51 protein-coding genes and 1 pseudogene (2 of these 52 running past the window's edge) are annotated in these 57671 nt (G+C 45.2%); 43 read left to right on the forward strand and 9 right to left on the reverse strand.

Going from position 1 to position 57671, the window contains the following annotated elements; translation table 11 throughout:
* From ACXX53_RS06365 to ACXX53_RS06415, 11 genes are all read left to right on the forward strand, one after another.
* A protein-coding gene (locus ACXX53_RS06365) for an ATPase, T2SS/T4P/T4SS family (protein ID WP_458567792.1) crosses the window boundary here: on the forward strand, positions 1-52 show its 3' portion. Its footprint begins 1412 nt before the window's first position; only the last 52 of its 1464 coding nucleotides appear in the window; its start codon lies beyond the left edge, outside the window; it ends in the stop codon at positions 50-52.
* A 3-nt stretch (positions 53-55) separates the two neighbouring features.
* The gene (locus ACXX53_RS06370; RefSeq protein ID WP_458567793.1) at positions 56-1069 is read left to right on the forward strand and encodes a hypothetical protein; all 1014 of its coding nucleotides are present in this window, start codon (positions 56-58) and stop codon (positions 1067-1069) included.
* Between the two features lie 3 nt (positions 1070-1072).
* Entirely contained in the window at positions 1073-1972 is a 900-nt protein-coding gene (locus ACXX53_RS06375) for a hypothetical protein (RefSeq protein WP_458567794.1), read from the forward strand.
* 13 nt (positions 1973-1985) lie between these two features.
* A complete protein-coding gene (locus ACXX53_RS06380; protein WP_458567795.1) occupies positions 1986-2141 on the forward strand; it encodes a hypothetical protein in 156 nt (51 codons plus the stop codon).
* Between the two features lie 51 nt (positions 2142-2192).
* A complete protein-coding gene (locus tag ACXX53_RS06385; protein WP_458567796.1) occupies positions 2193-2342 on the forward strand; it encodes a hypothetical protein in 150 nt (49 codons plus the stop codon).
* Positions 2343-2361: 19 nt separating this feature from the next.
* On the forward strand, positions 2362-2505 hold the full coding sequence (locus tag ACXX53_RS06390) for a hypothetical protein (protein WP_458567797.1): 144 nt from the start codon (positions 2362-2364) through the stop codon (positions 2503-2505).
* Positions 2506-2536: 31 nt separating this feature from the next.
* The gene (locus ACXX53_RS06395; RefSeq protein ID WP_458567798.1) at positions 2537-2677 is read left to right on the forward strand and encodes a hypothetical protein; all 141 of its coding nucleotides are present in this window, start codon (positions 2537-2539) and stop codon (positions 2675-2677) included.
* Between the two features lie 44 nt (positions 2678-2721).
* Positions 2722-3108 carry a hypothetical protein gene (locus ACXX53_RS06400; protein WP_458567799.1) on the forward strand — a complete coding sequence of 129 codons (387 nt, stop codon included), beginning with the start codon at positions 2722-2724 and terminating at the stop codon, positions 3106-3108.
* An 18-nt stretch (positions 3109-3126) separates the two neighbouring features.
* Positions 3127-3633: a hypothetical protein gene (locus ACXX53_RS06405; RefSeq protein WP_458567800.1), complete on the forward strand. Its 507-nt coding sequence runs from the start codon at positions 3127-3129 to the stop codon at positions 3631-3633.
* A gap of 134 nt (positions 3634-3767) precedes the next feature.
* Positions 3768-4976, forward strand: a complete 1209-nt coding sequence (locus ACXX53_RS06410; RefSeq protein WP_458567801.1) for an S-layer homology domain-containing protein — start codon at positions 3768-3770, stop codon at positions 4974-4976.
* A gap of 11 nt (positions 4977-4987) precedes the next feature.
* On the forward strand, positions 4988-11401 hold the full coding sequence (locus ACXX53_RS06415) for a PKD domain-containing protein (RefSeq protein ID WP_458567802.1): 6414 nt from the start codon (positions 4988-4990) through the stop codon (positions 11399-11401).
* A 67-nt stretch (positions 11402-11468) separates the two neighbouring features.
* Here the strand turns inward: ACXX53_RS06415 and lexA are convergent, their stop codons facing one another.
* The gene (gene lexA, locus ACXX53_RS06420; protein WP_458567803.1) at positions 11469-12101 is read right to left on the reverse strand and encodes a transcriptional repressor LexA; all 633 of its coding nucleotides are present in this window, start codon (positions 12099-12101) and stop codon (positions 11469-11471) included.
* Between the two features lie 284 nt (positions 12102-12385).
* Here lexA and ACXX53_RS06425 point away from each other — a divergent pair, with 284 nt between their 5' ends.
* The 14 genes from ACXX53_RS06425 to ACXX53_RS06490 all read left to right on the forward strand — a co-directional run bounded on the left by ACXX53_RS06425 (position 12386) and on the right by ACXX53_RS06490 (position 26637).
* Positions 12386-12769: a LysM peptidoglycan-binding domain-containing protein gene (locus ACXX53_RS06425; RefSeq protein ID WP_458567804.1), complete on the forward strand. Its 384-nt coding sequence runs from the start codon at positions 12386-12388 to the stop codon at positions 12767-12769.
* 134 nt (positions 12770-12903) lie between these two features.
* Positions 12904-13125, forward strand: coding sequence for a DUF896 domain-containing protein (locus tag ACXX53_RS06430; protein WP_458567805.1), 222 nt, complete (start codon positions 12904-12906; stop codon positions 13123-13125).
* 205 nt (positions 13126-13330) lie between these two features.
* Complete coding sequence (locus ACXX53_RS06435; RefSeq protein WP_458567806.1) at positions 13331-13852, forward strand: methyltransferase; 522 nt, start codon at positions 13331-13333, stop codon at positions 13850-13852.
* A gap of 18 nt (positions 13853-13870) precedes the next feature.
* The gene (locus ACXX53_RS06440) at positions 13871-14683 is read left to right on the forward strand and encodes an HAD family hydrolase (protein WP_458567807.1); all 813 of its coding nucleotides are present in this window, start codon (positions 13871-13873) and stop codon (positions 14681-14683) included.
* A gap of 314 nt (positions 14684-14997) precedes the next feature.
* Positions 14998-15393 carry a FixH family protein gene (locus ACXX53_RS06445; RefSeq protein ID WP_458567808.1) on the forward strand — a complete coding sequence of 132 codons (396 nt, stop codon included), beginning with the start codon at positions 14998-15000 and terminating at the stop codon, positions 15391-15393.
* Between the two features lie 145 nt (positions 15394-15538).
* The gene (gene metH / locus ACXX53_RS06450; protein WP_458567809.1) at positions 15539-18976 is read left to right on the forward strand and encodes a methionine synthase; all 3438 of its coding nucleotides are present in this window, start codon (positions 15539-15541) and stop codon (positions 18974-18976) included.
* Positions 18977-19243: 267 nt separating this feature from the next.
* Entirely contained in the window at positions 19244-20203 is a 960-nt protein-coding gene (rnz, locus tag ACXX53_RS06455; protein ID WP_458567810.1) for a ribonuclease Z, read from the forward strand.
* Positions 20204-20450: 247 nt separating this feature from the next.
* A complete protein-coding gene (locus tag ACXX53_RS06460) occupies positions 20451-21311 on the forward strand; it encodes a TIGR01457 family HAD-type hydrolase (RefSeq protein WP_458567811.1) in 861 nt (286 codons plus the stop codon).
* A gap of 52 nt (positions 21312-21363) precedes the next feature.
* On the forward strand, positions 21364-22233 hold the full coding sequence (locus ACXX53_RS06465; protein WP_458567812.1) for a DNA-formamidopyrimidine glycosylase family protein: 870 nt from the start codon (positions 21364-21366) through the stop codon (positions 22231-22233).
* 20 nt (positions 22234-22253) lie between these two features.
* Positions 22254-22589, forward strand: coding sequence for a cyclic-phosphate processing receiver domain-containing protein (locus ACXX53_RS06470; RefSeq protein ID WP_458567813.1), 336 nt, complete (start codon positions 22254-22256; stop codon positions 22587-22589).
* Positions 22589-22945 carry a thioredoxin family protein gene (locus ACXX53_RS06475; protein WP_458567814.1) on the forward strand — a complete coding sequence of 119 codons (357 nt, stop codon included), beginning with the start codon at positions 22589-22591 and terminating at the stop codon, positions 22943-22945. The genes ACXX53_RS06470 and ACXX53_RS06475 overlap by 1 nt, the downstream gene beginning before the upstream one ends.
* The gene (locus ACXX53_RS06480) at positions 22938-23708 is read left to right on the forward strand and encodes an ABC transporter ATP-binding protein (RefSeq protein WP_458567815.1); all 771 of its coding nucleotides are present in this window, start codon (positions 22938-22940) and stop codon (positions 23706-23708) included. Before ACXX53_RS06475 ends, ACXX53_RS06480 begins: the two co-directional genes overlap by 8 nt.
* An 18-nt stretch (positions 23709-23726) precedes the next feature.
* Entirely contained in the window at positions 23727-24809 is a 1083-nt protein-coding gene (locus ACXX53_RS06485; RefSeq protein WP_458567816.1) for an SAM-dependent methyltransferase, read from the forward strand.
* Positions 24810-24993: 184 nt separating this feature from the next.
* Positions 24994-26637 (forward strand): serine/threonine protein kinase, encoded by a 1644-nt coding sequence (locus ACXX53_RS06490; RefSeq protein ID WP_458567817.1) that lies wholly within the window; start codon positions 24994-24996, stop codon positions 26635-26637.
* A 125-nt stretch (positions 26638-26762) separates the two neighbouring features.
* Here the strand turns inward: ACXX53_RS06490 and ACXX53_RS06495 are convergent, their stop codons facing one another.
* Together ACXX53_RS06495 and ACXX53_RS06500 are read right to left on the reverse strand one after the other, a co-directional pair.
* On the reverse strand, positions 26763-27338 hold the full coding sequence (locus ACXX53_RS06495) for a C40 family peptidase (protein ID WP_458567818.1): 576 nt from the start codon (positions 27336-27338) through the stop codon (positions 26763-26765).
* A 164-nt stretch (positions 27339-27502) separates the two neighbouring features.
* Positions 27503-28162 (reverse strand): thiamine diphosphokinase, encoded by a 660-nt coding sequence (locus tag ACXX53_RS06500; RefSeq protein ID WP_458567819.1) that lies wholly within the window; start codon positions 28160-28162, stop codon positions 27503-27505.
* A gap of 195 nt (positions 28163-28357) precedes the next feature.
* Between ACXX53_RS06500 and ACXX53_RS06505 the strand changes: the two genes are divergently transcribed.
* Positions 28358-28822 carry a low molecular weight protein-tyrosine-phosphatase gene (locus ACXX53_RS06505; RefSeq protein ID WP_458567820.1) on the forward strand — a complete coding sequence of 155 codons (465 nt, stop codon included), beginning with the start codon at positions 28358-28360 and terminating at the stop codon, positions 28820-28822.
* 123 nt (positions 28823-28945) lie between these two features.
* Complete coding sequence (locus ACXX53_RS06510) at positions 28946-30085, forward strand: AI-2E family transporter (protein WP_458567821.1); 1140 nt, start codon at positions 28946-28948, stop codon at positions 30083-30085.
* Positions 30086-30149: 64 nt separating this feature from the next.
* Here ACXX53_RS06510 and ACXX53_RS06515 read toward each other — a convergent pair whose 3' ends face one another.
* Entirely contained in the window at positions 30150-30881 is a 732-nt protein-coding gene (locus ACXX53_RS06515; protein WP_458567822.1) for an alpha/beta hydrolase, read from the reverse strand.
* Positions 30882-31186: 305 nt separating this feature from the next.
* On the opposite strand from ACXX53_RS06515, the gene pdhA reads away from it, so the two are divergent.
* From pdhA to ACXX53_RS06565, 10 genes are all read left to right on the forward strand, one after another.
* Positions 31187-32254 (forward strand): pyruvate dehydrogenase (acetyl-transferring) E1 component subunit alpha, encoded by a 1068-nt coding sequence (gene pdhA / locus ACXX53_RS06520; protein WP_458567823.1) that lies wholly within the window; start codon positions 31187-31189, stop codon positions 32252-32254.
* Between the two features lie 73 nt (positions 32255-32327).
* On the forward strand, positions 32328-33305 hold the full coding sequence (locus tag ACXX53_RS06525; protein WP_458567824.1) for an alpha-ketoacid dehydrogenase subunit beta: 978 nt from the start codon (positions 32328-32330) through the stop codon (positions 33303-33305).
* A 37-nt stretch (positions 33306-33342) separates the two neighbouring features.
* Positions 33343-34611 carry a dihydrolipoamide acetyltransferase family protein gene (locus ACXX53_RS06530; RefSeq protein ID WP_458567825.1) on the forward strand — a complete coding sequence of 423 codons (1269 nt, stop codon included), beginning with the start codon at positions 33343-33345 and terminating at the stop codon, positions 34609-34611.
* Between the two features lie 3 nt (positions 34612-34614).
* Entirely contained in the window at positions 34615-36030 is a 1416-nt protein-coding gene (lpdA, locus tag ACXX53_RS06535; protein ID WP_458567826.1) for a dihydrolipoyl dehydrogenase, read from the forward strand.
* Positions 36031-36219: 189 nt separating this feature from the next.
* A complete protein-coding gene (gene thyA / locus ACXX53_RS06540) occupies positions 36220-37014 on the forward strand; it encodes a thymidylate synthase (RefSeq protein WP_458567827.1) in 795 nt (264 codons plus the stop codon).
* A 60-nt stretch (positions 37015-37074) separates the two neighbouring features.
* Positions 37075-37557, forward strand: coding sequence for a dihydrofolate reductase (locus ACXX53_RS06545; RefSeq protein ID WP_458567828.1), 483 nt, complete (start codon positions 37075-37077; stop codon positions 37555-37557).
* A gap of 194 nt (positions 37558-37751) precedes the next feature.
* Positions 37752-39239, forward strand: coding sequence for a glutamate synthase subunit beta (locus ACXX53_RS06550; protein ID WP_458567829.1), 1488 nt, complete (start codon positions 37752-37754; stop codon positions 39237-39239).
* 236 nt (positions 39240-39475) lie between these two features.
* The gene (locus tag ACXX53_RS06555) at positions 39476-42799 is read left to right on the forward strand and encodes a DEAD/DEAH box helicase (RefSeq protein WP_458568360.1); all 3324 of its coding nucleotides are present in this window, start codon (positions 39476-39478) and stop codon (positions 42797-42799) included.
* A 1452-nt stretch (positions 42800-44251) separates the two neighbouring features.
* Entirely contained in the window at positions 44252-44401 is a 150-nt protein-coding gene (locus ACXX53_RS06560; protein WP_458567830.1) for a hypothetical protein, read from the forward strand.
* Between the two features lie 85 nt (positions 44402-44486).
* Entirely contained in the window at positions 44487-46061 is a 1575-nt protein-coding gene (locus ACXX53_RS06565) for a peptide-N4-asparagine amidase (protein WP_458567831.1), read from the forward strand.
* A 128-nt stretch (positions 46062-46189) separates the two neighbouring features.
* Here ACXX53_RS06565 and ACXX53_RS06570 read toward each other — a convergent pair whose 3' ends face one another.
* The 3 genes and pseudogenes from ACXX53_RS06570 to ACXX53_RS06580 all read right to left on the reverse strand — a co-directional run bounded on the left by ACXX53_RS06570 (position 46190) and on the right by ACXX53_RS06580 (position 47119).
* Positions 46190-46429, reverse strand: coding sequence for an integrase core domain-containing protein (locus ACXX53_RS06570; RefSeq protein WP_458567832.1), 240 nt, complete (start codon positions 46427-46429; stop codon positions 46190-46192).
* 11 nt (positions 46430-46440) lie between these two features.
* Positions 46441-46659, reverse strand: a pseudogene (locus ACXX53_RS06575) (IS3 family transposase); the annotation flags it as partial.
* A gap of 163 nt (positions 46660-46822) precedes the next feature.
* Positions 46823-47119 carry a transposase gene (locus ACXX53_RS06580; protein WP_458567833.1) on the reverse strand — a complete coding sequence of 99 codons (297 nt, stop codon included), beginning with the start codon at positions 47117-47119 and terminating at the stop codon, positions 46823-46825.
* Positions 47120-47991: 872 nt separating this feature from the next.
* On the opposite strand from ACXX53_RS06580, the gene ACXX53_RS06585 reads away from it, so the two are divergent.
* A complete protein-coding gene (locus tag ACXX53_RS06585) occupies positions 47992-50325 on the forward strand; it encodes a DNA topoisomerase 3 (protein ID WP_458567834.1) in 2334 nt (777 codons plus the stop codon).
* A gap of 49 nt (positions 50326-50374) precedes the next feature.
* On the opposite strand, the gene ACXX53_RS06590 is transcribed toward ACXX53_RS06585, so the two are convergent.
* Positions 50375-51169, reverse strand: a complete 795-nt coding sequence (locus tag ACXX53_RS06590; RefSeq protein WP_458567835.1) for an HAD family hydrolase — start codon at positions 51167-51169, stop codon at positions 50375-50377.
* Positions 51170-51250: 81 nt separating this feature from the next.
* Positions 51251-52171, reverse strand: a complete 921-nt coding sequence (locus ACXX53_RS06595) for an ArsR/SmtB family transcription factor (protein WP_458567836.1) — start codon at positions 52169-52171, stop codon at positions 51251-51253.
* Positions 52172-52341: 170 nt separating this feature from the next.
* On the opposite strand from ACXX53_RS06595, the gene ACXX53_RS06600 reads away from it, so the two are divergent.
* The 5 genes from ACXX53_RS06600 to ACXX53_RS06620 all read left to right on the forward strand — a co-directional run.
* Positions 52342-53532 (forward strand): MFS transporter, encoded by a 1191-nt coding sequence (locus ACXX53_RS06600; protein WP_458567837.1) that lies wholly within the window; start codon positions 52342-52344, stop codon positions 53530-53532.
* A gap of 66 nt (positions 53533-53598) precedes the next feature.
* Positions 53599-54330 (forward strand): phosphonate ABC transporter ATP-binding protein, encoded by a 732-nt coding sequence (locus ACXX53_RS06605; RefSeq protein WP_458567838.1) that lies wholly within the window; start codon positions 53599-53601, stop codon positions 54328-54330.
* Positions 54331-54539: 209 nt separating this feature from the next.
* Entirely contained in the window at positions 54540-55856 is a 1317-nt protein-coding gene (locus tag ACXX53_RS06610) for a hypothetical protein (protein ID WP_458567839.1), read from the forward strand.
* Between the two features lie 16 nt (positions 55857-55872).
* Entirely contained in the window at positions 55873-56571 is a 699-nt protein-coding gene (locus ACXX53_RS06615) for a response regulator transcription factor (RefSeq protein WP_458567840.1), read from the forward strand.
* Positions 56550-57671, forward strand: the 5' portion of a protein-coding gene (locus ACXX53_RS06620; protein WP_458567841.1) for a sensor histidine kinase. It continues 336 nt past the right edge of the window; the window shows 1122 of its 1458 coding nt (coding positions 1-1122); the start codon lies at positions 56550-56552; its stop codon lies off the right edge, out of view. Before ACXX53_RS06615 ends, ACXX53_RS06620 begins: the two co-directional genes overlap by 22 nt.

Below are 57671 nucleotides of genomic sequence, written 5' to 3' on the forward strand. Positions count from 1 at the left end.
ATCGCTGTTATTGCAATTGGCGACTCATTTCCCGCATAACAAGGGGGAGTAAGATATGAACTTTACCCTAATACTAGAGCGAATTCGAGAGAATCTTGATCTGATTATACGAACGGTCTTGGTTGCTGGTGTACCTATCCTACTTTTGTATTGGCTGGGTCATCGAGTCTTTCCGATCTCGAAGGTATTTAAGCCTGTTCGATTGAAAGGCTATTTCAGTTATGCGGTTGCTGTGAAGAAGACGAAGCGGGATTCAAGATGGACTAGGCATCTTATCCTGCTATTGCGTTCGATATCTGGGGGGCAGGAACAGGATGATCATCTGCTGCAGCGATTTATCAATGTGACTGTGGGAGTATTTATGATGACTTATATCGGATATGGATTCTGGATCAGTGTTAGCAGCGGTGACTATAAGTGGTCGAATCTATTGGATAGATGGGCTTTGATTATTTCGCTGATGGCCAGTTTCATTCCATATTGTGTGATGCGATTGAAGCTGCATCGGATTCGAGTGAAGAACAGCTATGACTTAGTTCCGGCAGTCAATACCTTGTTGTTGAAATATACAGAGTATCGAGGGAATTTGTACTATGCGGTCTTCGAGACGTCCAAAGGGCTCCAGGGTGACATTCTGAATGCATTTATGGGCTTACTCCCTGCGCTGCAGGGCTCGGCGAGTACAACTATAGAAGATGCTGTGGAGCTGTTCATGTATCGTATCAAGACAACATGGTCGATCCAGTTAGGCATTCTCATCCATAAATCTGAAGATCAGGGAGATAACATCGAAATGGGGCTTCGCTGGCTGATCGCGGATATGAGTGAGGTCGCTAAGATTACTGAAGAGATCAAGTCGGAGAATAGAGAAATTATTCAAATGGCCTACTTCCCAGCGTTTCTATTGCCAGCTGTCATTTATTTGAATCAGTATCCGTCGATGGGCAAGTCTTGGCATTATTATTTTCAAACTACAATGGGTATTCGGATGATCATCTTCACTCTATTGTTTACGTTGATCTGTGCATTAGTGGCCTATATGATTCAGAAACCGCGAAATGAGGTGTAACTCGTGGCTGATCGTATCATCTTATTCTGGTTGTACGTCCTTCCAGCCATTCCGGTTCTGTACCTGTTGTACATGCTGCGTAAAGCTCTTATTCCAAGAAGGGTATCTATTTATTCGCAGATGCGGCATTACTTTGATATGAGAAAAGCGGATGTAATTGCTCATTATCAACGTCAAGACATGCACAGTCTGTTTGAAGAAGCGGGATTGATAGCGAAAGGGATAACACCTGCCAGATTTCGAATTGTAAGAGATCTTCTATTCGTAGTCTTGGTAGTCGGACTGAACGTTCGGTATGTTGCCAACGTACAACAAGGGTATCCGATTGCGGTGCTTGTCGTGTTGTTAACGGTTTATCTCATGCTTCATCTTCATGAGTCCTTTCCCATTCGTTATGTGTTGTTGGGCTTGAAGAGCAGGCATGACAGGCTTAAAAATACGGAGATCTTTATTCTTCAACAACTTATCTCTAACGAATATGCGGACCCCCATACATCAAAGCAAAATGTATACCACATGTTTCTATACCTTCGGCAGTTTCTAACTTACACACGACCGGCTGTTGATCGCTTTCTAGAGCAATATCCGCTGGACCCGCACAACAAGGAGAAGGCCTTTAAGAGCTTTGCTGTCATAGTTGGGACGAAGGAAGCAGAGTCGTTAGCAGAGATTCTATATCAAGTAGATCAGTCTTCGCCAGAGGAGATCCATGAGATATTAACCAGACGGTATGAGGAACTTAAGAAGAAAAGACAAGAAATTTATCGCGGAACGATGAAAGATCGCGGAGTAGTTGCCTATGTACTGACCTTTTCAGGCGTCATGATGGTCATTATTTGCGGCCTGTTCGTTTATTACTTGGAGTATCAAGATATGATGAACGCGACATATAACTTGAACTGAAGGAGCAGAGTCTGTGAAAGAAATCATGATCAAAATATTGCTCATAGCCTTAGCTCTGTCAGCTATTATGCTATTGATCGGCAGTTCATCGGGCGTATGGGGTGACAGTGAAACGATACGGGATCGTTCGCATTCGAGTGTAAATGGCAACTTGGCTCCACCGCCTTAATTCCTGTCATTTATCATGATGATTTGAGATGCTTTAAAGGAGGTGAGCAAGTTGAAAGATGTCATCATCAAAATATTGTTGATTGCGATCGCTCTATCAGCGTTCACGTTCTTCGTGGCAACTGGAATATGGGGCGACAGTAACACAATCGATGGACGTAAAGATAAGGAAGTATCTAATGCTATTATTCCACAAAATTAGTTCACATGAGGGTATCTATATGAAGTCCGTTATGGTGAAATTGATCATTCTAGCTCTGATTTGCTCCATGTTTACGGTATTTATCTTCTCTGATCTATTTGTATCCGCTAAGAATTCGAACTCCAATATTTCTCGGCAATTACGCCAGAGCAATCTCCCATAATGACAAGCAATCTGGAAGGTGCGAGTAATAAATGAAGGAAGTCATTGTGAAGCTGCTCCTGATCGCCTTGGCCATTTCCTGTTTAACTGCGATAGCAATTCCGACTGTTTGGCAGGATGGAAAAGATACGAAGAATAGAACACAGGAATATTATTTTAACATGTTTCAGTAGGGGGTGAAGGGGGATTGGTGGGCCAAGCTATTCCCCCGATACTTATGAAGCAGGCGATAACACTGCTGTTGGTATTTCCATTCATGGTATTCTTTATGTTTCAGCCATTTTTGAATGAAGTGGTTCATATGCGTGGAATCATTCTGGAGAATGCTGCCCATAAATATGCTAAGCTCGCTGCTAGAGAAGGGTATATGTCCCCGATGCTGTTGAATGAACTGAAAAGCGATCTAAAAGGACTTCATATTAATACTTCGAAAGTCTCGATTACAGGTTCAACGGATGTTCGAGATATTAGGGGTTCTTATATTCAGGTTACAGTTGAGTATCCAATCGGCAGCATGTTTATTCTGATGAATTGGTTTGGACGCGATGCTTCGACTGGAACGTATAAATATACCGCTATGGAGATGTCAGAATACATTCCTTAATTGGAGAGAGGTCAACCTATGAAGTGGGCAATATTCCTCCTGTTTACTTCTGCTATATGTGCGATGCTATGGATGTGGCAGGTGGATAATCATATAACTGAAACGGCATATATACGGTTGAAAAATGGACTAGATCGGGCAACTCACGACGCAGCATTGCAGATCAATTACGATGAACTGGCTCGTAACGGACGGATTGTTTTTACTGATGAATTAAATGATGCTCTGTTGCAGTCGTTGCGGGATAATTTGAAGCTTGATGAAAGGAATATGCCAGTCGCTCCAAATATGTTTCGATCGTCGGATGTATTGCAGATCCTTCATGTTGAAAAAATTGAGACGGGATGCCCAGGAAGTACGATAGGATTTCCTTGTATTTATAGGAATAGTAAATATGACTATGTAGACTCCATAAGAGGACCAAGTGTAGTCGCCATTATCTCGATGAGGCACCCGCGACCATTTGCTTTCTCGGCTGATTCGTATTTTATAGTTGGGAGTGCACATGAATATGTAGGTTTTTAGGCATGTCGCTATATGAAACAATTTGTCAAAATATAAGCAGGTTTGTGTAATTTATGAATTATTAATAGTGGAATACATGATATACTCTAAACATTAATGGTTAAAAATACCTATTTGACTGAGGGGGAGTTTGAATGCGTATTCGTGGTTTGATGATGTGTGTTCTTGTAAGTATGGTGAGTCTGATACTGTTACCTTCATCTAATACATATGCGAGTGAGGAATTCAAGGATACTGCTAATCATTGGGCTAAGAGTGCGATTGTTCAAGCTGCTGAGGAACGACTGCTTACGGGTTATGAAGATGGTACCTTTAGACCAAATGCTTCGATTAGCAGAGCAGAGTTTACAGCGATTGTTGCTCGATTGCTAGAGTTGCAGGCTGGATCTAGTGAGTCTACAGCATTTGAGGATATTGCAGGCAATTGGGCTGAAGGAGCTATTTCATCTGCTGTACAAGCTGGTGTAATTGTTTCTAGTGAGTTTGGTAGTAAGTTCGAACCAACTAAAGCGATCACTCGTCTTGAAATGGCCAAGATGATCGGTAGAAGCTTGGCATTACAAGCGGATTATGAACTATATCTCGAAAGCTTCAAGGGCTTGTATAACGGAGATATTCCAGTAACGGATTGGAAGAAGATCAAGGCCGAGGATGTACCACTGGTGGGATTAGCTTATGGAAGTGGTGTGATCGGGGGATATCCTGATGACTCGTTTGGTTTGGATAAGAATGCGACAAGAGCTGAGGCTACGGTGATGCTGCTTATATTGAAAGATGCGAAAGGTAAGAATCCAGAGGAGTTTATGGCGTTGAAGGAATTGAAGGCGGTAGCCGAAACGGGGACGAACTTATCAGCTGTAGTGGACAGATCATGGGTACACCGAGATATAGTGAAGGAACCTGTATTGATCGATCACCCTAATTACTCAGCAAAAGTAAAGAGAGTGTATATTGTACCAACACGTAACGATGTAACTCAGAGTATTTACCATAAAAAGTTTATAGGAGATCACTCAAAATCAGAAAGACCTGCAATGTTCGAAGGAACAGAAGGGCGTGCAGTTGCGATAGCTGAAGTGACGCCTAAGTATTCTGGGGGTAGTTGGGATATTATTAGAAGTCTAAAGTTCGCTAGAGCAGGAAATCCAGTAAATATGGACATAGCAAAGAAATTTAACTATATAGATCCTACGACTAATGGAGATCATCTGGCAGCTAAGGGAATAACAGAAGAGTGGGCATTCTATGGTGTATACAACAGAGATGAGTTTGAAAATCTAAGACTACTGGCTGAGAACGCGACAAAAGGTTCGCATACGTACTTATATCAGTTCTTGAAGTGAGGGTGAGGGGAATGAGAAAAATAACAGGAATATTTCTGTTATTATTGTTCGTATTTCAGCTATTTGAGCCGTTAATTTTTTTAGGATATCAGAATGTATCAGCTACGGGCGTCCCGACATCATCTAGGAATATAGTATTAACTAATGAGACTACTCCGAATCCGGGGTACTACTGGTGTCAGCGATACAATGGAGACTGGCAAACTGACAGCTTTGACGGGTATAAGAGCAGACCGAACGATGGAGGGCAGCCTAAGTATACTACTGAAAGACTTTCAGTAAAGGCGGAGACATCTCCTCCAAACAATAATTGGGCAGGTAAGAATGCTCAAGGAGTAAGTGTTAGCTACAATTTAGAGCAGGTAGTCGACCCTAAAATTAAGGGCAAACCTACGCCCGGATATTGGATAGATCCAAAAATTAACGGTACTGTAGATGAAGTAGACGGGAACAAGATTAAATTTTCAGGAATGTCGGGTAAAGGTGTATTAGGGCAAGCATCGCCACCGAATCAAGCGAACAGTATATGTGGTCACATGCCAGGATATATTTACCCATTTCCGATAGACGTTGATTGGATAGGTCACATACCACTATCAATCGAAATCGAACCTACAGCTAAGTCTATCGCAATCAATGAAAAAGTAAATCTTAAAGCAACAGCAGTATGGGGATACAAGAGTGGTACGAAGCGTGAAGCTATTCCAAACGCAGAATTAAAGTGGACTTCTGAAGTACCTCAGAAAGTCACTGTAGATTCAAACGGAGTAGCGACAGGTGTTGCTCCAACTGGATCAACTCCTGCAAATGTTGTTGTGTACTGGGAAAAATGGGACTTAACAATCGCTGCTAGAATTACTGTTAATGACGACGGTACTCCGACTGGCGACTTTGATCCAGTTCCGAACAAGATCCCGTACGGAGATACATTCAATTTAGTCCCTAAGAACATCAACATCCCCTCAGGTAAGACCCTCAAATCGATTACATACAAAATCTACAACCCTTCACGCACTCAGCACACAGAATTTACAACCGGAACCATAACTAACGTCACAATTGACGCCTCGAAATATCCCCACTTTATCGAAGACAAAGAACAATCCTATCCCATTGATATGTTCGTCACGGATTCTAAAGGGCGAGTCTCACCAACTGTAACTAAAAACGTTCAGATTACCAAAAGAGGTGTACCCACTGGCGGTGGGATCACGGGTGACTTTGAAATCACTCCATCAAAGATCAAGTATAGGGATACCTTCAATATTGTTCCTAAAGATATTAAACCGATTGATTCTTGTACGTATATCAGTCATGTATATAAGATCGATCGGCAAGGATACGAGATCACAACGAGTCCTGTTAGAGGCATGAATACAAAAAACACATATGAGTACGCGAACTATCCTCCGAACATTGGAGTAGGGTACCATGATGTATACATGAAGATTTACAGCAGCTGCGGAGAAACAGAGTGGATCGGACCAAAGCCGTTGATCATTGAGGATAACGGTAATAACACTCCACCAGTGATTAAGATCGGGTTTGTTGATCCAGCCGAGCCAACAAAGAGGTTAACTCAAGTAGTTCAAGGAACTACTCTTGACTTGGTGAATATCTATGACGGATCGATTCCAGTGCCGTATGATGCGGAAGGAGACGAGATAGAGTTTCTAGGCTTCGATTTCTCCAGAAGTACGCCGTGGGGGAAAACAATCCCTTCTATATCCACCCAAGGGCTTGAAGCCTATCACGGCATCTATATGGGAACACTCGGTGTACATCGGGTGGATGCAACAGCGAAGGACGCATTTGGCGGCTTAACCACAGCGACCACCTATATTAATGTCATCCCAGCCAATCCGATACCAGTTATTGAATGTCCACCGGAGGTAACAGCAAACAAACCGTACAATGAGGACTTATTTTCAAGTAAGTACAGCTATTCTCCGAAGAAATACGGAAGGATCGATCATGCTAGGGATGAATGGTTGGATAAGCTGCTGGTATTTAAAAATGAAACAGACGAAGTCATAGACGTTAAGGTAGGCCTGCATGTTTATGATACGGACGGTTTAAAATCGTCAGATCCAGCCTATTGTACAATCAAGGTGAAGCCCGACACGCCGCCTATTGCTAAGCTTGACGTTCCATCGTTCGCTTTACGTTATGATGGCGTATCCATCGTTAATAATTCATACACAGTAGATGGTGCCCCAATTGTTGCAGCTGAGTACAAGTATAAATATGATCGTTTAAATAACGGTTTTGAAGATGATGCTTGGCAGGCGATATCGGAAACCAATATCAAGGGATTCGAGTTTTCAGCACCAAAGGTAGGCAAATACCTGTTTTATACGAAGGTAACTAAAGAAGGCGGACGTGTTGCAGATACTTCTGCGGTAGATGAATCAACTCTAACACTTAATGTCATCAATAGGGCACCTGAAGTTAGCTTCGATCTGTCTGGTGTGAATAAGCAGCCTCCTATCGATAATTCAACGGTATTTTCTACATCGGAAATATACAATTGGGATTTAAAACAAACGAACTCCAATAAAAACATGTATGTCGATAAAAGCGAATCGTGGGAAATTAGGGATGGCATGTTGAACTCAAAAGAAGCTAAAAACTTCTATACAGGGGCACCATCGACGTTGAGTTCATATCAAAAAACGATTCTTGGACCGCATGATATTAACTATCAATATTTTGATCTGAATACCAATTTAGGTCTAGGAAATAACAGTATATCTCCATACAAAGCCGTAGACCCTACAAAACCTTATCGAGTCACACGAATTCTAGATACTTATGGAGGATTAAAGCATCTGGAGGTTCACGGTAAATACGCATTTTATGTAATCGATAAGGGTTATTCATATCACTATGATAGCTACTTATATATTACAGAGCTGAGTAAAATTCCTGATGTTGAACAGGGCTTAGTAAACGGATCTTGGGGATGGAGATACAAGGACGCATATAACCCATTAAAAATTGGACCGTATGTTGATTCTTACGAGAAATACGATGTAACCGATAACTACCTTTACATTTATAACTACTATAACAATGGGGATTCAACATCGAGATGGACGCTTGTTTATGACTTGGATACATTCACTCAGATATCAAGAATAAACCATGATAAGGGGTCAAAATATAAGGTAGAAGACGGGAAGTTGCACTACTATACGATTGACTCTACTTATGTAGGTAGTAAATGGATCTATAAATTAACAACATGGTACTACGATATACACGGAAATAAACAGAATATAAAAGTAAGTGAGCATAATTTTTACGAGGAGGCGCGAAGTCTCGTTGGAACTGATGATAAGGGTGATAGAGCCAGACCTGAAATACCAGCATTGAACGGATATGAAAAGGTTAAATATAAAGAACAAAATTTGGGAAAGGATATTTATGGAAACACGTATTATTTATCTGGCTATCCTGATTACCCCCCAACTGGATATGAGGATATACGGATGAATATGAAGTTTAGAGAGCCTGAAGTGATCAAAGTAGGTAAGGACAATAAAACGATATGGAAAACGGCAATTCCGTATCGATATTGGGGAGATGCCATAAATCTAACTTGTGAGGTCGATAACGGTCTAGGACTCACTTATAGCGGACATTGTCGGGGAATAAACATGGCATACGATTTAGCAAGTGATACGATAGCCTTCACAGACTATTATTCACCAGGCAACTGGGGATTAGAGATGAGAACGATAACTATCAATGTTAAATCTGGTGCTATTATCGGCAATACTGCCACAGCGCCGGAAGATTCCATTTGGGCTTATAACGGTGCAATGTATGATATTAATGGACGGTACTACGGAAACTTAGGTGGGGGAAACAAAGGAGGGGCGACTGTAACGGTAGAGAATGACAAAAACACATTTGCGTCAACTCTACATAAAGACCCAACTCAATATGTGCCTATTGCAGATGGCATAGGATTACTGATGTACCAGAAATATTATGGAGATTCATCATCAACTACACTATATTATGAACCTGAAATTATCATTGGAGAGCCGACAAGCAAGCCCAGACAAATTCAATCGTTCACTAGCGGTCAGTTTTTTAGTCCTATCGATGTATCGGATGTAGAGATGAAATTTAACTTTAAATTAGATAACAAAGATAAGGATAAAGAACGTTTCGGATTCTCATTCCGAATGCAAGGACCGTTAAATAAGTACGCGATAGAATTTGATACGACGAATGTTTATCTCATGAAATATGTTAATGGCGTTGGCCAATCTATTAAACTAAGCAACTTCCCAGTACAGGATAACAAGACTTATAGTGTTAGGTTAAGAACGGTTGGAGATAAGATCGAGCTCTATATTAATAATATTCCTTACTTCAGCATTACAGACGGAACATATAAAGACGGTGCATTCGGATATTTCTCAAATAAGTCATACGTGAACTTTGGTGCATTGTCGATCAATCCAATCGAGGCCGATGTAGTGGAGTGGATGGACAATTATGCGATCTGGGAACCTTCTGGAACTAAAGCAGAACTGAAATACGAGAATATTAACTTCGATGATCCGGAAAAGGATCCTATGGCGGGAAAATTCGCTTGGAGCTATAAGCACATGCCGATGTTTTTACGTAACCAAGGAGTGTCCAGCTTGGATGGTAAGTCCTTCGAATCGACGCAGCTGACCTTTGATAAAGTCGGGCGTTATGTCGTGAGCTTAAAGGCTAAGGACGATCCACATCCTGAATACCTGTATCCAGACAACAGATTCAATGAATATCGAATGGATTCAAACGAATTCGTGAATCAAATTATCGTCCATCGTCGGCCTGTAGCAAAGTTTCAAGTTTCGCAGCAAGCTGATGGTATGATCAATTGGAATGATGAGAGTTACGATCCTGACAGATGGATGAGTCCAACAGAAATTAGTAAAGACAATACAAGCATCGATTATGCGCAAACACGAGGAATATTGGAGAGAAAATATTACTACATTTCACCAACGGGTAAAGTCGTTAATGCGAAGTTAACTGCACCGCAGGAAAAGGGAATGTACGAGATAGGATTGTCCGTCAAGGATGAATACGGTGCTTGGTCGCAATGGGCTGTAAACCATATTGATGTTGGTGTGACCATAGCAGATAGTCCCCCTGTTCCTGGATTCATTCCAGATCCGGTTACGACTTATCGGAATGTAGACGTAAGCTTTCAATCGACAGCTTATGATAAAGAGGATGGGAATTCTCTAAATCTCGATCACAAATATTATATAAGTAACATGAGTGATGGAAAAGAATCGTTAGCAAGTGCAAAGCGCGACATTTGGTACAAACAATTCACGACACTTGGTACATTTAAGATAAGACAGGTTGTAACGGATTCTAGTAATCAATCAGCAGAGACGTCTAAGACGGTCCAGATCATAAACCGTGTACCTGTAGCGAATATTAGCTATCCAGATAGTACAAATCAAACAAAGCCGACACTGGTAGATACGTATACTCCGACGATTACTTGGACTTACACAGATGCTGATCTAGATCCGCAAACGAAGTTTGAAGTAGAAGTGTACAAATATGGAGGAATCTTGGCTCAGACTTCGGGGATCCTGAACGGTAGTTCGCAAGGCTGGAAGGTGCCAGCTGCGCTTCAGGACAAGACAGATTACTATGTCGTTGTTCGTGTATTTGATGGGTATGAATGGGGACAAAGCGCTCCGAAATACATGAGAATACATGTCAACAGCCCACCAGTAGCGAATTTTGATTACATGCCAAAACCACCGTATGAGGGCGATACCGTTCGATTCAGCAATAAGTCTACAGATCCTGATGGAGATCCGATGACTTACAAATGGCAAATGAGCGGTCCCAATCTTCGATACCAATCATCTGAAACGAATCCGACAGTTAGTTGGATCACTCCGGGAATTTACATGGTTACCTTAACAGCGTCAGATGGAACCGAAGAACACAGTATAACGAAGCAGATAGAAGTACTGCCGCTCGGCATACAAGGACAAGTACTGCATACGAAGGAATGGCTGAATCATTTGCAGAAGTGGAACGAAGCGAATCCTGATAAACAACGATCGCTGAATACTTTTTGGGCAGGAGAAAGCTTTGAATTGGTTGCAAAGCCAACGGTAACAGGTACCGCAACCACAGCTGTGAGCATCAAGGTATATGCGGAGCGTATCGGTCAGGTTCAGCTTACTAAGCTTAGTGAGGCATTATGGACAGGATATATTGCTTATGACAATACGTCCACCGAATTAGCAATGCTAGCTGATGGGGAGTATACATTTGTATTTACCGTAACGTATTCCAATGGAGTCCAAAAGACAACCAAAGTTCCGATCAACATCTTAGGCAACTGGGATGAATACTTCCGCTTCCATAGAAGCTTCTAAAGAAAAAGCCTCGCATGGTTCTCATTATGAGTACCAGCGAGGCGTTTTCTTTATCCGTGCAAGTGGGTTAGTGAAGATCACGGAACAAACCGACAACCTTGCCAAGTATGGTAACATGATTCAAACGAATCGGTTCCATCGTGGAATTCTCAGGCTGCAAGCGGATATGATCTTTCTCTTTGTAAAATGTCTTGACAGTAGCTTCGTTATCTTCCGTCATGGCAACGACGATATCTCCGTTGTTAGCAGTTTGCTGCTGACGCACGATAACGTAGTCACCGTTATGTATGCCAGCTTCGATCATGCTCTCACCGTGAACATTAAGCATGAATACCGTATCATCCTCACGAACCATGTCTAACGGAAGCGGGAAATAATCCTCAATGTTCTCAGTTGCCAGGATAGGTTCACCAGCTGTAACCTTACCGACAACAGGTACTCGTGCGATCGCGTGATTGAAGTTCGAATCTTCTCCGACCATATCTTGGCTGCTCAGAAGCTCGATAGCGCGCGGCTTAGTTGGGTCGCGTCGAATGAAGCCTTTCTTCTCGAGCCGATCCAAGTGACCGTGAACTGTTGAACTGGATGCGAGTCCGACTGCCTCGCCAATCTCACGTACAGAAGGCGGGTAGCCTTTCAATCTAACTTCAGTGCGTATAAAATCAAGGATCGCTTGTTGACGACTGGAAATCTTAGACAATAGAATCAACTCCAATGAGTGCGCTTTTGATTAATTATACCATAGAACGACCGTTCGTACAAACGTAAGTTCTAAACTTCAAGATAGATTCTGTTAACGGAGTAAATGGAAACTTTTCTCGATTTATCAATTGTGAGTATGTTGTCTGTTGCGGTTATAGCAACCAAGAAAATAGATCTCAGCAAAATAGAGAACGCTTGTTCTAAATTTATGTTGACTCAAACAAGTGTTCGTGTTAAATTAAGAACAGAGAACAGAACACACGTTTGGAGGACTGGTTAATCATGATGTATACAACTTATCGATCGATATATGCTAGAAGCACTACCAAACAACAACAAGCGAAGTCACGAGCTTTTCGTTCACGCAGAATGCGCCGCGCAGCTCTTCTAATGACATTATTTATAGGATTATGTTTTACGTTTACCAGCATCGTACAAGCATGGACTGGAGAAACAGATGCCGCCGTAGAAGCGGGTATACAAGTCGAGAGTGTCATTGTTCAGCCAGGTGATACATTGTGGGGTATCGCAGCAGCTTATCTTCCTGCTGACAACAATTATGATATTCGGGAATACATACAAGATATAATGAAGCATAATGGAATGAAAGCAAGCAATTTACAGGCCGGTGACGTAATCGAAGTACCGTTACTTGTTTCTAATTAATCATTTATATATTTCCTTATATATGATGCTCATTATGTGATATAGAAAAGATTCGTTTAAGGTGCATATTGCTTGACTTTGAATCACCTCCATGTCAAAGTATTAGTATTGGAAGGACAACTTGGAGGTTGAACATGGATATAGAGAAATTGATCGCTCGTATTAATGAACTTGCTCGTAAGCACAAGACAGTAGGCTTGACTGATGATGAGGTAAGCGAGCGTGCAAGACTGCGTGAACAATATTTAGTTCTCTTTCGCGAGCAAGTGAGAGGACATCTGAATACGATTAAATGGGCTGAAGATGAAGATCAAGATGGACAAGCGCCGTCGACATCAAGATTTGGTCCTCAATAATATGATCCTAAGGTACGGACAGCGATGTTCGTACCTTTATTAGCATACAGGAGCTATTATCTATTTTGCATTATATGGTTTATGCCATTAATGAATCATATGCTCGGTTCAAACGTATATTCCGTGTATACTGTTTAGTAGAACTGAAGTATATTTTTTTGCTTAAGTGAATGAATTGTTCATGATTAGGAGGAGTAAGTACAACATGTCACGTAGTTGGGAAAGAAAAGTCCGCAAAAACAGTCAAACATTAAACAAGCAACGCCAGAAAACAGGCAAGCCTGCTCTCCACATCGGTGAAGAGAAGTATGAGCAATTTAAAGGCAGAAACTTTATTTTGCCGATTGTGCTCATTGCGATAGCACTGTTATTCGCCTTGGTAGGCAGTGTTCCAGTTGCACAAGGTAAACAGTCAGCTTGGCTCTATTGGGTAACGATCTTTGCTTATATCGGTCTAGGCTTGATCATCTTCTTCCGCAAGCCGTATCTCAAGATCGGTAAAGACTACGTTTCGACGACAAAGTGGAATCGACCTCGCTTCCTTTATGTCAAGGATATTAAGAAGATTACAGTTCAGCCAGGTATTGTCGTAATTGAGAAGTCTGGCAAAGGAAGCAACTGGGTATTCTCCCGTCTCATGAATCGATACAATATAGATGAAATGGGAAGTGGCGTCATTAAGTTTGCGGAACAACATCATATTCCGTACGAGAAGGTATCGAAGTAAGCAGAGGAGTGGAGCAGAGTGACGATTCGGGCGATATGGTTTGACTTGGACGATACATTGTTGTGGGATGAACGCAGTGTAGAAGAAGCATTTGCAGCAGCATGTCAATTCGCACAAGAGAAAGCAGGAGTCGATCCTGTCAAGTTTGAAGAGTCTGTTCGGACTGCAGCACGGGACCTGTATGCTTCCTATGAAACTTATCCATTTACACAGAATATCGGCATTAATCCGTTTGAAGCGCTATGGGCTCACTTTACTGGTGGAGAACATAAAGAGTTTCGAATGCTGCAAGAGATTGCTCCACAATATCGAGCTGCGGCTTGGACGCTTGGCCTTGAAGCATTGGACGTGAAGGATGAGGAATTAGGGCGCGCTTGTGCACAACGATTCATGGAAGAGAGACGCCAACGGCCATATGTTTATGATGAAACGTTCGAAGTTCTGGAAAGTCTGCGACAATCCTATCAACTGGTACTGTTAACGAATGGAGCACCTTGTTTGCAGCAAGAGAAGCTTGACGGAGTTCCGGGTATTCAGCAGTATTTCGACCATATCTTCATCTCTGGCAACTTTGACAAGGGTAAACCTGCGCTCAGCTTATATGAGTATGGAATGAAATTGACAGGTATTCCTGCAAATGAAGCGATCATGGTCGGGGATAAACTTACAACTGACATTCAAGGAGCGGTTAATGCAGGTATGCATAATGCTTGGATAAACCGCAATGATAAACCGCTAACTGGACCGGTACAGCCTGAGTATACGATTAAGAGCTTAACTGAACTGCAAGAAGTTATTAATCATATTAACAAGCAGCAGACGGTCGAATAAAACAGTAGAAGGAGCTATCTCACAAGTAGATTTTTACTACATAGGGATTGCTCCCTTTCTATATTTAAGCACAAAAGGTCGAAGACAGGAGCTATACTTGCTCCAGTTCTCGGCCTTTTTGATTTATTATCCATTTACCTCACTATTCGTGCTCTAAATCGAGAACATCATTATTACTTTCTGTGTGATAAATGTCATATATTGTTCACAGATACTGCTGTCTACAACTATATTGAGTCATTACGCCCAAGAAATTAATGGATATAATGGAAGCTATGATATCTGTTACTAGGACATAGAGGAGTGAATGATGAATGTGGAAGAAAGCTGTATATATATCAGGTGTAGCAATTATGCTTCTTGCTGGCTGCAGCAATGAGCATGAGGGTCATGATATGGGAAGTTCGATGAATTCTCTCGCGATGATCAACGTCGAACTAAGCACACCCGAACAGGTAAGCGTGAATGAATCTGCTACTTTTACAGCATATGTTACACAGGACTCTAAAGCAGTTGAGAATGCGGATAAAGTAGAGTTTGAATGGTGGATTGAAGGTGGGGAGCACCATAAGTTAGAAGTGAAGCATAAGGAAAGCGGTAAGTATGAGTGGTCGAACAAGTTCGATCAAGCAGGCAAGTATACCATCATATCTCATGTTACAGTTGGGGCGATGCACTCCATGCCAAGCAAAACCTTTGAAGTAAAATAATGATATAGCTTAATATCCGCCGATAGAATTGAATATTAGATACAGCGTTTACATGGATAATTTCGATAATTCCCTATCTTTCCTATTGGGAAAGATTCTGTTACACTTATTTTCAAATATTTTTACATAGAGGGTGGGCAGAGGGATGAGAAAACCAACGTTACATGAACGTCTACAGGAACGTATTCTAATTCTTGACGGTGCGATGGGCACTATGATTCAGCAAGCTAACCTGAGCCCAGATGATTTCGGGGGAGATCACTTGGATGGGTGCAATGAGATGCTCGTATTGACGCGTCCCGATGTCATCCGGGGCATCCACGATGAGTATTTTGCGGCAGGAGCCGATATTATTGAAACGAATACATTTGGTGCGACCAGTATCGTATTAGCAGAGTATGATCTGCAGGATCGTGCACGCGAAATTAACCTCGCAGCTGCTAAGCTCGCAGTTGAGTCCGCTCGTGCATATTCAACAGCAGAACATCCGCGATATGTGGCTGGTGCGATGGGGCCGACGACAAAGACACTGTCTGTAACCGGCGGTGTAACGTTCGATGATCTCGTTGAGAGCTATTACGAGCAGGCAGTTGCCCTTATCGAGAGCGATGTTGACGCACTGTTATTGGAAACATCACAGGATACTTTGAATGTGAAAGCCGGCTCTATTGGCATTCAGCGTGCCTTTGAGACAACTGGCGTCAATCTGCCGCTCATGATCTCAGGAACAATCGAACCGATGGGCACTACACTCGCAGGCCAGAACATTGAGTCTTTCTATATATCGTTGGAACATTTGAATCCGATCTCTATCGGGCTAAACTGTGCGACCGGTCCAGAGTTTATGCGCGATCATATTCGTTCACTGTCAGCTATCGCGAAGACAGCAGTCAGCTGTTATCCGAATGCTGGATTGCCGGATGAAAACGGACAGTATCACGAATCTCCCGAATCACTGGCGCGCAAGATTGCAGCATTCGCCGAACAGGGATGGCTGAACATCGCCGGCGGCTGCTGCGGTACAACGCCCGATCATATTCGCGTACTTGCTGAGACATTGTCGAACTACGAACCGCGCCGTAAATATGGCGAGCATCCTCCTTCTGTATCCGGCATCGATACCGTATATATTGAAAATGAAGGCCGCCCATATATGGTCGGTGAGCGTACAAATGTTCTGGGCTCACGAAAGTTTAAGCGTTTAATCGCTGAGGGCAAGATTGAGGAAGCAGCGGAAGTCGCACGCGCTCAAGTGAAGACAGGCGCGCACGTTATAGACGTATGTTTGCAGGACCCAGACCGAGATGAAGCAGAGGACATGACGTCGTTCTTGCAGGAAGTCGTAAAGAAAGTTAAAGTCCCGCTAGTCATCGATACGACAGATCCTAAAGTTTTGGAAATGTCCTTGAAATATTCTCAAGGCAAGGCAATCATTAACTCCGTTAATCTTGAGGATGGCTTAGAGAAATTCGAGAGCGTCGTTCCGCTCGTACATCGCTATGGCGCAGCTTTGGTTGTGGGTACGATTGATGAGAAGGGGCAGGCGATTACGCGTGAAGATAAGCTGGCTGTTGCCAAGCGCTCTTATGATATATTAGTTCATGAATACGGTATTCAACCTGAGGATATCATTTTCGACCCGCTGGTATTTCCGGTAGGAACAGGGGATGAGCAATATATCGGTTCCGCTAAAGAAACAATTGAAGGAATCCGATTAATTAAAGCGGAGATGCCGCGTTGTCAGACAATTCTCGGGGTAAGCAACATTTCCTTCGGATTGCCGCCTGCGGGCCGTGAGGTGCTAAACTCCGTATTCCTCTACGAATGTACAAAGGCCGGGCTCGATTATGCGATCGTAAACACGGAAAAGCTGGAGCGCTACGCCTCCATTCCGGAGCACGAGCGCAAGCTGTCAGAACAATTGCTGTATAATACGAATGATGAAACATTAGCGGCATTTGTGGCTGCTTTCCGTGACCGTATCGTTGCGAAGAAAGAGAAAGCAAGCAATCTCTCGCTTGAAGAGCGACTTGCGTCATATGTCGTTGAGGGCACAAAGGAAGGTCTCATTCCCGATCTAACAGAAGCGTTAAATAAATATTCACCGCTTGAAGTGATAAACGGACCGTTAATGGCCGGTATGGAAGAGGTCGGACGTCTATTTAACAACAATGAGCTCATTGTTGCCGAAGTGCTGCAAAGTGCGGAGGTCATGAAGGCTTCTGTCGCGTTTCTAGAGCAGTATATGGAGAAAAGTGAATCAGCGGTCAAAGGTAAGATTCTGCTGGCTACTGTTAAAGGCGATGTTCATGACATCGGTAAAAACCTAGTCGAGATCATTCTCTCCAATAATGGATACGAGATCGTGAATCTCGGTATTAAAGTTCCACCCGATCAATTAATCGAAGCTTATCGCCGCGAAAAGCCTGACGCAATCGGGTTATCCGGTCTCCTTGTGAAATCTGCACAGCAAATGGTTATTACAGCGCAGGATCTCCGAAATGCGGGCATCGATGTACCGATCATGGTTGGTGGAGCCGCACTGACGCGCAAGTTTACGAAGAATCGGATCATTCCAGAATATGACGGACTTGTCCTCTATGCTAAGGATGCGATGGACGGACTAGATATCGCCAATAAGCTGATGAATGAACAAGAGCGCAATCTGCTTGTCGATGAACTACGAGCTCATAAGGAAAGGCTCGCACTTGAGCAGGAGCAGGAGAAAGAGCTTCCGCAATTGACGCGAGTCACTCGTTCAAACATTCGTGAAGAGAGTGTATATATTCCGCCAGATCTAGAGCGGCATGTCATTCGTGATATCGAGACACAACAGATCGTTCCATATCTGAACTTCCAGATGCTGTTAGGTCATCATCTCGGCGTGAAAGGCAAGATTGATAAGCTTCTGGAAGCTCGTGATCCGAAGACGCTGGAACTGAAAGAAACAGTCGACACGCTGCTGCGTGAAGGCTCGAGCAACGGGCTGCTAAGAGCTAATGCGATGTATCGCTTCTTCCCAGCACAATCAGAAGGTGATTCCATCCATATATACAATCCAGATAATCTGGATGAAGTGCTTCACACCTTCACGTTCCCGCGCCAGCAAGTTGAGCCTTATCTCTGCTTATCGGATTTCCTGCGCAGCAAGGACAGCGGTGTGATGGATTATGTCGGTTTCCTCGTTGTAACAGCAGGACGCGGCATTCGGGAGCAAGCTGAAGAATGGAAGAAGGAAGGGCAATATCTACGTTCGCATGCATTGCAGTCTCTAGCACTTGAACTCGCTGAAGGTCTTGCTGAACGTATCCATCATATGATGCGTGAAGCTTGGGGGTACCCAGATCGCGACGACATGACGATGAAGGAGCGTTTTGGAGCTCGCTATCAAGGAATTCGGGTATCATTCGGATATCCTGCATGTCCTAACCTCGAGGATCAGGAACCGTTGTTCAATCTGATGAAGCCTGAAGATATTGGAATTCACTTGACTGAAGGTTATATGATGGAACCCGAAGCGTCAGTGAGTGCTATGGTGTTTGCACATCCGCAAGCTCAGTATTTTAATGTAGATAAAGCATAAATCAATTCATAATAGGACCGGGCTCATCTTCTGCCAGCAGCCTCTGTATTCCTTCAAGAATACAGAGGCTTTCTCTTCTATTGGGGAAATGATAAAACTAATTGCTGACTCCGCCTCGAAAATTGTGTATAACAGAATCAATAGCATTGCAGGCAGCAGAACGAATGCCTGACGCGGAATGGCGGGATGCTATACCTCAAGATACGCAATATTCGAAAGCAATTTGAGGTATTGAGCCATTATTTTTATTAGAATGAAGGTGAAAGAGTGGATCTCTATTTCTTAGGAACTGGAGCAGGTACACCAACGACACGCCGCAATGTGAGCAGCTTGGCTTTACGCTTATATGAAGAACGCGGCACCTTTTGGCTGTTTGATTGTGGAGAAGGTACTCAACATCAAATCTTGCGTTCGCCATTAAAGTTAAGTAAATGTGAATTTATATTTATTACTCATTTGCACGGAGACCATCTATTCGGTTTACCAGGGCTGCTGGCCAGCCGCTCCAGTCAAGGAGCACAGACACCGCTAACGGTATTCGGACCGCAAGGCTTGGGCGATTATATGAAGACGGCATTCGGTGTCAGTCGAACGGAAGTAAATTATCCGCTGCTTATTAAGGAAATTGATGCAGGACCCGTATGGTCTGATGAACATTTTTCAGTAATAGCACTCCCATTGGATCATCGTATCCCAAGTTTCGGTTACCGCATTCAAGAGAAGGATCGTCCAGGCAAGCTCAAGTTTGAACTACTGCGTGATAAAGGCATTCCTCCTGGACCGATATACGGACAACTGAAAAAGGGTGAGGATGTTCAACTTCCTGACGGAGAGTTTCTGTTTGCAACATCCGTGCTGGGAGAACCGATCCCTGGCAGAACGGTAGCCATTCTTGGCGATACAAGACCATGTGATAATGCAGTCCGATTAGCTCGGAATGCGGATCTGTTAGTACATGAAGCGACTTTCTTGGACGATAAGGCGGATAATGCTAATGAATTTGGTCATTCAACGGCTAAGCAGGCTGCGCAGATTGCGCTTAAGGCTGGAGCCAAGAAGCTCGCATTAACGCATTTCAGTTCGAGATACAAGGACGAGGATATGATGAATGAACTGCTTGATGAAGCTCGCCAGATATTTCCCGAAGTTGAGCTAGCCGATGAGCATCATGTGATATCCATGACACTAACGTCTGAAGAGAAATCCGATGAGAAGCATGAAGAGTAATATACTTTACATGGAAGCGGCGATAAGCCGTTTCTTTTTGTAATTGGGAAATGTTCATGAACATTATTTTCCGGGAAAGCGCAGGGAATGACAACTTTGGCAGTCCTGAACGATTAATTATGATGATTCTGCGGAGTTCGACGCGGGTTGTCGTCGCACGAAGTCGAATTCCCATGTAAACCATGCTTGCATGGCAGTGCGGTGTTCATTACAATGAAATGAATGGAGTTATGAAAGGATTGTCAACATGAATAATGGACTACACTGTAACAAAGAAGAACTTGCGAATCAACGTCTGTGTGCGTTAATTGATTTAGATGGTACGATGTTTCATGGTTCGAATATGATCGAGGGGGCAGATGAACTCGTAACGGCACTTCAACGATGGAATGTGCCTGTATTGTTCGTGACGAACAATTCGACGCGAACTCCTGAACAGGTAGCGGAGCTGCTCCAATCTATGGGAATACCTGCGGAAACAGATGATGTCTTGACCTCCTCGCAAGCAGCGGCTGCGTATATCAGTGAGCAGCATGCTGGTGAGCAAGTGTTTGTGATGGGTGAACAGGGCTTGATTCAGGCATTAGATGAAAAACAGATTCAATGGTCATCTGACCCTGAGACAGTATATGGAGAAACGAAGTTTAATGTCGTAGTTCAGGGGCTGGACCGCAGCTTTACTTATGCGAAGCTTGAGGCGGCATCGAGTGCAATTCGTTCAGGTGCTCATTTTATCGTAACGAATCCAGATTTGAAGCTGCCATCAGACAAAGGAATATCCCCAGGAGCTGGCACGCTGACTGCAGCCATCGCTGCTGCAACGGACAGCACGCCTATCGTCATCGGCAAGCCGAATCGCATCATTATGGATGTGGCGCTGAAGAGACTAGGATGCTCAGCGGAAGAAGCAATCGTGATAGGCGATAACATGCTAACAGATATAATGGCTGGTGCAAATGCTGGTTGTCATACTGCATTAGTGTTAACGGGTGTGACAACGGAGAGCAATTTGACATTTTATATAGAGAACACAGGGATATCTCCTGACTTCGTATGTAAAGACTTGTTTGCCATGAAGCAATGGTTTGCTGAACGATTTGAGCAGTAGTCAGGTACGATTAGATTTGAAGCATGTTAGATAGAGAGAGGGATGGTGGCTAATGATGGAGATTCCAGATATAGAACAGATACGCAGAAAAATGGATCAGCAATGGGTAGGTCAGCGCATTCGCGGTGTTCATGTGCAGCGTGAATCTTGGTTGACTGTTTCGATGGAAGAGCTTGCAGCTGGTATTGTTGGACGAATGCTCTTATTTGTGGAGAGACGGGGCAAGGCGCTCATTTTCCATCTGGATGATGGCCGACGAATGATGCTGCAAGTTGGATTCGGAGGAGAGATGCATGCTTATCCAGTCCATAACGAAGATGTGGATACGGCTAAAGAGGATAAACCTCAAGAGCATCTTGAAGATGGAGTTGTGTCATCTCATAGCGAACGTACCGCAAAGGCGCAGCTTGTTCTGACGCTCGATAATGGTTCTTGGGAAGTCAGCGGAGCTCGCTCTCTGTCATTGCAGTGGATCACAGCAAAGGAACTGTCTGAACAGATGAAGAAATGGGGGCCGGACCCACTGTCTCGTAATTTGAATGCGGAAGTGTTCAAGCGTTTATTCGAGAAGCGCCGTACTGCGTTGAAAACAGCATTGACGAATCCTGCTGTGATCTCGGGTATAACTCCGGTTGTTGCCGATGAAATATGTTTTCGTGCCGGCTTGCTTCCAAATGTGAGAACAGAGATGCTCTCAGACGAAGATTGGGAAATTGTATATGAGGCGATGATCGCTTGGCTTCAGGATGCCATTGAATATACGGAAACGAATCCTTATCAGTTAAATGGTCGCGTTGGAGAGTCGTGCCCGGTGTGCGGAGGGAAGATTGAAGAATTATTAATTTCCGGAAAGACTGCGGCCTACTGTACAACATGTCAATCTGAGCATGCCAAGCGCACTGAGATTATGGCTAACCATTAAACAGAAGAGAGGGATGTCAATTGATTCATGTATACTTGGATGATAGGCGGCGCTGCCCTGAAGGGTTCGTGCTTGCCAAGAATGCTGAAGAATGTCTTCAGCTTCTAGAGCTTGAAGAAGTGGATATATTGTCTCTTGATCATGATCTCGGTTATGGAGAGCTGACAGGCACAGAGCTCGTGAAGGAGATGGTGCGTCGCGGTCTATATGCCAAGCGTATCTATATACATACGTCCTGTCTGACTGGTCGACAACGAATGTATGAGATGCTGTATACGAATAAGCCTGAGCATGTTGAGATTTATAACGAGTCATTGACGACTGACGCTTTGCGCGAAGCATGTGGTAGTAAGTAATGAACATTAGGGACATTAAACTGCCCGAACTGCTCTCTATGATAGATGCTGCCGATCAGGCAGGGGATGACGTACGCCCTGATGCGGTTTATGTGTATAGTCCGATCTGCGGAACATGTAAGCTTGGTGAGGAAATGCTGCGGATGGTACAGCACGCACTGCCTCAATTGCAACTATATCGGCTTGACTTGAATATGTCTCCTGAGACTGCTGCTCATTATAAGATTCATAGCATTCCATGCCTGATGGTATGGCCGCATCATTCCAAGCACGAAAGTATGCCGGAATTGCACTATGCTTTGCATTCCGTCACTCATTTGTTTACACTGCTCGGGGGAGGTAGGATGGATGATTGAACTACAACAGGTCAACTTTTTACGAGGCGAACGTACGATACTGAACGACTTGAATTGGAAGACAGAGCCTGGAGAGCAGTGGGTTATCCTCGGACGAAACGGTTCAGGCAAGACAACATTGCTTGAAATCATTATGGGATACCAATTTCCATCCAGTGGTAAAGTAAATGTATTGGGCAATCAATATGGACGATGTGATGTACGTGAGGTGCGTAAGGAGATTGGCTACATTGGTCAATCTTTAGTGGAGAAGCTTACCTTGCGTGATCCTGTATGGGAAATCGTTGCCTCTGGAATCCAAGCCTACTTGCGATTGTACGAAGTCATACCCGAGGAGTGGAAGACTCAGGCCTTCGATAACTTGAGATTAGTAGGGCTGGAGCATTTGGCGGAGCAGCCGATGTCTGTCTGTTCACAAGGTGAACGAAAGAAAATATTGCTCGCTCGCGCGCTGATGAGCAATCCTAAGCTGCTAGTGATGGATGAACCATGCTCAGGCTTAGATCTATATGAACGTGAAAAATGGCTGCTGGACTTGGAACAGCTTCGCGATCGTCATATTCATACGATATATGTAACACACCATTTAGAGGAAATCGTTCCGATCTTTACGCATGTCGCGTTGTTGGAAGGCGGCCGTTTCGTAGCTGCTGGTCGGAAAGAAGAAGTATTAACGGAAGAACATTTATCACACACCTACGGACTGCCGGTAGCAGTCGATTGGCTGGATAATCGCCCATGGGTTCGATTAAAGTCGACGTAGGGCTGGAGGAATCTCATTTTGACAGAGCAAATAGAACAGAATAACGCAGTATCACAGCTTACGGCTCACTATGAACACGGCTCGCATTGGATCATTACAGCTAATCACAGCTATATTCCATATGCACAGGAAGAGCTTCGCCGTCGATACGGTCAGTTGAAGAGCCAGATCTTCGTGCCTGGGGAAGTCGCCTTGATGGAGCTTCCGGAAACTGCAACGGAGATATGGCGTCACCAGGTCGATCAGCCTGCGATGTTCATTCGCGACATGTTCCCAGTGATGGCGGTATTGTCCGTTGGGGACATCCAGACGGAGGAGCAGGCTGCTGGACTGTGGGACAAGCTTATATCGGAATGCGACTTTGAGGTGGAAAATGGCGCTATGGTGTCCGTTCACCTGCGACGGAGCAAGGGGAAGGAAGAGACGGATCCGAACCAGAAGCCGCTGTTTGAAGCTGCACTGCAGCAGCGAGGGTTTGAGCCCGTACTGCGAGCGCCGCAATGGATATGGTCTATCTTCATTCATGATGGCAATATATACACGGGTATCGCATCAATTGCGGATCAAGGCTCAGACTGGCCGGGAGGCGCCATTCGTTTTCAACGCGAAGAAGGTCAGATCTCCCGCGCGAAGTTCAAGCTGCTTGAAGCGGAGCAGGCATTCGGTTTGAGCTTCGCGTCATATCGCAACGCGCTTGACATTGGCGCTGCTCCAGGCGGCTGGACGAGCCTGCTGCTCGAACGCGGCGTACATGTTACGGCGGTTGACCCCGCGAAGATGCACGAGAGCTTGCAAGGGCATCCGCAGCTGCAGATCATTCAGCGCAATGCGGGCGAAGTTGCGTTCGAGCCGAATGAGTTCGATCTGCTCGTCTGTGATATGAGTTGGAGCCCGAAGCATACGGCTCAGCTTGTAATCGAACTGCTGGAGGCTGTTATGCCTGGCGGTACCGTCATCGTGACGGTGAAACTGATGCATAAGAAGCCGCTGCAGACGATTCGCGAGTGCATGGCGATGTTTGAGGAGCATCTGCACATTCTGAAAGCGAAGCAGTTGTTCCACAATCGCGATGAGATCACGCTCTATATGATGAAATATTAATAGCGTTAATTACTAACGGAGTATGATGATCAGTCGAACAAGGTTTAGGCAGAGCACATGCTAAAGTGGACTGACACTGGACAAACCACGGCTGGTGGCATATAATGGCATCAATTATACACGTTTATTAAGGGAAAGCATCCCGAACAATCCTGGTTGCAGGAGTTGTTCGGGATGTTTTGTTATGTATGATGATGAGCGAAGGAGAGAAGAGCAAATGGGGACGACAGGTACGAGAATGCCTTCATGTTTAGCTAGAGGCATGCTGTTCCAAGGAAGATACCGTATTGCTCGCCTGATTGGCAGCGGAGGAATGAGCTACGTCTATGCAGCGTCGGATGAACGATTGATGGGTAAGCAGTGGGCAATTAAGGAATCGATCCCGCTTGATTATGATCGCGATCATTTATTTCGCGAAGCGCAGTGGCTTACTGCTCTTCGGCATGCAAATCTGCCGATTATCGTTGACTTCTTCCCGCCAGATGCAAGTGGCCATGCTTATCTCGTTATGGAGCTTATTGAAGGGGAGACATTGGCTGAACGAGTGAAGAGCAAACAGATATCCTTGCAAGAAGCTGTTTCGATAGCGCTTCAACTATGTGATGCGCTTCAGTATTTGCATCAGCAGCATCCGCCTATTATCTATCGAGATCTTAAGCCGTCAAATGTGATGCTGACGAGTGAAGGGACAGTCAAGCTGATTGACTTTGGCATTGCCAGGCAGCACGATGTTCGTGCCGATAGCGATACTGTGAAGCTGGGAACGATCGGGTTTGCTGCACCTGAACAGTATGAGGGCAGACAAAGTGATGCTCGGACAGATCTTTATGCAGTTGGCGCTATATTGGCATACATGTTGACAGGCGGCAAGTGGTGCGGAACTGTAAGATTTCGGAGTGAGATGGTTCATGAAGCGGCAGATGAAGAATTCGGCAACATTATTGTTAAGCTTCTGTCTCCTCGGCCGGAGAATCGTTATGGATCTGCATCTGAGCTTATGGAGGAGATTAGAGCCTACTCTGAAAGTCGGTTTCAGAATACGAATAGACACGGTACCGTTAACGCTCGGCACGAAGAGCTGCCGAACAGACATAACAGTCTTTCTCAACTCTCACGATCTCAGGGAGCTGTAGTCGCGCTGCTTGGCGCATCGAGTGGGTTAGGTACGACGCATGCCGCATTAACGATTGCGCATGCCGCCGCAAGGTTGTTCAAAGGTAAGGTTGCCTATGTCGATGCAGCTGGACAGCATTCCGCGACAGTGGCGGCACTGAATCGTGTTATGGATTCGGCTGATATCGAGATTCGAAGTGAGCAGCCTTACTTATGCAATAGTGTTCACCATATTCACTTAAGTGGCGAAGAACAGGGGAAGTATGGCGGCAATCATCGCATCGACAACCTGATGCCGCAGTGGCAATCCCAATATGACCTCATCGTTCTTGATCTAGGCGAAGGTCAAGAGTCCTATCGCATGATCGAATTTATGCGCGCGTCGAGCAGCTGGCTTATAGGCAGTGCTGCGCCTTGGAGGCTGCAGCATCTGAGCGGGACATTAACCTATTTGCAGGAATGCAATTATAAACGCTGGAACTATCTAGTTCCGCATGCTTCAATGAACAGCTTGCGAATGCATCCAGCTCGTCCTGCTTGCCAGCGGGTGATTGGCTTTCCTACCTGTCTGGACCCATTCAACGGCAATGCTGCGATCGATCAGTGGATGTTGAAGTGGATACTCCCAAGCTCAACTTTGAAGCCTCGTTACTGGCTTAGACGATGGCTTCACCATCGCTCTAAGAGCTCTGCCCAGCGCGAAGCAGCCCAATAACGAGAAGAGGTTGTCCCATTAGTAGAAGCTCTACTGATGGGACAACCTCATGGTTCCGCGCAACGATATGTGCGGCTGCCTCATTTACGAAACATTATATGATGAGAAGGTGTTACGTTGTTGTTCTAGAGCACACGGCGAGCTGTTACATATTGATTGTCCCAAGTTGAATCACTTAGATTGGAATAGGTTACTCCAGGCTTGCCATAAGTGTGCAGCAGTTTGTCATTGCCTGCATAGATCGCTACATGACTGACTTTCCCTTTACCGCGTCTGCCGGATGAGAAGAACACGAGGTCTCCCTTTTGCAGTTCAGAACGTTTTACGGCTGTTCCTTCGGTAGCTTGAGAATAAGAGGTGCGCGGCAGGTCGACTCCTACTTGGCTGTACACATATTGCACGAAAGATGAGCAGTCAAAGTTTCTCGTTTGATTACTGTCTGCGCCAAACTTATAAGGTGTACCAAGATATTGATTGCCAATTTGAATGACCTGATCTGCAGTACTTGTGCTTAAAGCGCTGAATTGACCATTTGATATAGAAGAAGATTGCAGTTCACCATTGATATCGAATGCGCTGGGATATACAGCATCTTCATATGATAGGGCTTTGGCTGACACAGGTTGAGACAAAATAGAAACAGCCAGGAGACAGGAAATGATCGCAGCAGCTTTAGTCTTACACTTGAACGAAAATGTCATTATTGTCACTCCTAAGTTACGATTTGTTACCTAAGAGTATATCAGAGTAGTATATCATTACGCATATACAAAATGATGTAAATAAATAAAAAGAACCTCCAGCCACTAAAAAAGTGGTTGAATAGGTTCTTTTATACTGAAGATCATATTCGTTCTATGCACTGTTAATCGCGACTGGCAATGATTAAGAGAGTTCCTTCACGCACCGAGATCGTTCCTTGATCGCCCATAAGTTTATTGCTGATGCCAAGTGATTGTCCTATCGTCAGTGAAGCATTATGCAACGGATAAGCAAACCCCTCCAAATCGATACCCAGTACTTGTGAGGATAATGGGAGGAGCGACACATAAGGATAGCCTTCGTCTATGATCGATAATCGGCTTTCTGTAAGTTGAATTCGATTATGCGCATCTTTAATTTGCATCGGAATGTCAAGCTCAAGTGCTCGTTTTAGTAAATGAATGTTAGCAAGTGTATGATCTAAACGAGTCCCTGTCGCACCCAGCAGCAGGATTGACTTCGGCTTTCTATTTACAGCAGCGCGAAATGCGAGCTCAGTGTCTGTATAGTCTTTGTCTATTGGATCGCAGGCTTCAAACTCTAAACTTGAACGCGTAATTCGTTCAAGCTCTTCCGCATGCACGGAATCAAAATCGCCTAGTGCAATATCGGGCTTATATCCGTGTTCGATTAAAGTTAATGCACCTCGGTCTGCGCCGATGAGAAAGTCAGATTCCTTAATATCTGCAAGTACATGGTGATCAACATGACCGCCGGCCACAATCACAATACGTTTGTCATGAAAAAGAGATGGTTGGAGCATAAGTTACCTTCCTTGTATGGAGTAGCATGTAGTAGTAGAACTTACATACAGTATATAGGTTTATGAATCGAATACCAATAGTTGTTCAGCAGTTCAACAAGAGTAGAGAATGCATATATGAAAGGTGAGTGTTTGATCTATACCGCCTTATATCGTTACAATGGAGAAAACGGATGTACATAGGAGTGGAAACGTATGATTAAAGTTTTGTTCGTATGTCTCGGAAATATTTGTCGATCTCCGATGGCTGAAGCAGTGATGCGACATAAGGTTAGATTAGCTGGGCTTCATAGTCAGATTCAGATTGACAGCGCGGGTACAGGAGATTGGCATATTGGCAAACCGCCTCACACTGGAACGAGAGGTCTGCTGGAACAGAATAAGATTGACTACAAGGGTATTCAAGCAAGACAATTACATGTTAATGATTTCTCGGATTATGATTATATTGTCTGTATGGATGAAAGCAACGAACGTGATGTGAGAGGGTGGGAAGGCGCATCCGGAGCAAGAGCGGAAATATTCAAGTTCATGGATCTGCTTCCTGAAGAAATAGAACGTAATGTACCAGATCCCTATTTCACGGGCAACTTTGATTATGTGTATCGTCTCATAAATGATGGCTGCGAACAACTGCTTAAACGAATCATGGCAGAGTGATATTGAAACGAAAGTTGGCTTTCAGCGTATGAAATCAAACGGGAGATGCTGATAAATAGATTAGAGACGATGAACTTAAGAAATTTTGGTTTACATCTGAGATAGGAAGGGAGTAGAGAGACCTTGGAGGGGGAAAAACAAAGCCTTAGCGCTAAGCTGTTACGATTTATTCTACATTATAAATTAATCTTTTTCTTAGTTGTACTGCTGCTTATCGGGTTGAATATCTTTGTATTCAAACGAATATCGTTCATTTTTGAACCATTAAAAGTCATACTTGCTACCGTTTCTTTACCCATTATTTTAGCAGGTGTAGCTTACTACCTGCTGAATCCAATCGTCGATTGGTTGGAGAAGAAGAAAATAAAGCGAATCTATGCTATATTGCTGCTTTACTTGCTGATTAGTGGATTAGTTACATTTTTGGTGGTCGCAATTATTCCATTTGTTCGCGATCAAATCATTAGTTTAGTAAACAATCTCCCCATTTACTTTTCTGAAGTACAGAAATTGCTGGAGCAGGGTATTGCCAGTGACCTTTTCTTGCAGATCCAGCAAAGCCTAGACTTGAATGTACCTAACCTAATGCAAGATTTCACCGCCAAATTATCAGAACTTGTTAACAGTACAGTTCATGGCATTGGATCTGTAGTAGGGACAGTTACTCATATCGTGTTCACAATTGTACTAGTGCCTTTTGTGTTGTTCTATCTCCTGAAGGATGGCAAGAAGCTTCCAGGGTTTATTGTCAGTTTCTTTCCGACAGATCTTCGAAAACGAACTGCTAATGTCTTGTCTGAAATGAACGGACAGATCAGTTCCTATATTCGCGGTCAGATCTTGGTAAGTATGTGCATCGGCATGTTATTATACATCGGGTATTTAATCATCGGTCTGGATTACTCGCTAGTGCTTGCCATCATCGCAGCATGTACGGCGATCGTGCCTTATCTAGGACCTGCTATTGCGATAACACCTGCACTGATCATTGCATTAGTTACTTCACCGATCATGTTGCTGAAAATGATTGTCGTGTGGACCGTTGTTCAATTGATAGAAGGCAAGTTCATCTCGCCTCAAATCATGGGTAAGTCGCTGAAGATCCACCCGCTGACGATTATCTTCGTAATCTTAATTGCGGGCAATCTGTTCGGTATCTTCGGCATCATATTAGCTGTACCAGGATACGCAGTGCTTAAGGTAATTGCAACGCATCTGTTCCACTGGTTTAAAGATCGTTCTGGTATATATCAAGAAACTTAATAACATAAATAAGGCTCCTATTCGGACTTGTTGTCTGGATAGGAGCCTGTTTAATATGGGCAGATTAGAGTAGAAAGTGACGAAGTGCATTAGGGATATGCTTCTGCCAGAAGCCCCATAAGTGTTGACCATCATGTTCTTCGTAATGAACATGCGCTCCGCGTTCCGTGAACAATTGACGAGCACTGCGATTAAGATCTACAAAATCAAACACTCCGCGATCGGTCTCAAACGCTGTTTCCTGCAGTCCAACGACCATAAACAGGTGCAGCCAAGACAGATCAGTCTGCGCACGGATAATCTCCTGTGATGCAGGATAGTACGCACCAGATAAGGAAATGACTTGTCTGAATTTATCCGGTGAACGCAAAGCCGCATGCAGAGATGATGTTCCGCCTAATGAATCTCCAGCAAGAACAATATCAGTCCATTCTTGTCGGACAGGGTACATACGCTCAATGGCTGGCACGATATAATCGGATAACGAAGCCATATACGATTCAAAACGTTCTCCATCTGGTGAATATTCAGAAGTACGGATTTTTTTATCGACATCAACTCCAACAACGATAAATGGTTCTACATCTTCATCAATAATGATGCGATTGGCGAAGGTAGCCACTCTGCCGAAATTGAAGAAGTCCTCTCCATCCTGACAATAAACAACCGGGTACGTCAATATTTCCTGGTAGCCAGGAGGCAAATAAACGCGTACATCGCGTTTTCCCGATTCAAGTAAGGGACATTCGATTTCGTGCTTAACGATGGTTCTCTTTAAATAAATGCTATCTGTCATTGTTTGTCACTCCATGCAAAAATTTGTTGGAATTGGTTAACACTAGCGTAGATGGTAAGGAAATAGAAATTTTAACTTTTTGTTCGTGAAATATCCACCAAGTTATCTAAAATTAGTATTGATATTCACAGTTCAGTCAATTTTGTAGCACTCTGTTATATTGTGAAAATATGTGTGTTATAGCAACACTTCAAAATAAAACGTATAAATTTCGCGTTTCCTTTTGATTTATCGACTACAACAGGTGTATGATAATAATATAACAGAGATCAAAATTCTTCAAACTATTTATTGAGGTGAAAATGATGAGCAAGCTCCCATTCGAAGTTCAAACGGAAGATGTAACTCCATTAACCGTGTTGTCTCCTGAAGGAGAAGTTGTTAATCCGGATATGATGCCGGAACTTAGCGATGAGCAATTGAAAGAAATCATGTACCGTATGGTATTCACTCGCACTTGGGATGAACGTGCGATTAACTTAGGTCGTCAAGGTCGCCTAGGCTTCTATGCGCCAGTATCTGGTCAAGAAGCATCCATGGTCGGCAGTGTATATCCGCTTCAAAAAGAAGACTTTGTAGTGCCAGCTTACCGTGACATGCCGCAGATCGTATGGCATGGATTGCCGCTCTATCAAGCTTTCCTATATTCCCGTGGACATCAGCACGGCGGTCAAATTCCTGAAGGTGTCAATGTAATGATGCCGCAAATCATCATCGGTGCGCAAATTCTGCACGCGATGGGTATCGCTAAAGGCTTCAAGCTAAGAAAGAAACCGCAAGTAGCAATCACATATACAGGTGACGGCGGTTCTTCCGAAGGCGATTTCTATGAAGGCCTGAACTTTGCAGGTGCTTACGAGCTCCCTGTTATCTTCTTCGTACAGAACAACGGCTATGCGATTACAACACCATTCGCGAAGCAAACTGCAGCGAAATCCATCGCTCACAAAGCAGTTGCAGCTGGTATCGTGGGTATGCAAGTTGACGGTATGGACGTTCTTGCTGTTATTAAAGCAGTTCAAATCGCTGCTGAACGCGGTCGCAAAGGCGAAGGCGCAACACTTATTGAATCTTTGACATACCGTTTCCGTCCGCATTCCATGGCGGATGATACGACAAAATACCGCACGAAGGACGAAGAGGCAGAATGGTCTGTTAAAGATCCAATCGAACGCTTCGGTAAATTCCTGGCTGCTAAAGGACTTTGGACTGAAGAAGATACAGCTCGCGTGAAAGATGAAGCGAAAGCTAAAGTCAACGAAGAGATCAAGCGCGCTGAGAAGACAGAGAAGATGACGGTTGCTGGTTTGATTGATTCGATGTTTGAAACAACACCAAAGCATCTGGAAGAGCAAAAAGCTGATTTTCAATAATAATTCGGTTGATATAGATCGTATCAGATAGGCAAAGAGATCTTTGCTAAAACGGTAGGGAGGACACGAATCAATGGCACAAATGAATATGAAAGAAGCGATTCGCGACGCGATGCGCGTCGAGCTTAAGCGTGACGAGAACGTTCTCGTATTTGGTGAAGACGTTGGACACGTCGGCGGTGTATTCCGTGCGACAGAAGGTTTGCAGAAAGAATTTGGCGAAGATCGAGTATTTGATACTCCACTTGCAGAGTCCGCAATAGGCGGTATGGCATTAGGTCTTGCCGTTACAGGTTTCCGCCCAGTAGCAGAAATTCAATTCGTAGGATTTATATATGAAGCATTAGATCAAATCTGTGTTCAAGCTGCACGCTTGCGTTACCGCTCTGGCGGCCGCTATAATGCACCGATCGTATTCCGTACACCTTTCGGCGGCGGTGTTAAAGCAGCTGAGCTTCATACAGATTCCTTGGAAGGCTTGCTTGTACAAACTCCAGGTATCAAGGTAGTAGTTCCTTCTAACCCATATGATGCTAAAGGCTTGTTGATTTCCGCGATTCGCGAGAACGACCCAGTATTCTTCATGGAGCACCTGAACTTGTATCATGCATTCCGTGATGAAGTACCTGAAGATGCATATACAGTTGAGATCGGTAAAGCAAACGTTGTGCGTGAAGGTAAGGACGTTACAATCCTTGCATACGGCTTGATGGTTCATACAGCGATGAAAGCTGCTGCTGAACTTGAGAAGCAAGGAGTGCAAGCAGAAGTAATCGATCTTCGCACGTTGATGCCGCTTGATATCGATACGATTGTCGCTTCGATCAAGAAGACTAATCGCGTCATTATGGTTCAAGAAGCACAGAAAACATCTGGTGTTGCTGCTGAAGTCATTGCGCAAATCAATGAAAAAGCAATCCTGCACCTTGAAGCTCCAGTGCTCCGCGTAGCAGGTCCAGATACAGTTTATCCATACGCGCAAATCGAAGATCAATGGCTCCCAACGCCAGCGAGAATCGTAACAGCTGTTAACAAAGTACTGAACTTCTAATAAATAGAACGGTAATTGAACGTAGGAGGTTTTCATCGTGGCTAAGTTTGAATATCGCTTCCCTGAGTTAGGTGAAGGGTTGCATGAAGGCGAAATTATTAAGATGCTTATTAAACCTGGTGATAAAGTAACAGATGACGATATCATCATGGAAGTACAAAACGATAAAGCAATTGTAGAAGTACCTTGTCCGGTTAACGGTACAGTGCTTGAAGTGTTTGCTAAAGATGGTCAAGTCATGCACATGGGTGAAGTAGTTGCGATCATCGATGCAGAAGGTGAATTGCCAGATCAACCAGAAGCTGAAGAAGCAGAAGCTCCTGCAGCAGAAGCAGCTCCAGCTGCGGAAGCTCCTAAGGGTGCGGCTCCAGTAGCAGCAGTGCCTGATCGAGAAGTATTGGCAACGCCTAGCGTTCGCAAGCTTGCTCGTGATCTCGGCGTTAACATCGCTGAAGTTCCTGGAACAGGCAATGTAGGCAAGATTACACGCGAAGATGTTGAAGCATTTGCTCAAGGCGGAGCACCAGCTCCTAAGGCTGCTGAAGCACCTGCAGCTGACAAAGCGCCTGCTGCTAAAGCATCCGCACCAGCTGCTGATCGTTTCGTGGAAGAAGAGCGCGTACCATTCAAAGGTATCCGCAAAGCGATTTCGAATGCAATGGTTAAATCCGCATACACTGCACCGCACGTTACAATTATGGACGAAGTGGACGTTACAGAGCTCGTAGCATTCCGTACTCGCTTGAAGCCTATGATGGAGAAGAAAGGCAAGAAGGTAACTTACCTGCCGTTCATCGTAAAAGCATTGGTAGCAGCTTGCCGCGAATTCCCGGTTATGAACGCAATGATCGACGAAGCAGCGAACGAGATCGTCTACAAGAAATACTACAACATCGGTATCGCGACAGATACAGACAACGGCTTGATCGTTCCTGTTATTAATGACGCAGATCGCCGCAGCATCTGGATGATCGCTGACGATATCCGCGACTTGGCAGCACGCGGCCGTGAAGGCAAGCTTGGTCCGAATGAGATGAAGGGCAGCACAATCTCCATCACAAACATCGGTTCCGCTGGCGGTATGTTCTTCACTCCGATCATCAACTTCCCTGAGGTTGCAATCTTGGGTACTGGCCGTATCTCCGAGAAGCCAGTTGTGAAAAACGGCGAAATCGTACCAGCTTCTGTAATGGCATTGTCCTTGAGCTTCGACCACCGTATTATCGATGGCGCGACAGCACAAAACTTTATGAACTATATCAAGCAATTGCTCGCTAATCCAGAATTGCTTGTAATGGAGGTGTAATCAATGGTAGTAGGAGACGCATCTTTAAATATTGATACATTGGTTATTGGCGCAGGCCCTGGCGGTTATGTAGCAGCGATCCGCGCTGCACAGCTTGGTCAAAGCGTATTGATCGTAGATAAATCCGAAGTAGGCGGCGTGTGCTTGAACCGCGGATGTATTCCATCCAAAGCGCTGATCAGCGCTGCACACCAGTATGAAGTAGCGAAGCATGGTTCTGACATCGGAATCAACGCTGAGAACGTTACTGTGGACTGGGATAAAGTTCAAGGCTTCAAGTCCGGCGTTGTGAAAAAGCTGACTGGCGGCGTTGGCGCCCTGTTGAAAGCAAACAAGGTGCAAGTGTTCAAAGGCGAAGCGATGTTCATCAACGAAACAGAAGCGCGCTTGTTCAATGACCAAGAAGCGCCTCGCTATAAATTCAACCACTGTATCGTAGCTACAGGATCACGTCCGATCGAACTGAAAGCTTTCCCATTCGAAGGTCGCATCCTGTCCTCGACAGAAGCGTTGTCCTTGCCTGAGATTCCGAAGAGCATGATCGTTATCGGCGGCGGCTACATCGGCGCTGAGCTTGGTCAAATGTACTCCAAGTTCGGTACTAAAGTAACTGTTATCGAAGGCGCTGATATGGTGCTTCCAGGCTTCGATAAGGATATGACATCAATCGTTGCTAAGAACATGAAGAAATCGAACGTCGAAATCTTCACAGGTGCGAAAGCAGAATCTGCTACGCAAACTGAGAAAGATGTAACGGTTAAATTCACAGTAGGCGGCGAATCGAAAGAAGTTACAGCTGATTACCTGCTTGTTACAGTTGGCCGTCGTCCTAACACGGACGGTGACTTCGGTCTCGACATGATCGGCGTGAAGATGACTGATCGCGGCTTGGTTGAAGTTGACCACCAAGGACGCACTAGCATTCCAAATATCTTCGCTATCGGTGATATTGTTGCTGGTCCAGCACTTGCACACAAAGCATCTTACGAAGGTAAAGTAGCGGCTGAAGCGATCGCAGGAATGCCTAGCGTCGTGGATTATAAAGGAATGCCAGCTGTATGCTTCACAGATCCTGAATGTGCAAGCGTAGGCTTGTCGGAAACGGAAGCTAAAGCTCAAGGCAAGAATGTGAAGTCCGGTAAATTCCCTTACGCAGCAAACGGCCGCGCATTGTCGCTTGGCGGCAGCGTAGACGGATTCGTGAAGATCGTTGCTGATGCAGAAACTGGCATCGTGCTCGGTTCACAAATTGTTGGACCTGAAGCGTCCAACCTGATTGCTGAAATGGGTCTTGCAGTGGAAATGGCAGCGACAGTCGAAGATCTGGCGTTGACAATCCACGCGCATCCAACACTCGGTGAGATCGTTATGGAAGCTGCAGAAGTAGTGCTCGGCCATCCTATCCACACAGTGAAGTAATACCTTTTCTCCAAGATTTGGTTCTTGTATGCAATGATTCTAATGCACATGGTGCTTCCCCCGCGTCCGGTTGGATGGCGGGGGATTTTTTTATATGTTGATAAATTACGATAACTCCCAATCGCGCAACCTTAATTTTTTTGTTAAACTATAGTTTAGGTTAAAATTGATGATCGGAGTGGATGCAGAATGAAAACTTACTTAACATTACTAAAAGACGTATTGGAACATGGTGTTCATAAAGAGGATCGTACAGGCACTGGAACTCTATCGGTGTTCGGGCGTCAATTGCGATTTGATCTTCAGGAAGGCTTCCCGCTTATCACAACAAAGCGCATGCATCTGAAATCGATTGTACATGAGCTGCTGTGGTTCTTAAGCGGCGATACGAATATACAATACTTAAAAGAGAATGGCGTTCGCATCTGGGATGAGTGGGCTGACGAGAACGGTGACCTTGGACCGGTATATGGTTCTCAATGGCGTCATTGGGAAGCGAAAGATGGCCGTGTCATTGATCAAATCGCGAATGTAATTGAACAGATCAAGAACAATCCAGATTCTCGTCGCTTGCTCGTCTCTGCTTGGAATGTAGGCGAGGTCGATCAGATGAAGCTGCCTCCGTGCCATTATGCGTTCCAGTTTTACGTTGCGGAAGGGAAGCTTAGCTGCATGCTGAATATGCGCTCTGTAGACACATTCCTCGGACTGCCATTTAACATCGCAAGCTACTCGCTCTTGACTCATATGATCGCACAGCAGTGCGATCTGGATGTAGGAGAATTCGTATGGTCTGGCGGTGATGTACACATCTATTCGAATCATCTGGAGCAGGTCAAGACGCAATTGGAGCGCGAACCATATGCCCTGCCTAAGCTCGTGATCAAACGTAAGCCGGAATCGATCTTCGATTACAAGTTTGAAGACTTTGAATTCGAAGGATATACGTATCATCCGACGATCAAAGCGCCAATAGCTGTGTAGGAAAATGAAGTGATAACACATTCGGCATCATAACAGCATTTGATGAAGGAGCATACGTATATGGGAATTAGCATGATATGGGCGATGGATCGGAATCGGCTCATTGGCAAGGATAACGGAATGCCTTGGCGGCTGCCGAATGATATGGCTTTCTTCGTTAAGCAAACGACTGGCAAGACGGTTGTGATGGGGCGCAAAACGTTTGAATCGATTGGCAGCAAGCCTTTGCCTAAACGGCATAACGTTGTGTTGACTCGCAATAAGGAATGGACGCATGAAGGAGTCGATGCCGTTCATTCGATCGAGGACGTTCTGAAGCTTGCGCCCGCGGAAGATGTAATCATCATGGGCGGTGCTGAAGTCTACAAGCAGTTCATGCCATATGCGGATCAGCTATATGTAACGTATATAGATGCTGAATTCGAGGGAGATGAATATTTCCCGCCATTTGACGAGTCGAAGTGGACGATTGTAGAAGAGCGGTCAGGTTCTGTCGATGAACGCAATCTGTATGCTCATCGCTTTGTCATCTACAAAAGATAGTTATAAAGCTGATAGAACATCACTATCGCAGGATCGCTTTCATTCGTCATTCAGTGCAAATGATACGCTATATTCTCTATGGGAAATGCTTTGTCGATTCCATAATATTAAATGAAGGCTATAACAGGACCAGCTATGTAACATATAGCTATAAATATGAAGAATAGAATCGGATAGACATGGGGGAAGAAAGTATGTCGACACCAACAGGCTTTATTGAATATGTGAGACAGATTCCCGCAGACCGTGATCCTTTAGAGCGTATCAAGGATTGGGAACAATTCCATAAACATATGAGTGATGAAGAATTGCGTATGCAAGGCGCTCGCTGTATGGACTGCGGTACACCATACTGTCATACAGGCATCGAGATGACGGGCGGAACATCAGGATGTCCGATCAACAACTTAATTCCAGAGTGGAACAATCTCGTATATAGAGGGCAGTGGCGTGAAGCGCTAAATCGCTTGCATAAGACCAACAACTTTCCGGAGTTTACGGGAAGTGTCTGTCCGGCGCCGTGCGAAGGCTCTTGTACGGTCGGACTGATTGACAAGTCAGTTGCGATCAAGACGATCGAGCAAGCTATCGTAGATCGCGGCTTCGAAGAAGGATGGATACAGCCTGAGCCTCCTAAACAGCGCACTGGCAAGCAAGTTGCTGTCGTCGGCTCAGGACCAGCGGGTCTCGCTGCTGCTGCGCAGCTGAACAAGGCTGGCCACTCGGTTACGGTATATGAGCGTGCGGATCGGATCGGCGGCTTATTGACATACGGTATTCCGACGATGAAGCTCAGCAAGGACGTGGTACAGCGGCGTGTCGATATCCTCGCAGCAGAGGGCATCCGTTTCGTAACGAACACGGAGATCGGCAAGGATATCCCCTCGGAGCAACTTCAGCAGGACTACGACGCGGTCGTATTGTGCGGCGGAGCTACGAAGCCGCGGGAATTCAATATCGCAGGACGCGAGCTTCAAGGTATTCAGTATGCGATGGACTACTTGAACGGTACGATCAAGAGCTATCTGGATTCGAAGCTTGCGGACGGGAAATACATCAATGCCCACGATCTAGATGTCATCGTGATCGGCGGCGGAGATACGGGCACAGACTGTGTGGCAACAGCGCTTCGTCACGGCTGCCGCAGTGTTACACAGTTCGGCACGCATGCGAAGGCGCCGCTCGAGCGAGATTCGGTTGCGAATCCGTGGCCGCAATTTCCGAATGTGTATACGCTCGACTATGCGCAGGAGGAAGCTAAGGCGTTGTATGGACATGATCCGCGCGAATTCTCCATCATGACTACGAAGTTTGTCGGAGATGAGAACGGGCGCGTGAAGGAGCTGCACACGGTGCAGATTCAGCGCACTGTGACCGAGGATGGTCGCAAGGTCTATGAGCCAATTCCGGGAACGGAGCGCGTATTCCCGGCTCAGCTCGTGCTGATTGCGATCGGATTCGACGGTCCTGAGCGCACGATCATCGATCAGCTCCAGCTGGAGACGGATCGCCGCTCAAACGTGAAGGCCGCATACGGCAAGTATCGCACCAGCGCTCCGAATGTGTTCGCTGCAGGCGATATGCGCCGTGGACAAAGCTTAGTCGTATGGGCCATCAATGAAGGACGAGAGGCTGCTCGTGAAGTGGATCGCTTCTTGATGGGAACCACCTTGTTGCCATAGTCTAATATTGGCTAAAGAACCTTCGGCGCCACTTCTAGTGGAGTTGAGGGTTCTTTTTATTGAATACTTCTAAAGAGCAGAATAACGTTCACGATGAAGCCAATAATGGTTTCTGTGCCGGCTTGACACAAAGTTTTCCTTTTATGTTCACAATGATTCAGATCATAGTATTATTAACATATTAGGCTTAATGCAGTTTTGTGGCGACTATGTTATGAATAGGAAGGGTTATGTCAGTGAGCTCTTATTTGACTTTACGATTAATAAAGATGCTGTGCGGTAAAGCAGGATATGAAGAAGGACAGGCCTATCACCGAGCCAATCGAGTATATTTTCACGATATCGATCCCGATTATCCTTTGTATGAAGCTGTTGTGAAAGATGGCAGCGAAGATGTTCAGGTGCACGTCAAGATAGACCGAAGTGGTGATGTGAACGCGAATTGTTCATGTTGCTCCTTTGCATCTACATTCAAGTACTGCGAGCATGTCGCCGCAGTGCTATTGAATATTGCGGAGATGCAGCAGGATGGCAGATTGCCAATCCTCTCGGATTATGATGATACGGATGAAAGCCGCGTTAAGGTAGAGAGGCATCGCGAAGATCGTGCCGATGGCAGTGAGAATTCGACCGTATCCATACGGGATATGCGCATATCGAATAGCATGATGGAGCTGTTTGGTCATAAACAGCAGCGTACTGGCGGCGGCGGATCCATTTTCGATACGAGAGAGTGCCTAGAAGTAGAATTCACGATAAAACCGTTCGCATATGGGGACGAGAAGTTTATGTTTGGTGTGGAAATGAAGCTGGGGCCCAAAAGGCTGTACGTGGTGCAGAGGATCCGTGATCTCCTTGATCGAATTGATCGCGGCGTTGCGTACGAATTCTCTAAGTATTTTACATATGAGCCAGAGCGCTACCGCTTTCACCCAGAGCAAGCAGTTGTGCTGCAGTATCTAGCACAGATCTATCGGCATGAGAGAATGTTTCACGCTACGTCTAAGATGCATTACGTACCATCCATCAGCTTAAGCGGTGATCGGATGCTTCTTATCCCGCCATTTTCATGGGAATCCTTGTTTCCGCTGTTAGAGAAGTCACCGATGGTAAAGCTTAGGCATAACGGAAAGACCTATGATGGACTTCAAGTCTCGGATGAGCTGATTCCACTGAACTTTGTATTTGAACAAGCTGGAATTGAGGGCTATCAGTTGGATATAGAGGGCTTGGATCAGGTCACCGTTATGGAGGATTACGGTGTTGTTCTATGTGAGGGTAAGCTCATTAAGCTGCCAGTGAACGATTGCAATCGTCTATCTGATATGAAACTGATGCTCGCATCTTCATATAATCCACAGATTCAATTAGCGCCGGAACAGATGGAGCCTTTTATGGAAAAGGTTATTCCGGGGCTGATGAAGCTAGGCAGTGTGCGTATCGCTAAAGAGGTATCGGATCGATTGATGCAGGTTCCGCTTAAGGCTAAGCTGTATCTGGATAGAGTAAGAGGGCGTTTGCTTGCTGGCTTGGAATTTCATTATGGCGAGATCGTCATTAATCCATTAGACGCCAATGGGTATAGGGGAGGAACTGAACGCATTCTTGTGCGCGAAGGAGAGAAGGAACATCGTATTCTGGAGCTCATGGATCATTGCTCCTTTACGAAGACGGAATACGGTTATTTTCTGGATGATGAAGATTCGGAATATGAATTCTTGTATCATATTGTTCCTCAGTTGGAACCGCTGGCAGAGATACACGCCACTACTGCAGTTAAGCTTCGAATTTTCAAGGAAAATGCTGCACCCGTTATTCGCGTTAATGTTGATGAGCGTACCGATTGGCTGGAATTTAAGTTTGAGATCGACGGCATCCCTGAATCGGATATTCGTAAGCTGCTTCAGACGCTGGATGAGAAGCGCAAGTATTATCGTCTTCCAGACGGTGCGTTAATGCCGCTTGAGACCGAGGAGTTTCAAGAGATCGTCCGCTTCATGAATGAGACAGGCATTCATTTTCGGGAATGGAATGGGGCAAGGGCTCAACTCCCGGTCGCTCGTGGACTGCATCTGCTGGACACTCAGCCGTTAGGCAGCTCGATTAAGCTGAGCAAATCATTCCGTAAGCTTCTCGAAAATATGCGCAACCCCGATAATTTGGATTTCGTAGTACCCGAACATTTGGAGGGCGTGCTCCGAGATTATCAGATATACGGCTACCAGTGGCTGAAGACGTTAGCTCATTATCGATTTGGCGGTATTCTTGCTGACGATATGGGCTTGGGCAAGACGCTGCAAAGTATCGCATTTATCGTTTCTGAACTGGCTGAGATCCGAGAGCAGAAGCAGCCAGCGCTTATCGTTTCTCCATCTTCACTAGTATATAATTGGCGCAATGAGATTCAGAAGTTCGCTCCTGAGCTTCGCGTGACGATCGTTGATGGCAACCGTACAGATCGCAGCTCGTTTCTGCAGGATGTATCGGAAGTGGATGTTCTAATAACATCGTATCCGTTGCTGCGCAGAGACATTGCGCTGTATGAAGAGCAGATGTTTCATTCGCTGATATTGGATGAAGCGCAGGTGTTTAAGAACTACTACACGTTGACAGCGCAGGTTGTGAAAGAAATCAAAGCGAAGTATCGCTTTGCTCTTACTGGAACCCCTGTGGAGAATCGACTGGAGGAGCTGTGGTCCATATTCGATGTCGTGTTCCCAGATTTGTTCCCAGGTAGAAGAGAGTTCAATGACTTGCCTCGAGAAATGGTTGCCAAGCGCGTACGTCCGTTTCTTTTGCGCCGGTTAAAGACAGAAGTTCTGAAGGAGCTCCCTGAGAAAATTGAGTCTGTGCAGGCCTCTGAGCTGCTGCCTGAGCAGAAGAAGCTGTACATGGCTTACTTAGCACAACTGCAACAGGAGACTCTGAAGCATCTTAGTGAGGATGGCTATCAAAAGTATCGGATCAAGATATTGTCTGGGTTAACACGCTTGCGGCAGCTTTGCTGCCACCCTGCCTTATTCGTTGAGGGCTATGAGGGAAGCTCGGCTAAATTCGAACAGCTATTGGAGATTATAGAGGAGTGCCGCAGTGCTGGAAGGCGAATTCTATTGTTCTCCCAATTCACGTCGATGTTGGACATCATCGGTCGTAACCTGGCTTATCAAGGGGTTCCGTATTTTTATCTGGATGGGCAGACTCCTTTAGCGGAACGAGTTCAGCTCTGCAACCGATTTAATGACGGGGAAAGAGACATGTTTCTTATCTCGTTAAAAGCTGGCGGAACAGGGCTGAATCTTACCGGAGCGGATACCGTTATCTTGTATGACCTATGGTGGAATCCCGCTGTAGAGCAGCAGGCTGCGGACCGCGCTTACCGAATCGGGCAGAAGAAGGTCGTACAGGTGATACGTCTCATCACCCAGGGGACTGTCGAAGAGAAGATGTATGAGCTGCAACATAAGAAGATGCAGCTGATCGAGGAAGTGGTTCAACCTGGTCATGAAGAGCTATCCTCCCTCACGGAGCAGGATATACGCGAAATATTGATGCTAGGATGAGAGGTCTCAGCCGTTCAATTGCTAGTCTGTAGGTACTTCATGAGCCTGAGACGTCCAAAGCCGACGTCTCAGGCTCAAAACGACCTAGTGTGCGAGTTGCTGATGTGGCAGATCACTCTGAAAAAACGATATCAGTCGAAATATTAGTTAGGAGTTTATCAAGTTTGCCTATTGAGCTGGTACGTAGAATAATGCAAACTTTATACGATTGGGCAACCTAGTGAGACAGTGATTTATTAGACAAGGGTAGATTTGTAGTTGATATTTAATGTAGTTAATTATATCTGACCAACTGTTTTTGATTTCGATTTATATTGCATATTTAATGGTATTAAATAAAATTCGATATCAGGCGAAATTTGTGGAATTCCCCTTAACAGCAGTGTTTTTGACCTGTATCACAATCAAGGAATGATATTTAATGTAGTTAATATAAATAATTGTCACTAGTTCACATTCCTCGCCCATTTACATTTAATCCACACTTCCTCGGTTCACAACACTTCAAGAACAACACTCAATAAAGTGCAAATCCTGAGTTATGAAAGCACAAGTGTAAATGATTGAATCCAAATGTACCGTTTTGATTGTATATGCTTGTACATAAACGCTGGATGGGATCTAACTAACGCCATTCAATTACGCTGTGATGTACAACAATCTTCATCGTACATATATTTCCCTTGATATCGCAAAACAGTTGTTTTTCGGCTGATTATCCCTATTGTTTTAGAACATACTTACACAAGCAAAAGTGTACTTCTTTTAGTTAGCATTTATAGTTCCTCCTCGTTACAGAGGGCGAAGCTCGCAAGTAAGGTGAGATAACGGGGAATAACCGTGTTACAGAGTCGAGGCACTGCAGAGACGGGGAGGCTCGAGCGAGATAACAGGTTATTTCCCCGTTACAGCTGTCGGAACTCGCAGGTTAGGTGAGATAACGGGGAAAAACCGTGTTTCAGAGTCGAGGTACTGCAGAGATGGGGAGGCTCGTGTGAGCTAACAGGTTTTTACCCCGTTACAGCGTGCGGAACTCGCAGGTCAAATGAGATAACAGGGGAAAACCGTGTTACAGAGCCGAGGTACTGCACGGATGGGGAGGCTCGCGTGAGCTAACAGGTTTTTATCCCGTTACAGTGTGCGGAACTCGCAGGTCAAATGAGATAACGGGGAAAAACCGTGTTACAGTGTCGAAGCACTGCACGGATAGGGAAGCTTGCGCGAGATAGTTAGGAAGCATATGGGATTCAGCAAGTAATGTTTCATATAAGAAACATATAAAATATTATGTAAACCGTTGACCAAAGTTATTACATTGAATTCATGGAATGATTATTAATATATAACGAGATTTGTCCGAATCTGTTAGACTAATATACGGACTCTAGTGAGGGGGGCATAGATGGACAGCCAAAACGGAGGGGAATTCTCGTTCTCGCAGAGAAGCCGGATATGGCACGGACAATTGCGCAGGTGCTCGAGCTGAGAGCGAGAAAGAACCGTACACATATGGAAGGTGACCGCTATATCATAACAGGGACGATTGGCCATCTACTTACGCTGCCGGAGCAAGATAGCTATGATCCTAAGTATAAACGATAGAATTTTCGTGATTTGAGTTGCTATGCTAGTATCCTCAAATCTTATCAGAAGAAGTTGCATTCTACGAAATAGAGGAGAGATATCAGTGAATAGTTCAATCAGCAAGCAATTTGCTAAAACCGACAACCCCATCGAGATGGACTTGCCGGTAGAGATTCCCTCATCAACTCCAACCGTCGTGCAAATTATGGTACAGCAAGCATTCGGACACGCGCAATCGCCGGTATCGAATGAAGTGTTCCTCCCTTCGGGAACGTGGGGAAAAGTAATTCTTACGATTACGGGCACTCAAGCCGGGCGCCAGTTTGACCGGTTGATGCAAGTGTGGGCGGACAATACGCAAATTTTTGTCGGATGTACGCCAGAGCCATCCAAGGAAGGGATCCAGTGGAAGATTCAAAAGGATATTACGACATATTTGCCCGTCCTCATCGACGAAGTATCGTTTACCGTTAATCTGGAAAATTATCTCGACGAATTGCATACCGGCATTCCGCTGATGTCCGTTTCTTTGGAATTTTATCCTGCAGTTTCGATTGAACCTGCACAGCGGAATCCGTTGGATCGAGGCGTTCCAGACAACATTGTCCCTATTACAGTCAGCCCTCAGCCTCATACCGTCAATAAAGAGGGGATCATGGAAATCGAGCTGGAGCTGCCGGACGATATGAAAGAACTGTACCTGGATTTATACGCTATTGCCCAAAACAACGATGAGTTCTGGTGGTCGAACTCGGCTGCTTTTCGCGAAATCGAAATCTACATCGATCAAATTCCTGCCGGTTCCGTATGGCCTGAAATCGTATTGTATACAGGAGGCATTAATCCGCTGTTGTGGAGGCCGGTGACCGCCATCCGGACGATGAACATGCCTCCGTATCGGGTGAACCTGACGCCGTTCGCAGGTTTGTTAGGCGGCAAACATATGTTGACGATCAAGGTTGTTAACGGGGTTAATTATTGGCTCATGAGCGGCTCGATGTTCCTGTACCGAACGAATGGGTCACCTACAACGGGGAAAATAACTAAGAACACGCTTGCTTATACGGGAGTGTCGTCCCAGGGAGATGCCCCGATGCTTGGCTCGGAAGAAAATAAATTTACCAATGAAGAAGCCGGGAACAGCTACCAAATCGAAGGTGTTGTTGAAACGTCCGAAGGTTCGTACGTGTCCTCGGTTTCGTCCAGTTATCGCATGAGTAACGATCAAACGAATTATGAGACGGGTCATTGGCAGCTCGGGCACAACGCTCAGGTGGTTATCACCGATGAAAATTTATCCGGCCCTGGGGGAAAAACGACGAAGCTCCATCGGGAGATTACATATACCGCGGATAGCGCGATGTCGTATTTGCATGCCGAGGAGCCAAAGGCGATGAGCATTTCCTCCAACTTCAGCCAGACGATCACGGAACTTCAAAGGTTGGAAGATTCGGACTTGAACGAGCCGTACCGGAGTCATTTATATATGAATACGCAAGGGTATGCGGTACTGCAGAGATCGCCTTCGCAGAGCGATGTTACCGATGGGTCGACGACATGCCATATCGATTTCAAAGATTCGAACAACAAAAACTACCAACGTACGATCATGACGCATGGCGGCGTCGAAACGTACAGAAGCGAAAGCGACAACATGTTCATGACTCGTTATGTTTAGAATCTACTGTGGGCTAACGGATTGAGATGCCGATCTTTTTCTGCGTGTCAGTTTCTGATCATCACATAGATAAGGGGATGGAATTACTGGGAAATTGCTCTTCTGTCAATAAAGTGGACACCCTTAAGTTATGCTGCTCTCTCGTAGTACAATTGCTTAAAGCGTACCGGCAACATATATCCGAGGATACTGTTAGATCGCTTCCGGTTGTAGAAGAACTCGAGGTAGCGGAATAGCTTTTGCTGCGCTTTTTTTTTGGCTCTGAACTTTGGTCTGCTGTAAATAAACTCACGCTTTAAGATGCTATGAAATTCTTCTATACAGGCGTTGTCATAACAGTTACCTTTACGACTCATGCATGGCTTCATACCAAACCGCTCTAGCTGATCATGGTAATCTTTGGAGGCATACTGGAAACCTCGATCGGAGTGGTGGATGAGGTTGGCATGTCATGATTGGAGTCTGTTGTAACAACCCTGAACTTACGCGCCATACACGAGCGAAGTCCGTTTTCGCGCATGATGAAGCCAACCGTACGCTCTGATACAGTCCAACCTTCATTCACGAGTTCTTTGCGTATTCTCGGACTTCCGTAGGTTTCATCCGAGTCGAAGAAGTGCCATTTTAGGTTTCCCTACGTTTGTCTGTCTCAGACGCCTCAGCTGCTCGCCATGCGTGAAAACCGCCCAGGGGCACTTTCAATACACTGCACATCTTCTCCAATCGAAAGTCGGAGCGGTGATCTTCGATAAATTGGAACCTTAGTTCATTTCTTTGCTGAAGATGTGCATGGCCCTTTTTAGGATGGCAATCTCCTCTTTCAGATCCTCGATTTCGCGTTTCTGATCTTCTATAAATTGAGATTTCTCGCGAAGGGCTTCCGCTTGCTTTATAGGCTCATTTTCGAATTCTCGGTACTTCCCCACCCAGCCGCGTAGCGTACCGGGATTGATATTTAATTCATTAGCTACATCATCTAGGCTCTTCGTCTGTTCCTGCACATACTTCACTGCTTCACGTTTAAACGTCTCGTTGTCCCGCTGTTTTGTCTCATTCATATCTGACACCTCTTTGTCTTATTATTTTCATTATCTGTGTGATATTAAACGGTGCTCACTTTTTATTCTAGGTCCAATAACCGTGTTTCAGGGCCGAGGCACAGCAGAAATGGGGAGGCTCGCGCGAGCTAACAGGTTTTTTCCCCGTTACAGCGGGCGGAACTCGCATGTTAGGTGAGATAACGGGGAAAATCAGTGTTACAGAGCCGAGGCACTGCAGAGATGGGGGAGGCTCGCTCGAGATAACAGGTTTTTACCACGTTACAGCGTACGGAACTCGCATATTAGGTGAGATAACGGGGAAAAACCGTGTTACAGATTCGAGGCACAGCAGAAATGGGGAGGCTCGCGCGAGCTAACAGGTTTTTTCCCCGTTACAGCGTGAGGAACTCGCAGGTTAGGTGAGATAACGGGGAATAACCGTGTTACAGAGCCGAGGCACTGCACGGATGGGGAGGTTCACTCGAGCTAACAGGTTTTTACCCCGTTACAGCGTACGGAACTCGCATGTTAGGTGAGATAACGGGGAAAAACCGTGTTACAGAGTCGAGGTACTGCAGGGATGGGGTGGCTCGCGCGAGATAACAGGTTTTTACCCCGTTACAGCGTGCGGAACTCGCATGTTAGGTGAGATAACGTTGAATAACCGTGTTACAGAGTCGAGCCACAGCAGGGATAGAGCGTCCAGAGCGAGATAAATAGGAAGCTTGATGGTTTCAGTAAGTAATGTTCGCATACTAGTAACATATAAATTATTATGTAAACCACCTTCTAAAGTCTTTACTTTGGATCATAGGAATGATCATTAATATATAACGAGATTTGTCCGAATCTGTTACACTAATATACGGACTCTAGAGAGGGGGGCATAGATGGACAGCCAAAACGGAGGTAAAATTCTTGTTCTCGCAGAGAAGCCGGATATGGGACGGACAATTGCACAGGTGATCGAGCCGAGAGCGAGAAAGCACCGTACACATATGGAAGGTGACCGCTATATCATAACATGGGCGATTGGCCATCTACTTACGCTGGCGGAGCCAGACAGCTATGATCCTAAGTATAAACGATGGAATTTTCGTGATTTGCCTATTATGCCGGACTCGTTCAGTATCGTCGCATCCCGCAATACGAAAGAACAATTGAAAGTGATCGGTGAACTGGCGAAAGGCTGCCATTCGATTATTAATGCATGCGATGCCGGGCGTGAAGGCCAATATATATTTGCATTGATCGAGCAATATTGGAAATGGAACAAGCCAGTGAAGCGTCTCTGGATCTCCGACTTGACACCGGAGACGATTCGTCGCGGCTTTGATGAGCTCCAGGATGCCAGCGCCTATGCGAATCTAACATTAGCAGCTAGAGCTAGAAGCGAGGCGGACTGGCTGATCGGGATGAACGCCTCAAGAGCGTTCACTACTCGCCACAACACTCTGCTATCTGTTGGTCGAGTGCAGACTCCCGTGCTTGCGCTCATTTACGATCGCCAGCAGGAAATTGATCAATTTGAGTCGGACACTTATTATGATCTGTCAGCGCAGTTTCAGCAGGGTGAAGTGACCTATAAAGGTGTTCGAGTTGGCGACCGAATTCGCGATGAAGAGGAAGCGGAGCGGCTGAAGCAATCTCTAGTCGGCAAGCCTGGCACAATCGCTGATTATCAGGTGAAGGAAGGCAAGGAATACCCATACCGCCTATATGATTTAACGCTGCTGCAGCGTGAAGCGAACGGACGCTACGGCTTCTCCGCGAAGAAGACGCTTGATATCGCACAAGCGCTTTATGAGAAGCATAAGGTAATCACCTACCCACGAACGAACTCGAACTATGTTACTGAGCAGAATATAGCTTCCATGCACGAAGCATTGCGTATGCTGCGCAGCGTCGAGCCATATCGTGAATGGGTAGACAAGGCTGAGCCGAATCGAGTGCATAAAGGCAATAAAGCGGTCTGCCAACCGTCCAAGGTAGAAGACCACCATGCCATCCTGCCGACGAAGAAGCGACCGGGAACGCTAGCTCCAGATGAACAGAAGATCTATGATATGGTTGTGCGGCGAATGCTGGCGCATTTCTATCCGCCTGCCGTCTACACGCTGTACACGATCATGACCCAGGTCGAAACGGAAACCTTTAAGACAAGCATCAAGCATTGGACGGATCGCGGTTGGAAGGTGCTGTACGACCAGGACGATCAGAGCAAAAGCTCCGGTAAGAACAAAAAGAAATCCGGATCCGATGAAGATAACGATAAGAACCAGCAGGATGATACCGAGGAATGGACGGGAACTGAGACGTTTCAGATTGCTCAGGACACGCCTGTCACGGTGAAAGAACTGAACGTGGATAAGAAGTCCACCCAGCCGCCGAAAGCCTACACGGAAGGCACTTTGCTTAAAGCGATGGAGAGCGCTGGCAAGCATCTAGAAAATGAAGAATTGCGCGATGCCATGAAAGATTCGGGGCTTGGAACACCTGCGACGCGCGCGGCAACGATTGAACGCCTGAAAAATGTCGGATACGTCTCGATGACAGGCAAACGAATCATGCTGACACTGAAAGGCAAGACTGCAGTTGAGCTTATTCGCCATGCGGGTGTTCAATTGCTGACATCACCAGAGATGACGGGGCAGTGGGAACGCAGGCTGACTCAAATTGCTCGCGGCGATGCTTCAAACCAAACGTTCATGGAAGCAGTACGTAAGTTTACCCGTCATGTGATCGAGTGCGTGGACAAGCAGCGGCCGCTGTCAGGCCAGCTTATTCAGCAGATGCAGGAGGAAGCACCGAAGAAACGCGGCTCGGGCTCGGCTCGAGATAAGAAATCAAGCAGCTCTTCACAGCAACCATCGAAAAGTGATGGAGCAGCGAAATCAAAAACCACGAAAGCATCAACTTCAGCGAATGCTGCACCGCGAGCATTAACCTCTTTGGGAGCATGCCCAAGACCTGGCTGCGGTGGGACAATCATCGAGGGGAATAAGGGCTTCGGATGCTCTCATTTTAAACAGGGATGCAAGTTTGTCATCTGGAAGCAGCAGAAGGCGTCAGGTAAGAAAATATCTGAGACAATGTTACATGACCTGCTAGAGAAGGGGAGTACACAATTGCTAACCTTTAGCAGCGGTGATCGGAAATATAAAGGACGATTGGTGCTATCCAATCCATCGACTGGGGATCTGGGTATCGATGAGTCGACTTAAAAGATCCTCACAGACACCAAAAAAGCTTGGCGCTAATGCCAAGCTTTTTTCATTCGTGCGTGTGCTGTTTACTTATCGCGACGTCCACAGGAGCAGAATCGCTGTTTTGCCATTGCTTAATAATCTGCGGAACCTCAGTCAGCTTATGAATCGTGAAGAATGCACCTTTAGGCTGAGCCGTCATCTCGACCATGTTAAAGGCCCATTCATTAGGCTGCTTCAAATAAATTGCATTAAGCCCGTTGGTTAGAGCCGGAACAACATCAGTCCGCAATGAATTGCCGACCATCCACGTTTGCAATCGATCAATTCGCAGCTGCTCCAATATGCTATGCAGCGCTTCAGTTGTCTTATGCTGCCGAATAAATATGCGATCTCCGAAGTAATTGGCTAAGCTCATTTGTTCAATCTTACGCTGCTGTATAACGGTTTCTCCACCTGTATATAAGAATAACTCATGGCCTTGATCTCGAAGCTCGTCCAGCGTTTCAATCATTCCGGGGTATGGTTCAACTTCGGTCTTGTATACACTCATGCCGAGCTTCCATAGCAGATCCCACTCATCCTGCGATTGTTCACGGCCAGTTAAACCCGAGAAATAAGCATAAGTCTTTTGCAGGGATTGAGGAAAGTGCTCACTGGCAAAGCCCTGAACCTTAACACCCTGAATATCGTTTTCTGCCTGAATCGCTCGTATCTCCTGAGAGGTCAGACGGTAGGATTGAAACCAAGTTGTCATTAAGTCCAGAAATTGATCAATCGCCGCATAAAAGTACTTATTACAATATACAAGTGTATCGTCTAGGTCGAAGAACAGCGTCTGCTTCAACGGCATTTGTGTCATTGGTTGCGGAATTCTATGCACCGCGATTCACCTCTATCCTTCCATGACAGCAGCAGGCGATTACACCATGATGTACTGCTTCTAACTGCCATCATTTAAATAATCTTCAAGAAACACAGATAAATCTGAAAATCCTTCTTGCCTAAGAGAAATACTCTCCACATTGCCGCTCCAACTCGTTCTAAGATAACCTGCTGAACGCAGGATAACAAGGTGATGCTTGAGCTGACTTCGGCCAAGCTGAATATGATCTAACAGTTCTGCGAACGTAGCAGGCTGATGCGCAATGAATCTGAGAATACGAAGCCGCTTATCATCTGATAGTGCAGTAATCATTCGTTTTAAGGCAAGCGGCGGTGCTTCCTCGTCCGTTTCGAGCAGATCAACGGCATACAGCAGCAGAGATCGACCTTTAAACATACACGTATTGTTCAGTGGACGATAATGCCACATTGGAGCGAGTACGACTTCATGTAACGGGTCACTTGATTCAAATACGACTCCATTCGTAGCAACCTCGATAATTTCCTTAGGATTCATTTTGCGCCATAGCTGCATCTTTTCATTCGCATCATGAATTAAAGATTGCTCCCATTCTGATATGGAGGCTTCGAAATAGGATTCATACCACATACGAAGGGCGGGTATGTACATGGTCATCATACGCTCAAGCTTAGAGTGTTTCGTCATGATGCCATACCGTTCCAGCATTTGATGCCAGTCCTCAACGGACATGAGTTCCAATTGATCAAGAAATGCAGGTACCGAATTAGGATCGTGACGCTCCAGCGTCGCGGCATACAGCATGTCATATTCATTTATGGAATAGTTGCGCAGCTTATGAGAAAGCAACCGCAGCTCTTCAGGAACCTGTGAATCTACACCTCTTGCCCAGCTAAGACCATTATCTACGCTTCTAATCCATTTCCGATGCGTATACAGCATATAGCTTCCGATAAACTCGTATACCGGCGAATAGTCTATACGCACTTGAAGAGCCATGTGCAAGAGCCTCCTTAATTAAGGGATCTTAGGTCAATATTCCTTATTCATTATGAATTGTATCGTATACAATTGTCTACTATAATGTTAATTTGTTGACATCGTTAGAGCAATTTTGCTAGTTTTGTTGTCTAGCAGGATAAATAGCATCAAAATGTGGAGGGGAAGAAATGCTAGCATCACGTCGACCAACGATATCCTCTACATGGCAATTCATCATCTTAATTACAGTTGTCATGTTTACTGGGTTAAGTCAAGGGCTCTTGTTGCCGCTCTTGACGATCTTCTTGGAACGTATGGGCGTTCCGTCGGATGTGAATGGTTTGAACGCAACAGCGCTATATATAGGAACCTTCGGTATGATGTTCTTTGTAGAGCGAATCTTAATGAAGATCGGATTTAAACGCATGCTTCTTAGCGGCATGCTGACGGTAACGATTGCATTATTGATGTTTCCGCTGTTTCCGAGCATGTGGGTATGGTTCGTACTTCGCATCTTTGTTGGAATTGGGGACAGCGCACTGCACTACGCAACTCAGCTATGGGCAGTTACCGTTAGCCCTTCAGATCGTCGCGGTCGCAATATTTCCTTGTATGGCATGGCATACGGAGTGGGCTTCAGCTTCGGACCGCTAGGCATCAATCTGTTAAAGATCAACGATGCTGCGCCATTTATTGCACTCGTAATCATGTTTCTAATTGTGATGGCGGTTGTGTGGTACTTGCTTCCGAATCTGAAAGCTAACGAAATACTTAATGAATCAGAACGCCCTGCGAAACGATATCGCCGCTCGTATCAATGGGCTTGGTTCGCGCTGCTTCCATCACTCTTATATGGCTATATGGAAGCGTCTATGAACAGCAACTTCCCGGTATACGCTTTGCGCATCGGGTTGGATGAACAATGGATCGGCACGCTGCTGCCATTCTTCGGGATCGGAGGACTTATCCTTCAATTGCCGCTTGGCATGCTTAGCGACCGAGTTAATCGCAAGGTAGTGCTAATCTGCTGCGGATTGCTAGGCGGCCTTGGGTTCTATATGATTCCGCTGGCAGGTGACAATACATGGCTTCTCCTCATCTTGTTCATGCTCGTTGGAGGGCTGGTAGGTTCCTTCTTCTCGCTCGGACTGGCTTATGCTGCGGATATATTGCCTAAAGCGTATTTGCCATCAGCGAATGTCATTGCTTCGATACACTTTAGTCTCGGCAGCTTGATCGGTCCGAATCTTGGTGGATTGGGTATACAGTATATTTCGAATAGCAGCATGTTTCTATTCTTAGGGACCTGGTATATTTTGTTTTCTATTGTAGGTATTCGATTCAGGGGAAAATTAGTGGAACAAGACGCCATGAACTGATAGACTTATAGAAGTATGGTTAAAAGGGAAAAATGTAGATTGGCATGTCTGAGAGGAGATACGTGTATGTTAAGAATTCAAAAGCTAAGCAAGCAGTATCCAACTTCTGAAACGATACTACGTAATATAGATGTGGACGTGTTTAATGGAGACTTTATTGCTGTAGTTGGCGCAAGCGGCAGCGGCAAATCGACCTTGTTAAAATGCCTTGCGCTGCAGGAATCGTGGACAGAAGGAAAGTACATCATCGACGGCGTGAATATCTTTGAAAAAGGGTATATGGGAAAACGTAAAGTTAAACGCGAGATCGCCTACCTTGAACAGAACCCAGTGCTGAATCAGAACCGCAAAGCGCTGAAAAATGTGTTGATCGGACGTGCTGCGCAAACTCCGCTTTGGCGTATGGCGACAGGAATGGTTCGCAATGACGATTATATGGGTGCTATGGATACAATCGAACAGCTTGGGCTATTGGATAAAGCGCATATGAAGACAGCCAATCTAAGCGGTGGAGAACGCCAACGCATCGCGATTGCGCGTTCCTTAGTACATGGAGCTAAGGTTATTCTTGCGGACGAGCCGGTGCTTGGCCTTGATCCGAAATCAGCTGAAAGCGTATTGGAAACATTTAAAGAGTTGTGCGCGAAGGAGCGGTGTACGGTAATTGCCGTACTGCATCAAGTAGAACTGGCAGAAAAATATGCTACACGCATATGGGGACTTGCGAATGGGCAGCTAGAAATTGATATTCGTGGCCGGAAATTGCTGCATGGCGAGAAGATCAAGCTATCCTTATAGCCAATTATGAATAATTAATCGCTTTTTCTCTCATTTTGTAATGGGTTTGTCAACAATGACGACCCTTTTTTTTTTATGATAGACAGAGTAACCTGTATGAGATGCTCAGATAGCATGATTCGTGAGCTGTCATATGCGATTATTCGCATAAATAGAAGAAATAGTCCGACAATATAGGTATACAAGCATATGAAGAAAGAGGGATGAGTTTGAAAAATACGCGAAACATTCGCGCAGTCGGCCTCATTCTCGTGTTGTTCACGGTCCTGTTGAGCGGTTGTGAGTGGGTTCAGGATCCGAAGTCACTCCTAAGTGTACCGAAGCTTCCAGAGGAACAAGCTAATCTGGCAAGCATCGTATACTCACAATTGCCAGAAGGTGCAACTATCGTACAGCCAACGAATACTACTGAAAGCAGCAAGATTCGAATAGCGGACCTGAACAATGACGGGCGCGCTGAGGCGATCGTATTCTACGAAACGCCTGATCGAAGTGTGAGATTGCATGGTATGGTTTTGGAAAGCGACGGCAGCGATTGGTCAGTAGCAGCACAGTTTGACGGTGAGGGCGTGAAGCTCGATCGTGTGGATATTGTCGATGTGACCGGAGATAACACACTGGACATTATTATTGGATACGGGAGTTCAGATGAGAACGCCAATAAAGGCATGGTTATTTATACATTTACCAATAAAGAGCTGATAAAGATCTTCGAGCATCCTTATTCATACTATGTGATTGACGATTTAAACAATGATCCCGCGTACGAAATTTACATGGTCAATAACCGCAAATCGAAGCCTCCAGTCTTGAGTCAATTCGGTTATCGCGATAATACGATCACGAGGACTGCTGAGAAGCAGTTCGATCCAAAAATATCAACGATTAACAATATGATATCAGGTCATTTGAACAAGGAGCGGCGAGGAATCATATTAGATGCCTCAATAGTTCCGAACTATTCTGTAACTATGGCGTACTCTATGACTCCTACCGGAGAATTCTATGAGCTCTTTCCAATGGATATGACGACGAAGGACTGGGCGACGACTAGCGAGGATATCAATGATGACGGAATCATCGAGATTGCAATTCCGGAAAGGCCGCAGGGCTGGGAGCATTATGAAAACTATGAAGTTCCGTACTTTACGAATTATTACCAGTGGGATGGCAAACAAGGCTTGAAGCTCGTGCAGCGCCAATTCCGTGATCCGCTCGAGCGATATCATTTTACGATCCCTCCATCATGGTATGGCAGAGTATCGATTGATACGGAGTCGCGTATAGATGAATATTTGCGGTTCTATGATATTCACACCAACGATACGCTGGCTGAAGTACGTGTTTTCAGTGTCGAGACATGGGATCGATATAAGGATAAATGGACGTATCTAGCCGCATATGCTGATAAGGTTATTGGCATATACAGTAAAGAACCATTGAAACTGAACGACGGCAATACGAAGCTGCCTGATGTTGAACAGGATAAATCCACAGACAAGAAGACACCGGAAGTAACGAAGTAAGAGGGGAGCTCTTAACATGACCAAGATATTAATTTTAGAAGATGAAGATTCAATTCGCAGCTTTATTGTCATTAACCTGAAGCGCAATGGCTTTGAGGTTGTAGAGGCTTCCAATGGGAATGAAGCCTTGGATAAATTAATGGGTGATCCAACCATTGATATCGCATTGCTGGATGTCATGGTACCAGGTATCGATGGTTTTGAAGTATGTCGAAGAATTCGAGAACAGAATGAGCGTATCGGCATCATATTCTTAACGGCTAAGGTTCAGGAACAGGATAAGGTATATGCTTTATCGGTAGGTGCGGATGACCATGTCAGCAAGCCATTCAGTCCTACTGAGTTGGTAGCGCGCATACAATCCTTGCTGCGGCGTGTACATTCCTTTCAGCAAACAACTCAAAAGGTTGTGTACCATTCAGGTCCGTTTACTCTGGATCTCATAGCGAAGCGCTTCTTGAAGAATGATGAGGCAATTGATCTTACGCCGACTGAATTTTCTCTTATTCAATATTTTATGGAGAAGGAAGAAATGACGTTAAGCAGAGATATTCTGCTGGATCATGTATGGGGTAAGGACTATATGGGAGATCCGAAGATCGTGGATGTTAACGTGCGCCGTTTGCGCCAGAAGATTGAGGATGAGCCGTCATCACCGAAATATATTGAAACAGTCTGGGGACATGGATATAAATGGAGAGGAACCGTTTCTTAATCTTAAAGCCTGGTATTCGGCGGTCTGTCGTCATGCACTACTTTATAGTCGTGTTTCTGACGATGCTGATTCTAGAAATTGCATTTATGTTGGCGGTAAGAACGTATTATTACGATTCTATATCCAATCATTTGAAGTCTCATGCAGAAGCAACGACTTCTTATTTTACGCGATATGACAGCATCTTGTATGCGAGTAACGAGTCGGAGTGGCTGCCAGAACTATTAAAGCAGTTTCAAATACCTAATGTAGAGGTACAAATACTGGATCGCGGCGGAAATGTACTTATATCTTCCACTGGATTCCAAGTGAAGGAACCTATTAAAACATCCGACGTGCTGTTAGCTGCTAATGAGAGCAAGATCACACGTTGGATCGGGATTCAACCTCTGACAGACGAAACCGTTATGGCGGTATCTGCGCCTCTAATAGCGCAAGGTAATGTTCAGTATGTATTGCGACTGGTAACCTCATTGGAAAATGTCAATAAGGTCTTAAACAGTATCGTGTTATTTTCAATTGCAGTGTCTGGCGTTGTTCTATTCATCGTATTCATCATCAGTCTGGGATTGGCAAACTCGATTGTAAGACCGATTAACGAGATTACAGATGCATCCGCTCAGATGGCACGTGGTCGTTTCGATATACGTGTTAAGGAAGGGTACAAGTATGAGTTAGGGGAACTTGCTTCAACCTTGAATTACCTAGCGCATGAAATAGTGCGGAGCAACCAACTCAAGAATGACTTTATATCCTCCATCTCACACGAGCTTCGAACTCCACTTACTGGTATTAAGGGCTGGAGCGAAACGCTGTTATCGGGCGATATGGAAGATCCAGAAGAGACAAAGATGGGGCTTCAGATTATAACGAAGGAGACCGATCGTCTGATTGGTCTTGTAGAAGAGCTGCTTGATTTCTCCAAACTGCAGCAGAACCGGCTGCAGCTTCATTGGGAGCACCTGTCGATGGAGCAGCTGATTGAGGAATCGTTGTTCCAGGTTCGTTCAAAAGCGGAGGCGAAGGATATCTCACTGTTGTTTAAAACGTTTGGCGAATCAGGGGAGACTCCTCAATATGGAGATGCCAATCGACTGAAG

The sequence above is a fragment of the Paenibacillus marinisediminis genome (assembly GCF_054343325.1).

Excerpts from the sequence above, each read along its gene's own strand:
- ACXX53_RS06545 (WP_458567828.1), top strand. The coding sequence starts at position 37,075 with ATGGGAATTAGCATGATATGGGCGATGGATCGGAATCGGCTCATTGGC.
- ACXX53_RS06465 (WP_458567812.1), top strand. The coding sequence starts at position 21,364 with ATGATGGAGATTCCAGATATAGAACAGATACGCAGAAAAATGGATCAG.
- pdhA (WP_458567823.1), top strand. The coding sequence starts at position 31,187 with ATGAGCAAGCTCCCATTCGAAGTTCAAACGGAAGATGTAACTCCATTA.
- ACXX53_RS06505 (WP_458567820.1), top strand. The coding sequence starts at position 28,358 with ATGATTAAAGTTTTGTTCGTATGTCTCGGAAATATTTGTCGATCTCCG.
- ACXX53_RS06495 (WP_458567818.1), bottom strand. The coding sequence starts at position 27,338 with ATGACATTTTCGTTCAAGTGTAAGACTAAAGCTGCTGCGATCATTTCC.
- ACXX53_RS06460 (WP_458567811.1), top strand. The coding sequence starts at position 20,451 with ATGAATAATGGACTACACTGTAACAAAGAAGAACTTGCGAATCAACGT.
- ACXX53_RS06580 (WP_458567833.1), bottom strand. The coding sequence starts at position 47,119 with ATGAATGAGACAAAACAGCGGGACAACGAGACGTTTAAACGTGAAGCA.
- ACXX53_RS06390 (WP_458567797.1), top strand. The coding sequence starts at position 2,362 with ATGAAGTCCGTTATGGTGAAATTGATCATTCTAGCTCTGATTTGCTCC.
- ACXX53_RS06410 (WP_458567801.1), top strand. The coding sequence starts at position 3,768 with ATGCGTATTCGTGGTTTGATGATGTGTGTTCTTGTAAGTATGGTGAGT.
- ACXX53_RS06435 (WP_458567806.1), top strand. The coding sequence starts at position 13,331 with ATGTCACGTAGTTGGGAAAGAAAAGTCCGCAAAAACAGTCAAACATTA.
- thyA (WP_458567827.1), top strand. The coding sequence starts at position 36,220 with ATGAAAACTTACTTAACATTACTAAAAGACGTATTGGAACATGGTGTT.
- ACXX53_RS06405 (WP_458567800.1), top strand. The coding sequence starts at position 3,127 with ATGAAGTGGGCAATATTCCTCCTGTTTACTTCTGCTATATGTGCGATG.
- ACXX53_RS06415 (WP_458567802.1), top strand. The coding sequence starts at position 4,988 with ATGAGAAAAATAACAGGAATATTTCTGTTATTATTGTTCGTATTTCAG.
- ACXX53_RS06395 (WP_458567798.1), top strand. The coding sequence starts at position 2,537 with ATGAAGGAAGTCATTGTGAAGCTGCTCCTGATCGCCTTGGCCATTTCC.
- ACXX53_RS06445 (WP_458567808.1), top strand. The coding sequence starts at position 14,998 with ATGTGGAAGAAAGCTGTATATATATCAGGTGTAGCAATTATGCTTCTT.
- ACXX53_RS06550 (WP_458567829.1), top strand. The coding sequence starts at position 37,752 with ATGTCGACACCAACAGGCTTTATTGAATATGTGAGACAGATTCCCGCA.
- ACXX53_RS06475 (WP_458567814.1), top strand. The coding sequence starts at position 22,589 with ATGAACATTAGGGACATTAAACTGCCCGAACTGCTCTCTATGATAGAT.
- ACXX53_RS06615 (WP_458567840.1), top strand. The coding sequence starts at position 55,873 with ATGACCAAGATATTAATTTTAGAAGATGAAGATTCAATTCGCAGCTTT.
- ACXX53_RS06370 (WP_458567793.1), top strand. The coding sequence starts at position 56 with ATGAACTTTACCCTAATACTAGAGCGAATTCGAGAGAATCTTGATCTG.
- metH (WP_458567809.1), top strand. The coding sequence starts at position 15,539 with ATGAGAAAACCAACGTTACATGAACGTCTACAGGAACGTATTCTAATT.
- ACXX53_RS06585 (WP_458567834.1), top strand. The coding sequence starts at position 47,992 with ATGGACAGCCAAAACGGAGGTAAAATTCTTGTTCTCGCAGAGAAGCCG.
- ACXX53_RS06600 (WP_458567837.1), top strand. The coding sequence starts at position 52,342 with ATGCTAGCATCACGTCGACCAACGATATCCTCTACATGGCAATTCATC.
- lpdA (WP_458567826.1), top strand. The coding sequence starts at position 34,615 with ATGGTAGTAGGAGACGCATCTTTAAATATTGATACATTGGTTATTGGC.
- ACXX53_RS06425 (WP_458567804.1), top strand. The coding sequence starts at position 12,386 with ATGATGTATACAACTTATCGATCGATATATGCTAGAAGCACTACCAAA.
- ACXX53_RS06525 (WP_458567824.1), top strand. The coding sequence starts at position 32,328 with ATGGCACAAATGAATATGAAAGAAGCGATTCGCGACGCGATGCGCGTC.
- ACXX53_RS06605 (WP_458567838.1), top strand. The coding sequence starts at position 53,599 with ATGTTAAGAATTCAAAAGCTAAGCAAGCAGTATCCAACTTCTGAAACG.
- ACXX53_RS06480 (WP_458567815.1), top strand. The coding sequence starts at position 22,938 with ATGATTGAACTACAACAGGTCAACTTTTTACGAGGCGAACGTACGATA.
- ACXX53_RS06590 (WP_458567835.1), bottom strand. The coding sequence starts at position 51,169 with ATGACACAAATGCCGTTGAAGCAGACGCTGTTCTTCGACCTAGACGAT.
- ACXX53_RS06430 (WP_458567805.1), top strand. The coding sequence starts at position 12,904 with ATGGATATAGAGAAATTGATCGCTCGTATTAATGAACTTGCTCGTAAG.
- ACXX53_RS06515 (WP_458567822.1), bottom strand. The coding sequence starts at position 30,881 with ATGACAGATAGCATTTATTTAAAGAGAACCATCGTTAAGCACGAAATC.
- ACXX53_RS06570 (WP_458567832.1), bottom strand. The coding sequence starts at position 46,429 with ATGAAGCCATGCATGAGTCGTAAAGGTAACTGTTATGACAACGCCTGT.
- ACXX53_RS06500 (WP_458567819.1), bottom strand. The coding sequence starts at position 28,162 with ATGCTCCAACCATCTCTTTTTCATGACAAACGTATTGTGATTGTGGCC.
- ACXX53_RS06490 (WP_458567817.1), top strand. The coding sequence starts at position 24,994 with ATGTATGATGATGAGCGAAGGAGAGAAGAGCAAATGGGGACGACAGGT.
- ACXX53_RS06595 (WP_458567836.1), bottom strand. The coding sequence starts at position 52,171 with ATGGCTCTTCAAGTGCGTATAGACTATTCGCCGGTATACGAGTTTATC.
- ACXX53_RS06560 (WP_458567830.1), top strand. The coding sequence starts at position 44,252 with ATGGCACGGACAATTGCGCAGGTGCTCGAGCTGAGAGCGAGAAAGAAC.
- ACXX53_RS06400 (WP_458567799.1), top strand. The coding sequence starts at position 2,722 with ATGAAGCAGGCGATAACACTGCTGTTGGTATTTCCATTCATGGTATTC.